This window comes from Paraburkholderia fungorum, assembly GCF_046027215.1.
GTDB classification, from domain to species: domain Bacteria; phylum Pseudomonadota; class Gammaproteobacteria; order Burkholderiales; family Burkholderiaceae; genus Paraburkholderia; species Paraburkholderia fungorum_D.
Window position 1 is genome coordinate 3,336,804 of sequence record NZ_JAQQEN010000002.1, and the last position, 56,850, is coordinate 3,393,653.

Annotated in this window: 53 protein-coding genes (2 of these 53 running past the window's edge); 30 read left to right on the top strand and 23 right to left on the bottom strand. The window is 61.4% G+C overall.

The genetic code is table 11. The features are described from left to right. From PQR27_RS35335 to PQR27_RS35345, 3 genes are all read right to left on the bottom strand, one after another. A protein-coding gene (locus PQR27_RS35335; protein ID WP_408528165.1) for an MFS transporter crosses the window boundary here: on the bottom strand, positions 1–68 show its beginning. Its footprint begins 1,321 nt before the window's first position; 68 of the gene's 1,389 nt are visible here — the first part of the coding sequence; it begins with the start codon at positions 66–68; the stop codon falls past the left edge of the window. Between the two features lie 123 nt (positions 69–191). Further along, complete coding sequence (locus PQR27_RS35340) at positions 192–2,429, bottom strand: acetate--CoA ligase family protein (protein ID WP_408528166.1); 2,238 nt, start codon at positions 2,427–2,429, stop codon at positions 192–194. An 8-nt stretch (positions 2,430–2,437) separates the two neighbouring features. Next, positions 2,438–3,646 carry an acyl-CoA dehydrogenase family protein gene (locus tag PQR27_RS35345; RefSeq protein WP_408528167.1) on the bottom strand — a complete coding sequence of 403 codons (1,209 nt, stop codon included), beginning with the start codon at positions 3,644–3,646 and terminating at the stop codon, positions 2,438–2,440. A gap of 144 nt (positions 3,647–3,790) precedes the next feature. Here PQR27_RS35345 and PQR27_RS35350 point away from each other — a divergent pair, with 144 nt between their 5' ends. The 9 genes from PQR27_RS35350 to PQR27_RS35390 all read left to right on the top strand — a co-directional run bounded on the left by PQR27_RS35350 (position 3,791) and on the right by PQR27_RS35390 (position 11,618). Then, the gene (locus PQR27_RS35350; RefSeq protein ID WP_408528168.1) at positions 3,791–4,639 is read left to right on the top strand and encodes an IclR family transcriptional regulator; all 849 of its coding nucleotides are present in this window, start codon (positions 3,791–3,793) and stop codon (positions 4,637–4,639) included. A 352-nt stretch (positions 4,640–4,991) separates the two neighbouring features. Beyond that, positions 4,992–5,087 (top strand): K(+)-transporting ATPase subunit F, encoded by a 96-nt coding sequence (gene kdpF, locus PQR27_RS35355; RefSeq protein WP_028193906.1) that lies wholly within the window; start codon positions 4,992–4,994, stop codon positions 5,085–5,087. Next, entirely contained in the window at positions 5,084–6,892 is a 1,809-nt protein-coding gene (gene kdpA, locus PQR27_RS35360; protein WP_408528169.1) for a potassium-transporting ATPase subunit KdpA, read from the top strand. The genes kdpF and kdpA overlap by 4 nt, the downstream gene beginning before the upstream one ends. 13 nt (positions 6,893–6,905) lie before the next feature. Then, a complete protein-coding gene (gene kdpB, locus PQR27_RS35365) occupies positions 6,906–9,068 on the top strand; it encodes a potassium-transporting ATPase subunit KdpB (protein WP_408528170.1) in 2,163 nt (720 codons plus the stop codon). Positions 9,069–9,087: 19 nt separating this feature from the next. Then, positions 9,088–9,669 (top strand): potassium-transporting ATPase subunit KdpC, encoded by a 582-nt coding sequence (kdpC, locus tag PQR27_RS35370; RefSeq protein WP_408528171.1) that lies wholly within the window; start codon positions 9,088–9,090, stop codon positions 9,667–9,669. 31 nt (positions 9,670–9,700) lie between these two features. Continuing rightward, on the top strand, positions 9,701–10,399 hold the full coding sequence (locus tag PQR27_RS35375) for a response regulator (RefSeq protein ID WP_408528172.1): 699 nt from the start codon (positions 9,701–9,703) through the stop codon (positions 10,397–10,399). Positions 10,400–10,517: 118 nt separating this feature from the next. Further along, positions 10,518–10,733 carry a hypothetical protein gene (locus PQR27_RS35380; protein WP_408528173.1) on the top strand — a complete coding sequence of 72 codons (216 nt, stop codon included), beginning with the start codon at positions 10,518–10,520 and terminating at the stop codon, positions 10,731–10,733. 26 nt (positions 10,734–10,759) lie between these two features. Beyond that, positions 10,760–11,083, top strand: coding sequence for a hypothetical protein (locus PQR27_RS35385; protein ID WP_408528174.1), 324 nt, complete (start codon positions 10,760–10,762; stop codon positions 11,081–11,083). A gap of 118 nt (positions 11,084–11,201) precedes the next feature. Beyond that, positions 11,202–11,618 (top strand): universal stress protein, encoded by a 417-nt coding sequence (locus PQR27_RS35390; RefSeq protein WP_408528175.1) that lies wholly within the window; start codon positions 11,202–11,204, stop codon positions 11,616–11,618. A gap of 81 nt (positions 11,619–11,699) precedes the next feature. Here PQR27_RS35390 and ampC read toward each other — a convergent pair whose 3' ends face one another. The 3 genes from ampC to PQR27_RS35405 all read right to left on the bottom strand — a co-directional run bounded on the left by ampC (position 11,700) and on the right by PQR27_RS35405 (position 14,119). Continuing rightward, complete coding sequence (gene ampC, locus PQR27_RS35395; RefSeq protein WP_408528409.1) at positions 11,700–12,845, bottom strand: class C beta-lactamase; 1,146 nt, start codon at positions 12,843–12,845, stop codon at positions 11,700–11,702. A gap of 207 nt (positions 12,846–13,052) precedes the next feature. Then, positions 13,053–13,346: a TFIIB-type zinc ribbon-containing protein gene (locus tag PQR27_RS35400; protein ID WP_408528176.1), complete on the bottom strand. Its 294-nt coding sequence runs from the start codon at positions 13,344–13,346 to the stop codon at positions 13,053–13,055. An 11-nt stretch (positions 13,347–13,357) separates the two neighbouring features. Beyond that, complete coding sequence (locus PQR27_RS35405) at positions 13,358–14,119, bottom strand: TerC family protein (RefSeq protein WP_408528177.1); 762 nt, start codon at positions 14,117–14,119, stop codon at positions 13,358–13,360. 122 nt (positions 14,120–14,241) lie between these two features. Between PQR27_RS35405 and PQR27_RS35410 the strand changes: the two genes are divergently transcribed. Then, positions 14,242–15,123 (top strand): LysR family transcriptional regulator, encoded by an 882-nt coding sequence (locus PQR27_RS35410; protein ID WP_408528178.1) that lies wholly within the window; start codon positions 14,242–14,244, stop codon positions 15,121–15,123. On the opposite strand, the gene PQR27_RS35415 is transcribed toward PQR27_RS35410, so the two are convergent. Together PQR27_RS35415 and PQR27_RS35420 are read right to left on the bottom strand one after the other, a co-directional pair. After that, entirely contained in the window at positions 15,096–15,542 is a 447-nt protein-coding gene (locus PQR27_RS35415) for a TerB family tellurite resistance protein (protein ID WP_408528179.1), read from the bottom strand. The genes PQR27_RS35410 and PQR27_RS35415 overlap by 28 nt on opposite strands. A 268-nt stretch (positions 15,543–15,810) precedes the next feature. Next, positions 15,811–16,470: a hypothetical protein gene (locus PQR27_RS35420; RefSeq protein ID WP_408528180.1), complete on the bottom strand. Its 660-nt coding sequence runs from the start codon at positions 16,468–16,470 to the stop codon at positions 15,811–15,813. A 165-nt stretch (positions 16,471–16,635) separates the two neighbouring features. On the opposite strand from PQR27_RS35420, the gene PQR27_RS35425 reads away from it, so the two are divergent. Then, entirely contained in the window at positions 16,636–16,863 is a 228-nt protein-coding gene (locus PQR27_RS35425) for a hypothetical protein (RefSeq protein WP_408528181.1), read from the top strand. Here PQR27_RS35425 and PQR27_RS35430 read toward each other — a convergent pair. Beyond that, on the bottom strand, positions 16,841–18,160 hold the full coding sequence (locus PQR27_RS35430) for an MFS transporter (protein WP_408528182.1): 1,320 nt from the start codon (positions 18,158–18,160) through the stop codon (positions 16,841–16,843). The two genes, PQR27_RS35425 and PQR27_RS35430, sit on opposite strands and share 23 nt — an antisense overlap. A gap of 400 nt (positions 18,161–18,560) precedes the next feature. Between PQR27_RS35430 and PQR27_RS35435 the strand changes: the two genes are divergently transcribed. From PQR27_RS35435 to PQR27_RS35460, 6 genes are all read left to right on the top strand, one after another. Beyond that, the gene (locus PQR27_RS35435; protein ID WP_408528183.1) at positions 18,561–19,355 is read left to right on the top strand and encodes a substrate-binding periplasmic protein; all 795 of its coding nucleotides are present in this window, start codon (positions 18,561–18,563) and stop codon (positions 19,353–19,355) included. Then, on the top strand, positions 19,352–22,156 hold the full coding sequence (locus tag PQR27_RS35440) for a bifunctional diguanylate cyclase/phosphodiesterase (RefSeq protein WP_408528184.1): 2,805 nt from the start codon (positions 19,352–19,354) through the stop codon (positions 22,154–22,156). The genes PQR27_RS35435 and PQR27_RS35440 overlap by 4 nt, the downstream gene beginning before the upstream one ends. Before the next feature lie 38 nt (positions 22,157–22,194). Then, positions 22,195–22,920 (top strand): dienelactone hydrolase family protein, encoded by a 726-nt coding sequence (locus tag PQR27_RS35445; protein ID WP_408528185.1) that lies wholly within the window; start codon positions 22,195–22,197, stop codon positions 22,918–22,920. Positions 22,921–23,057: 137 nt separating this feature from the next. Next, positions 23,058–24,641 carry an alpha/beta hydrolase family protein gene (locus PQR27_RS35450; protein ID WP_408528186.1) on the top strand — a complete coding sequence of 528 codons (1,584 nt, stop codon included), beginning with the start codon at positions 23,058–23,060 and terminating at the stop codon, positions 24,639–24,641. A gap of 67 nt (positions 24,642–24,708) precedes the next feature. Then, positions 24,709–25,950, top strand: coding sequence for a Zn-dependent hydrolase (locus PQR27_RS35455; protein ID WP_408528187.1), 1,242 nt, complete (start codon positions 24,709–24,711; stop codon positions 25,948–25,950). Between the two features lie 5 nt (positions 25,951–25,955). After that, a complete protein-coding gene (locus PQR27_RS35460; RefSeq protein WP_408528410.1) occupies positions 25,956–26,813 on the top strand; it encodes a GNAT family N-acetyltransferase in 858 nt (285 codons plus the stop codon). Positions 26,814–26,899: 86 nt separating this feature from the next. Here the strand turns inward: PQR27_RS35460 and PQR27_RS35465 are convergent, their stop codons facing one another. Both PQR27_RS35465 and PQR27_RS35470 read right to left on the bottom strand, forming a co-directional pair. Then, entirely contained in the window at positions 26,900–27,205 is a 306-nt protein-coding gene (locus PQR27_RS35465) for a panthothenate synthetase (RefSeq protein WP_408528188.1), read from the bottom strand. Between the two features lie 143 nt (positions 27,206–27,348). Beyond that, the gene (locus tag PQR27_RS35470) at positions 27,349–27,939 is read right to left on the bottom strand and encodes a methylated-DNA--[protein]-cysteine S-methyltransferase (protein WP_408528189.1); all 591 of its coding nucleotides are present in this window, start codon (positions 27,937–27,939) and stop codon (positions 27,349–27,351) included. 396 nt (positions 27,940–28,335) lie between these two features. On the opposite strand from PQR27_RS35470, the gene PQR27_RS35475 reads away from it, so the two are divergent. The 3 genes from PQR27_RS35475 to PQR27_RS35485 all read left to right on the top strand — a co-directional run bounded on the left by PQR27_RS35475 (position 28,336) and on the right by PQR27_RS35485 (position 32,034). Continuing rightward, positions 28,336–29,715 carry a leucine-rich repeat-containing protein kinase family protein gene (locus PQR27_RS35475; RefSeq protein ID WP_408528190.1) on the top strand — a complete coding sequence of 460 codons (1,380 nt, stop codon included), beginning with the start codon at positions 28,336–28,338 and terminating at the stop codon, positions 29,713–29,715. 58 nt (positions 29,716–29,773) lie between these two features. Then, positions 29,774–30,733, top strand: coding sequence for a substrate-binding domain-containing protein (locus PQR27_RS35480; protein ID WP_408528191.1), 960 nt, complete (start codon positions 29,774–29,776; stop codon positions 30,731–30,733). 165 nt (positions 30,734–30,898) lie between these two features. Beyond that, a protein-coding gene (locus PQR27_RS35485) for an IS3 family transposase (RefSeq protein ID WP_408525957.1) occupies positions 30,899–32,034 on the top strand; the annotation gives its coding sequence in 2 pieces (ribosomal slippage) (positions 30,899–31,157 and positions 31,157–32,034; 1,137 coding nt in all). Positions 32,035–32,748: 714 nt separating this feature from the next. On the opposite strand, the gene phnY is transcribed toward PQR27_RS35485, so the two are convergent. After that, the gene (phnY, locus tag PQR27_RS35490) at positions 32,749–34,206 is read right to left on the bottom strand and encodes a phosphonoacetaldehyde dehydrogenase (RefSeq protein ID WP_408528192.1); all 1,458 of its coding nucleotides are present in this window, start codon (positions 34,204–34,206) and stop codon (positions 32,749–32,751) included. A 24-nt stretch (positions 34,207–34,230) separates the two neighbouring features. Continuing rightward, the gene (phnA, locus tag PQR27_RS35495) at positions 34,231–35,466 is read right to left on the bottom strand and encodes a phosphonoacetate hydrolase (RefSeq protein ID WP_408528193.1); all 1,236 of its coding nucleotides are present in this window, start codon (positions 35,464–35,466) and stop codon (positions 34,231–34,233) included. Between the two features lie 191 nt (positions 35,467–35,657). Between phnA and PQR27_RS35500 the strand changes: the two genes are divergently transcribed. The 5 genes from PQR27_RS35500 (at position 35,658) to ald (ending at position 42,229) form a co-directional block, all read left to right on the top strand. Then, positions 35,658–36,749, top strand: coding sequence for a putative 2-aminoethylphosphonate ABC transporter ATP-binding protein (locus PQR27_RS35500; RefSeq protein WP_408528194.1), 1,092 nt, complete (start codon positions 35,658–35,660; stop codon positions 36,747–36,749). Beyond that, complete coding sequence (locus PQR27_RS35505; RefSeq protein WP_408528195.1) at positions 36,746–38,473, top strand: putative 2-aminoethylphosphonate ABC transporter permease subunit; 1,728 nt, start codon at positions 36,746–36,748, stop codon at positions 38,471–38,473. The genes PQR27_RS35500 and PQR27_RS35505 overlap by 4 nt, the downstream gene beginning before the upstream one ends. A gap of 27 nt (positions 38,474–38,500) precedes the next feature. After that, positions 38,501–39,889 (top strand): FAD-dependent oxidoreductase, encoded by a 1,389-nt coding sequence (locus PQR27_RS35510; RefSeq protein ID WP_408528196.1) that lies wholly within the window; start codon positions 38,501–38,503, stop codon positions 39,887–39,889. A gap of 117 nt (positions 39,890–40,006) precedes the next feature. Then, complete coding sequence (locus PQR27_RS35515; RefSeq protein ID WP_408528197.1) at positions 40,007–41,065, top strand: putative 2-aminoethylphosphonate ABC transporter substrate-binding protein; 1,059 nt, start codon at positions 40,007–40,009, stop codon at positions 41,063–41,065. A gap of 42 nt (positions 41,066–41,107) precedes the next feature. Then, positions 41,108–42,229, top strand: coding sequence for an alanine dehydrogenase (gene ald, locus PQR27_RS35520; protein WP_408528198.1), 1,122 nt, complete (start codon positions 41,108–41,110; stop codon positions 42,227–42,229). Positions 42,230–42,357: 128 nt separating this feature from the next. On the opposite strand, the gene PQR27_RS35525 is transcribed toward ald, so the two are convergent. Then, positions 42,358–43,074 (bottom strand): phosphonate utilization associated transcriptional regulator, encoded by a 717-nt coding sequence (locus PQR27_RS35525; protein WP_408528199.1) that lies wholly within the window; start codon positions 43,072–43,074, stop codon positions 42,358–42,360. 136 nt (positions 43,075–43,210) lie between these two features. On the opposite strand from PQR27_RS35525, the gene PQR27_RS35530 reads away from it, so the two are divergent. From PQR27_RS35530 to PQR27_RS35540, 3 genes are all read left to right on the top strand, one after another. After that, on the top strand, positions 43,211–44,026 hold the full coding sequence (locus tag PQR27_RS35530) for a PhzF family protein (protein WP_408528200.1): 816 nt from the start codon (positions 43,211–43,213) through the stop codon (positions 44,024–44,026). A gap of 265 nt (positions 44,027–44,291) precedes the next feature. After that, a complete protein-coding gene (locus PQR27_RS35535; protein WP_408528201.1) occupies positions 44,292–45,317 on the top strand; it encodes an SGNH/GDSL hydrolase family protein in 1,026 nt (341 codons plus the stop codon). 10 nt (positions 45,318–45,327) lie between these two features. Then, positions 45,328–45,867: a septal ring lytic transglycosylase RlpA family protein gene (locus tag PQR27_RS35540; RefSeq protein ID WP_408528202.1), complete on the top strand. Its 540-nt coding sequence runs from the start codon at positions 45,328–45,330 to the stop codon at positions 45,865–45,867. Positions 45,868–45,904: 37 nt separating this feature from the next. On the opposite strand, the gene PQR27_RS35545 is transcribed toward PQR27_RS35540, so the two are convergent. Next, positions 45,905–47,215, bottom strand: coding sequence for an MFS transporter (locus PQR27_RS35545; RefSeq protein ID WP_408528203.1), 1,311 nt, complete (start codon positions 47,213–47,215; stop codon positions 45,905–45,907). Between the two features lie 18 nt (positions 47,216–47,233). Then, a complete protein-coding gene (locus PQR27_RS35550) occupies positions 47,234–48,355 on the bottom strand; it encodes a tartrate dehydrogenase (protein WP_408528204.1) in 1,122 nt (373 codons plus the stop codon). Positions 48,356–48,463: 108 nt separating this feature from the next. Here PQR27_RS35550 and PQR27_RS35555 point away from each other — a divergent pair, with 108 nt between their 5' ends. Then, complete coding sequence (locus tag PQR27_RS35555; protein WP_408528205.1) at positions 48,464–49,414, top strand: LysR family transcriptional regulator; 951 nt, start codon at positions 48,464–48,466, stop codon at positions 49,412–49,414. Here PQR27_RS35555 and PQR27_RS35560 read toward each other — a convergent pair. Together PQR27_RS35560 and PQR27_RS35565 are read right to left on the bottom strand one after the other, a co-directional pair. Further along, complete coding sequence (locus tag PQR27_RS35560) at positions 49,406–50,035, bottom strand: nitronate monooxygenase (RefSeq protein ID WP_408528206.1); 630 nt, start codon at positions 50,033–50,035, stop codon at positions 49,406–49,408. The genes PQR27_RS35555 and PQR27_RS35560 overlap by 9 nt on opposite strands. 51 nt (positions 50,036–50,086) lie before the next feature. After that, positions 50,087–50,866: an enoyl-CoA hydratase/isomerase family protein gene (locus tag PQR27_RS35565; protein ID WP_408528207.1), complete on the bottom strand. Its 780-nt coding sequence runs from the start codon at positions 50,864–50,866 to the stop codon at positions 50,087–50,089. Between the two features lie 177 nt (positions 50,867–51,043). Here PQR27_RS35565 and PQR27_RS35570 point away from each other — a divergent pair, with 177 nt between their 5' ends. Continuing rightward, the gene (locus PQR27_RS35570; protein WP_408528208.1) at positions 51,044–51,730 is read left to right on the top strand and encodes a TetR/AcrR family transcriptional regulator; all 687 of its coding nucleotides are present in this window, start codon (positions 51,044–51,046) and stop codon (positions 51,728–51,730) included. Between the two features lie 56 nt (positions 51,731–51,786). Here PQR27_RS35570 and PQR27_RS35575 read toward each other — a convergent pair whose 3' ends face one another. The 5 genes from PQR27_RS35575 to PQR27_RS35595 all read right to left on the bottom strand — a co-directional run. After that, positions 51,787–52,131, bottom strand: a complete 345-nt coding sequence (locus PQR27_RS35575) for a hypothetical protein (RefSeq protein ID WP_408528209.1) — start codon at positions 52,129–52,131, stop codon at positions 51,787–51,789. Between the two features lie 52 nt (positions 52,132–52,183). Continuing rightward, positions 52,184–53,926 carry an FAD-dependent oxidoreductase gene (locus tag PQR27_RS35580; protein ID WP_408528210.1) on the bottom strand — a complete coding sequence of 581 codons (1,743 nt, stop codon included), beginning with the start codon at positions 53,924–53,926 and terminating at the stop codon, positions 52,184–52,186. A gap of 145 nt (positions 53,927–54,071) precedes the next feature. Beyond that, positions 54,072–54,779 carry an SDR family NAD(P)-dependent oxidoreductase gene (locus tag PQR27_RS35585; RefSeq protein WP_408528211.1) on the bottom strand — a complete coding sequence of 236 codons (708 nt, stop codon included), beginning with the start codon at positions 54,777–54,779 and terminating at the stop codon, positions 54,072–54,074. 179 nt (positions 54,780–54,958) lie between these two features. Then, a complete protein-coding gene (locus tag PQR27_RS35590) occupies positions 54,959–56,206 on the bottom strand; it encodes an acyl-CoA dehydrogenase family protein (protein ID WP_408528212.1) in 1,248 nt (415 codons plus the stop codon). A 14-nt stretch (positions 56,207–56,220) separates the two neighbouring features. Beyond that, positions 56,221–56,850 carry the 3' portion of a phosphotransferase family protein gene (locus tag PQR27_RS35595; RefSeq protein ID WP_408528213.1) on the bottom strand. The gene runs 321 nt beyond the window's last position, so only the last 630 of its 951 coding nucleotides appear in the window; its start codon lies off the right edge, out of view — the gene reads right to left on this strand; its stop codon occupies positions 56,221–56,223.

A 56,850-nucleotide genomic window follows, 5' to 3' on the forward strand; every position in this document is an offset into this window, starting at 1 on the left:
GTGCGTTCGACTTCGACGGGCGAGAGCTCGCCCGGTGTCGAGGTGCCGGATTGCGGATAGCGATGCATGATGGTCTCACGAAGAATGCCAACTGCGGTGAGCGTCGCTGCGCAGGTTGCTGTACATGTTTAGGTACGCGCATTGCGTTCGAGCAGCGACGCCCGCTCTCAAAGCGGTCTGGCACCGCATCACTATCCGTCTACCACGGCGGGAGCGCAATGCTGCCTTTCGTGCCTTTCGTGCCTATCGTGCCTATCGTCGATGGGCGTGGCGGCGCACGGCTGGCAACGCGCCAACGCGTCGCCGGCGCGCACGCCTCTGCCCGCGGGCAGCACGAACAGCGGATTGATATCCAGTTCCTTCAGGCTCGCCTGCTGGTCGAGCGCCATGGCGGACAGCGCGACGATCGTCTCTACCAGCGCCTCGATATCGGCGGGCGGCTTGCCGCGCGCACCGTCGAGCATCGCGAAGGCGCGCAGTTCGCGGATCATCGCGTGGGCGTCGGCATGTGAGACCGGCGCGAGCCGGAACGTCACGTCTTTCAGCACCTCGGCATAGATGCCGCCGAGGCCGCACATCACCGCCGGGCCGAACGATGCGTCGTTCTCGACGCCGACGATCAGCTCGATCGCGTCGCGAATCTCTTCCTGCACCAGCACGCCTTCGATTCGTGCGTGAGGGAGGTGGCGGCGCGCATTCGCAATGATTTCGTCGAAGGCGCCGGCCAGTGTCGCTGCATTGTTGATGCCTACGCGCACCGCGCCAGCTTCCGTCTTGTGCGGAATATCGGGCGACTGCACCTTGATAACGACCGGAAAACCAATCGATCGCGCGATGGCGCACGCGTCGTCACGGGTATTTGCAAGCCCGCTTTCAGGCGTGTCGATTCCGTACGCGCCCAGCAGCGCCTGCGCTGCGTGCTCGGTCAGATCACCCTGACTGGACGCCAGCAGCGCGTGCGCACCTTTCACGTCGTATGCAGCGAATGCATGCGCTTTCGTACCGCGCGCGGCGGCACGCGTGCGCTGCGCCTGCGCATAGTCCGACAGCACCGCGAACGCACGCCCGCAACGCACCGGTGTCGCATATAGCGGCACCTCGTGCGCCTCGATCATCTCGTACGCCTCGCGGGCCATCTCGCGGCGCGCGTTCCAGGCGAGCATCATCGGCTTGTCGGAGGCCGCATAGACGCGCACGATCGCCGTGGCCATGGCGAGGGCCACGTCGCCGCTTGCCGCCGCCGCCATGATCGCGATGGCGTCGATGTTCGGATCGTCGGCGATGATCTGCAGCGCGTCGGCGAAAATCTTCGGCTCGGCAAGAATGCCGGCGGTCAGATCGACCGGATTGTTCAGCGAAGCGAACGCGGGCACGATCGGTTTGAGGCGCGCGAGGGTCGCCGCCGACAACGCGGGCACCGACATGCCGCGCTCAGCGCATGCATCCGTAATCAGAATGCCGGCGCCGCCCGAGAGCGTGACGACCGCGATCCGGTTGCCGCGCGGCAGACGTTTGGCTTCGAAGGCTTTGGCGTAATCGCCGAGGTCCGCGACATCGGTCACCTCGACCACGCCGCTCTGACGAAAGGCGGTGCGATAGAGCGCCGAGGCGCCGCCCAGATTCGCCGTGTGCGATGCGGCGGCCTTGGCGCCGTCGGCGGTGTTGCCGACTTTCCAGGCGAGCAGCGGCTTGCCGGCGTCGAGCGCGCGGTTGGCGACGTCGACGAGCCGCCGCGCATCCTTCAGGCCTTCGATATACGCGGCGATCAGCGATGTCTGCGGGTCTGCGATACAGGCATCGACGAGGTCGAGCAGGCTGACATCGGCCTCGTTGCCCGTGGTGATGAAGTGGCGCAAGCCGATGCCGAGTTCGTCGGCCATCAGCAACAGGGCGCAGCCGAAGCCGCCGCTTTGCGAAATCAGCGACAGGCCGCCGCGCCGGTAATCGACGCCGAACGGGGCGCCGAAGCCGGCGTAGACGCCGACGCCGGTGCTGACAAACCCCTGGCAGTTCGGGCCGATCACGCGGATGCCGAAAGCCTTCGCGATTACCGCGCATTCTTCTTGCAACGCGGCGCCCGCTGCGCCCGCTTCAGCAAACCCGGAGCTATAGACGATGGCGAAGCCGATGCCCTTTTCGCCGCACTGACGCAGCATGTCCGGCACGCGGCGCGCCGCCACGAGGATGAGCGCGAGATCAGGCGTGTCCGGCAACGCGGCGATGCTGGCGTGGCAGGTCACGCCGGCAATCTCCGCGTATTTCGGGTTCACCGGATATAGCACGCCCTGATAGCCGTGTTGCATGAGAAAGCGCATGGGCTGGCCGCTGATCGACTTCGGATCGTTCGAGGCGCCGATGATGGCAATCGAGCGTGGCTCGACGAGCCGTTCGATGTCGAGCGCGCCGGCGGATGTCGTGGGGAGGTTCATGGCGGTCTTCATGCGGCACGCGCAGCGTCGGCTTGAACGCTGTCCTTCTGCTGCGCCTGATCCCGCTCGGCCGCGCGCCGCAGCGTGATCTTCGCAATGTTCAACTGATGAATCTGCGTGGTGCCTTCGTAAATGCGGAAGGCGCGCACGTCGCGGTAAAAGCGCTCCACCGCATTGCCCGCCAGGTAGCCGCGGCCGCCGAGCATCTGGACCGCGCGGTCCGCGACGCGTCCGCACATTTCGGAGGCGAACATCTTGCACATCGACGCTTCCAGCGCGACATCCTCGCCAGCATCGCGTTTGCGCGCGGTCTCGAGAATCATCGAGCGCGCCGCGAAGATTTCGGTCTGGCATTCGGCGATCAACGCCTGCACGAGCTGAAACTCCGCGATGGGCTTGCCGAACTGCTCGCGCTTCGAGGTGTAAGCGACGGCTTCTTCGAGCATCCGCATCGCCGGGCCCGTGCACAGCGCGGCCAGATGGATGCGCTGCTTGTTCAGCACTTTCATCGCGGTCCGGAAGCCCTGTCCTTCGACGCCGCCAATCAGGTTGGCCGCGGGCACCCGGCACCCTTCAAAGATCACGTCGCCGACCGGCGAACCGGTCTGGCCCATCTTGTCGTACGGCGCGCTGGTGGACAAACCCGCCATGCCGCGCTCGACGAGGAAGGCGGAAATGCCGCCCGCGCCGGGCGTGGCGGGATCGGTGCGGGCCATGACCGTGAACAGATCGGCGATCGGCGCATTGGTGATGAAGCATTTGCTGCCGTCGAGCACGTAGTGGTCGCCCTCGCGCCGCGCGGTGGTGCGCAACGCGGTGGCATCCGACCCTGCGTCCGGCTCGGTCAGCGCAAAGGCGCCGGTCAGTTCGCCAGAGGCAAGACGCGGCAGATAGCGCTGCTTCTGTTCGTCGGTGCCGTCCGCGACGAGCGCTTCCGAACCGATGCCGGTATTGGTGCCGACCCGTGCCCGGAACGCCACCGACGCCTGCGAAAGCTCGAATGCGCCGCGCACGAGTTGCTCGGTGGACAGGCCGGCGCCGCCGAAGTCGCGCGGAATGCTCCAGCCGAAATAGCCCAGTTCACGCATGCGCTGGACGAGATCCGCCGGCACGGCGTCGGCCTGCTCGATCTCGTTTTCGCGTGGCATGGCTTCTTCACGGACGAACCGGGCGACGCCGGCGAGCATCGAGTCGAAATGCGAGGTGTTGCTGATCATCCTTGTCTCCGTCATGTGAGTCGATTTATGACTTCACTATCGAATATTTACGAAGACGTGGCGCGATTTGTTCGACTCTGCAGAATGGAGTTTGGATATGCAGAACATCCAGCGCAAAATGGATCATCCGGGAGGGAACCCAATATGGCAACCAACAAGCTTTCCGAGGCGGCGGTGCTGGCGAGCGACTATCTGGATTCGAAGGCGCGCTACGTGCCGGACGAATTCGACGGCGACCGGCAGTTCGCCACCACGCTGGCGCGCGGCCTCGACATCCTGCATTGCTTCACGCCGCGCGATTCGCAGCTCGGCAATGCCGAACTGGCGGCGCGCGCCGGCATGACCAAGGCCACGATTTCGCGCTTCACGTATACGCTCACGCGCCTGGGCTATTTGCGCGTCAATCGTATGAACAATAAGTTTCAGCTCGGCTCGGCCGTCCTGTCGCTGGGCTACCCGCTGCTCGCGAGCCTGAGCGTGCGGCAGATTGCGCGGCCTTCCATGAAGGACCTCGCCGATCAGATTCGCGGGTCGGTCTCGCTCGGTATGCGTGACCGGCTCAATGTCGTGTATCTGGAGAGCAGCCGCAGCTCGACGCCGCTCGGCTTGCCGGCGGATATCGGGCTGAGTTATCCGATCGTGCGCACGGCGATGGGCCGGGCGCTGCTCGCCGCGTTGCCGGGCGAGCGGCGCGAGGCGCTGTGCAATGAAATTGCGGTGAAGGCGCCGAACGAATGGAACACGTTTCGCGAGCGCGTGATGAGCTCGATCGACTACTTCTACGAGCGCGGTTTTTGCGTGTCGTACGGCGATCTGCGACGCGAAGTGCACGCCGTGGCCGTGCCGATGAAGCCATCGGCCGACGGCGAGATTCTCGTGTTCAATTGCGGCGTGCCTTCTTACCTGCTCAAGGAAAACCAGCTGGAGGCGGACATCGGGCCGCGCCTCGTTTCCATGGTGCGCAGTATTGAAGGCGCGATGGGGATTTATTAGGCGGAAACCAATGACTGCAAGCCGGACGATTCGTCATTCACACGGGCATGTGCGAAGGCACTGTCCACGACAGCCCGCACGCTCGCGATGCGCATTGGCAAATCGCTGAATTCGGCTTTGATCGCTATGGAGGTGGACGCCCCCTGAATTGATAGCTGTTTTTTTACAGAAGTCTGGCGTGTCTTAACGCTGCTTTTACACGCATTTTTCTAGAGTTGGGGGTGCAGGGGTCCGTCATGGGAGACCAAGCCATGGATCTGCTCTACCTCATCTCAATCGCCGTGTTCAGCGGTCTCGTCGCGGCGTTCGTCATTGGCTGCGACAAGCTTCACCGCGCGCCCGGAGGCCGTCCATGACTACCTGGATGACCTGGCTCGCGGCGGCCTCGACGCTGATTCTGTTCGCCTACCTCGTGTATGCATTGCTGCGCGCGGAGGCCCTCGAATGAACCTCAACAATCTCTTTCAGCCCGGCCTGTATATGGTCGTGCTGATCGCGCTCGCCATTCCGCTCAGCCGCTATATGACGGCTGTGCTGGACGGTTCGTCGGCCGTGGTTCGCCGCATCGGGCGGCCGGTCGAGACCTTGCTGTACCGGCTCGCGGGCGTGGACCCCGCCGCTGAAATGTCGTGGAAGCTCTACGCGCTGGCCGTGCTGTTGTTCAATACCCTCGGTGTGGTCGCGGTGTATGGATTCCTGCGCCTGCAGCAATGGTTGCCGGCGAATCCACAGGGCTTCGGCCCCATGACGCCGGACGCGGCCTTCAACACGGCGATCAGCTTCGTGACCAACACGAACTGGCAGGACTACACGCCGGAATCGACCGTCAGCTACCTGACGCAGATGGCTGCCCTGACCGTGCAAAACTTCTTGTCGGCCGCCACGGGTATTGCGGTGGTGGTCGCATTGATTCGCGGTTTTGCACGTCATACGACAGCGACGATCGGCAATTTCTGGGTCGATCTGACGCGTATCACGCTCTATATTCTCGCGCCGCTTGCGACTGTCATCGCACTCGTCTTCGTCAGTCAGGGTGTGATTCAGAACTTCGAAGCGTACCAGGACGTGCCGACACTGCAGGTCACAACGTACCAGACGCCGAAGACCGATGCCCAGGGCAATCCCGTGAAGGACGCGAAGGGTAATCCGGTGATGGTGGACAACAAGGCCGACAAGCAGACCATTGCGATGGGGCCGGCTGCGTCGCAGGAAGCGATCAAGATGCTCGGCACCAACGGCGGTGGCTTTTTCAACGGCAACTCCGCGCATCCGTTCGAGAATCCGACGCCGTTCGCCAACTTCGTGCAGATGATCGCGATGCTGGTCATTCCCGCGGCATTGTGTCTGGTGTTCGGGCGGATGGTGGGCGACCAGCGTCAGGGCTATGCGGTGCTCGCCGCGATGACGATCGCTTTCGCGATCGGCTGCTGGGGCGAGATTTCGTCGGAGCAGAGCGGCAATCCGCTATTTACGACGCTGCATGTCGATCAAACCGCATCGGCGTTGCAGGCCGGCGGCAACATGGAAGGCAAGGAAACCCGCTTCGGCATCGCGCAGTCGGGCATTTTCACCGTGGCGACCACCTCCGCCTCGTGCGGCGCCGTCGCCAATACGCACGATTCGCTCACGCCGATGGGCGGCTTCGTTCCGCTCTTGCTGATCGAACTCGGCGAAGTGATCTTTGGCGGCGTCGGTTCGGGGCTCTACGGCATGCTCGTGTTCGCGTTGCTCGCGGTCTTCGTAGCCGGCTTGATGATCGGGCGAACGCCCGAATACATCGGCAAGAAGATCGAGTCGTATGAGATGAAGATGGTGTCGATCGCTGTGCTGCTGACGCCGCTGCTGGTTCTGGTGGGCGCCTCGATCGGCGTGCTGACGGCGTCCGGCACGGCGGGGATCTCCAATCCCGGACCGCACGGCTTTTCGGAAATTCTGTACGCCTACAGTTCGGCCGCCAACAACAACGGCAGCGCTTTCGCCGGCCTGTCGGTGAACACCCCGTTCTACAACTCGACGCTGGCCATCGTCATGTGGTTTGGCCGCTTCGGATCGATTGTGCCGGTGCTGGCCATCGCGGGATCGCTTGCCGCGAAGAAGCGCATATCCGCCACCGCCGGCACGTTGCCCACGCACGGCCCTTTGTTCGTCGTCCTGCTGCTCGGCACGGTGGTGCTGGTCGGCGCGCTGACCTATGTGCCTGCATTGGCGCTCGGCCCGGTCGTGGAACATCTGATGATGGTTGCGGGACATTGACTGCGAGGACAGCATGACTAACGGTATTCAACCGCCGGTTCATCAGCCTGGCAACATCGGCCAGGCACGCAATGCCGCGCGTTCGATGTTCGACCCGGCCATTGCGAGGCCGGCGCTGGTTGACTCGTTCAAGAAGCTTGCGCCGCGCCATCAGTTGCGCAATCCGGTGATGTTCTGCGTCTATGTCGGCAGCATTCTGACGACGGTGCTGTGGATCGCCGCGCTCGGCGGCCAGGCCGAGGCACCCGCCGGCTTCATCCTCGCGATCGCGCTCTGGCTGTGGTTCACGGTGCTGTTCGCCAACTTCGCGGAAGCACTGGCCGAGGGCCGCTCGAAAGCGCAGGCGGCGTCGCTGCGCAGCGCGAAGCGCGACGTGATGGCCAAGAAGCTGCAGGAGGCGCATCCCAAGTCGCCGATCCGTATCACGACGGCAACCGATCTGCGCAAAGGCGACGTCGTGCTGGTCGAAACCGGCGACGTCATTCCGGCGGACGGCGAGGTGATCGAAGGCGTCGCTTCGGTCGACGAGTCGGCGATCACCGGCGAATCCGCGCCGGTGATTCGCGAGTCGGGCGGCGATTTTTCGTCCGTGACGGGTGGCACGCGCGTGCTGTCGGACTGGATTGTCGTACGGGTCAGCGTGAATCCGGGCGAGGCATTCCTCGACCGGATGATCGCGATGGTCGAAGGCGCGAAGCGGCAAAAAACGCCGAATGAAATCGCCTTGACGATCCTGCTCGTCGCGCTGACGCTCGTGCTGCTGTTCGCGACCGCTACGTTGCTGCCGTTCTCCATGTTCGCAGTCGAGGCCGTGAAAGCGGGACACGTGGTGACGATCACCGCGCTCGTCGCGCTGCTCGTGTGCCTGATTCCGACAACGATCGGCGGGCTGTTGTCGGCGATCGGCGTGGCGGGCATGAGCCGGATGATGCAGGCCAATGTGATTGCTACTTCGGGCCGCGCGGTGGAAGCGGCTGGCGATGTGGACGTGCTGCTGCTCGACAAGACCGGCACGATCACGCTCGGCAACCGCCAGGCTTCGGCTTTCACGCCTGCGCCTGGCGTCACGGAAGAGATGCTTGCCGACGCCGCGCAGCTGGCTTCGCTCGCGGACGAAACACCGGAAGGCCGCAGCATCGTCGTGCTCGCCAAGCAGCGCTTCAATATTCGCGAACGCGATATGCATGCGTTGCAGGCGACCTTCCTCGCCTTCAGTGCGCAGTCGCGCATGAGCGGCGTCGATCTTTCTCCCAAGGGGACGTCCTCCGGATCGCCTGAGCGGCAGATTCGCAAAGGCGCAGCGGATGCGATCAAACATTACGTGGAAGCACACGGCGGCCGCTTTCCAGCAGAGGTGACGGCTGCGGTCACCGAGATCGCCCGGCGCGGCAGCACACCGCTGGTCGTGGCGGAGCAGGGCCATGACGCAGGCGCTGCACGCGTCATGGGCGTGATCGAACTGAAGGATATCGTCAAGGGCGGGATCAAGGAGCGCTTTGCCGAACTGCGCAAGATGGGCATCAAGACGATCATGGTGACGGGCGACAACCGTCTGACGGCGGCAGCGATCGCCGCCGAGGCAGGCGTCGACGATTTCCTCGCCGAGGTCACGCCCGAGGCGAAGCTGACCACGATCCGCGCGCACCAGGCCGAAGGCCGGCTCGTGGCGATGACCGGCGACGGCACCAACGACGCCCCGGCGCTCGCGCAGGCCGACGTGGCGGTGGCGATGAACACCGGCACGCAGGCCGCGAAGGAAGCCGGCAACATGGTCGACCTCGATTCGAATCCGACCAAGCTGATCGAAATTGTCGAGATCGGCAAGCAGATGCTGATGACGCGCGGCTCGCTCACCACGTTCTCGATTGCCAATGACGTCGCCAAGTACTTTGCGATTATTCCAGCCGCGTTCGCGACGACCTATCCGCAACTGCGTGTGCTCGATGTGATGCATCTGAGTTCGCCGTCGTCGGCGATTCTGTCGGCGGTGATTTTCAATGCGCTGATTATCGTGGCGCTGATTCCGCTTGCGCTCAAGGGTGTGAAGTACCGGCCGCTCGGCGCGGCGTCGCTGTTGCGCCGCAACCTGCTGATCTATGGGCTGGGCGGGATTCTGCTGCCGTTCCCGTTCATCAAGCTGATCGACATGGTGCTGAACGTGTTCGGCTGGGTTTGACCACGGGAGTGTGGACATCATGAAAACGCTGATTCGTCCGATGCTGGTCCTGTTCATTCTGCTGACCGTCATCACCGGGGTGGTCTATCCGATCGTCGTGACCGCAATCGGCCATGCGGCCTTCGCGAGGCAGGCGAACGGCAGTCTTGTCGAGAGCAACGGCAAGGTGGCCGGCTCCGCGCTGATCGGTCAGCAGTTCGACGCGCCGTACTATTTCTGGGGACGGCTGTCGGCCACGACGCCCATGCCCTACAACGCGCAGAACTCGAGTGGCTCGAATCTCGGCCCAACCAATCCCGCACTCGCCGACGAAATCAAAGGCCGTATCGATGCATTAAAGGCCGCCGGCAACGACATGTCCGCACCAATACCCGTGGATCTGGTGACGTCTTCGGGCAGCGGACTCGACCCCGAGATCAGCCCGGCGGCTGCCGCGTATCAGACGGCACGGGTGGCGCAAGCCCGCGGCCTGCCGGTCGATCAGGTGCGCGATCTGGTGGATCGCCACACCTCCGGGCGGCAGTTCGGCATTTTCGGCGAAGCGCGTGTCAACGTGCTGACGCTCAACCTTGCGCTCGACAATCTCAAACCGATGCATTGATACCGAAGGGGGCGGTCAACGTGGCACATTCATGAGCGATCCCACCGTCAAAATTGTTGTGATCGACGATGACAAATACATACGCCGTTTCGTCCGGACGCATCTCGAAGCGGACGGCATGACGGTCTTCGAAGCGCCGACCGGGGCGCAAGGCCTGGCCCACGCGGCAACACGGCTGGCGGATCTCGTTGTGGTCGATCTGAGCTTGCCGGACATGGACGGCATCGAGGTGATCCGGGCGTTGCGCTGCTGGTCCGCGATGCCGGTGGTGGTGCTGTCGGCGCGCAGCCGCGAGGAAGACAAGGTCGCCGCGCTCGACGCCGGCGCCGATGACTATCTGACCAAGCCGTTCGGCTTGCCCGAGTTTAGCGCGCGGATTCGCGCGCATTTACGCAGACAGACCTCCTGCGGCCGACCCGGCGCGCCGCAGATCCGGTTTGGCCTCGTGACGGTCGACCTCGGCGAGCGCAAGGTGCTGCGCGACAGCCTGACCGTTCATCTCAGCCCAACTGAATACCGCCTTCTTGCGGCGCTGGTGCGTTATCCAGGCCGAGTGTTGACGCATCAACAACTGCTCGGCGAAGTGTGGGGCCCGTTGCAAACGGACAACCATCACTATCTGCGGATTTACATGGGGCATCTGCGTCACAAACTCGAACGCGATCCGGCGCACCCCGAACACATCATCACCGAGTCGGGCGTGGGTTACCGGCTGGTCGGCGTGCGCTGATTTTCACGGAATTTTTATAACGGTTCCTGCAATCCATTCGCGGCCTTTACGGCCGCGCTCGTATATTCAATGGCTGGCGTTTCGCCGCGAGAACAATCTGGAATGGGCTGGAGGATGTATGGCATTCAAACAAACGAAGGGTTCGGTGACCGTGGAGGCGTGTGTGTTTTCGGCGCCCGGCAACATGTTCAAAGGGGCGTTGCGCGTGACTACGACCCGCAACAACAGGCAGTTTCTGCGGATCACCGGACGTGGCTGTGGTCGTCCGATGCGCACTGCCGATGAGGCGCTGGCATTGGCCGAAGCCGAAGCGCGCCGCACCCTGGGGCTTTGACTCCCATGACACCTACCCGGCCAGCCATGATGCTCAGAGGCTTGTGCAAGGTCCTTGCTATCGCCTTTGTCACGAATCAGGTTCTCACGACTATTTTTACGTACGTCGCGCAGCAGCTGGATGCATCGCCGCCACATGACGCAGTCTGGCTGTTCAGTTGCGTGACATGCGGGTTGTTGACGTTATGGCTGCAGTCAGACGCACGGCGCGCGTTTGGGTTTGCGCGTGAGAAGGGCTTCGTGAAGACCGGCGGCGAGAGCAAAAAGGAATTGCAGATCGCGCCGGACTGCCCGAAACGGTGGCTCGTGATTCTGCATATTGAACTGAATCCGGCGGCGGTCCTGGTATAGCCTGGACATGGCGCCAGCCCTCATGGGCGGCACCGAATTCAAACGTCCAATACTTTTACACGACGTTAACGCGGCTTTCACTAAGCTGAAAGTACCAGGTGCCGGATAGGAGTTTTCGATGTTTCGAATGTTGATCCCTGTGCTCGACAACGGCGGCGCGGTAGAAGCCGCGCGTTTTGCGGCATTCATGTTTCTGGAGCGCTGCGTCACCGAAGTCGAATTGCTGGAAGTGCTCGAGCCCGTCGATCAGGGACGCGCCGCGGCCTTCCACAGCCGAAGTGCGCTGGTGCGCCTGGAAAAGCAGGGCATGCTGAAGGCGCTGATCGACGCCCGCACCATTCTCGAAGAAGCCGGCGTCCCGTATCACTGGAAACGCGTGTTCGGTCATCGCACGAAAGCCATCGCTGCATACGCGGCGACCATCCAGCCTGACGTCATGGTGATCGACGCCAGTCATATGGGATTCTTTCGCAGGCTGGCGATGCTCGCCGTCCTCGCGAGACGCACGCCCACACCCGTCACGATGGTTCACTGAGTCGAGTCATCCAACGTTCATCGGCAATAGCACGATCTGTTTGCCCTGTTGATGCAGGGGGCTGGATGGAAGTCTGCCCGTTCACTGGTTGCCGTGAGTCAAAGACGTGAGAATCCGGTATGCCGCGTTGACCCGGTCGTCGTTGGGGATGTTCTTGTTGGCGAGGATCACGATCCCCAGCCGTTTCTGCGGAACGAAGGCGACGTAGGTGCCGAAGCCGTTGGTCGAGCCGGTCTTGTTGATCCAGACATCCTCGCGCGGATCCTGCGGCGGTACGATTGCCGTGACCGGTGTTGCGTTGAGGATCATCGCCGGCGAGTTGCCGTCCAGCAGCGCTTTTAACGTGACTGGGTACGCGTATTGTTCCCAGATCAGATCCTGGGTCATCGGCCCTGCCTTGAAGTAGCCGGTGTGCGTATTGATGATTGCGCGCTGAAGTTTCGGGTCCACCTGAACCAGATTCATATTGGCTTCGAGGAAGCGGACCATGTCTGCCGCCGTCGCCTTGACGCCGTAGGCTTCAGAGGACAGCACGCCGGGCGCCACCCTGATTGGTTTGCCTTCTTTCGTATAGCCCTGAGCGTAGTCAGCCAATTTCGCGGCGGGAACGATGATGTAGCTGTTCTTCATGCCGAGCGCGGGAAACAGCTGATGTTCCATCAGCCCGTCGAAATCCTGACCCATGCTCTTCGCCGTTATCAGGCCAAGCGCACCGATGCCGGGGTTCGCGTAAGTCCGATAGGTGCCCGGCGTGTAGGTGGGCTGCCAATCCTTGAAATACTGCATCAACTGATCGTTGTCATGGATGTTGTCCGGCACCTGCAACGGGAGTCCGCCGGGCGTGTGTGTGCCCAGATTGATGAGACTGACTTTGCCAAACGGACTATTGCCCAGCGATGGGAGGTACTTGCCCGCCGGATCCGACAGCGAGAGAACGCCACGAACCTGCGCGTAGGACGTGAGTGTCGCCGTCAAAGTCTTGCTAACGGAACCGAGTTCGAACAAGGTGTCACGCGTGACGGGCTTGCCGGTTTCCTTCGATGCCAGGCCATAGTTGATGATGTAGTGCCGGTCCCCGTCGATGATGCCGACTGCGACGCCGGGAATGCCGTATTTCGCCATCACCGGCTGCATGACCTCGTCCACTGCGCTCCTGATTCTGGCTTGCGGATCGTCGGCCGCGTGGCTGGCGGGTGTGATCGCCCACCCGAAGACGGTAATCGCCATCATGCCTATGGCTTTTAAATTCATTTGCCTGGTCCTTCAATCTCTATTGATCGTGTTCGAAATGTGCCCGCTCGCCGCGGTGCGTCCGCACCGCGGCACTCCCGGTTACCGCGCAAGGAGTATGGACCGGCTTCCGCTCGTTCACCATCGAGGATATGTTGACCAGGGCAAAAGAAAATCTTTTGGATGGGACCTGACGTGACACGCTCAGTCGAAATCGAACACGTCAAAGAGCGAGCGCTTCTTTTTGTGTCCCCGATAGTCTGTTCGATGAGGGTCGTACGCGCGGTCACGCTCATGCGACAGATCCCGATCCCGGTGTTCATCCGTGCGCGGGCGTCCGGCAACGGCCGCGTCGGGGCGCCCGGCGTCCTGAGCGATCAGTTTGTCGAGCTCGCCACGATCGAGCCATACGCCGCGGCAATCCGGGCAGTAGTCGATCTCGATCGAGCGGCGCTCGCTCATCAACAGGTCAGTCGTTTTGCAAACGGGGCATTTCATCTGGCTACTCCTCACGAGTGGAAAGAAATGGGACGCTCAAGGCGGCTAGTCTTCGCCCGGCGCGCGAGCATGTTCATCGCCTCGACAAAGGCGGAGAACGCCATCGCCGCGTAGATGTAGCCCTTCGGCACATGCGTGCCGAAACCTTCCGCGAGCAGCGTCATGCCGATCACGAGCAGGAAACTGAGCGCGAGCATCACAACGGTCGGGTTGCGATCGATGAAACTCGAGAGCGGGCGCGCCGCGAACAGCATCGCCATGACAGCGGCGATCACCGCGACGAACATGATCGGCATGTGCTCGGTCATGCCAACCGCGGTGATGATGCTGTCGACCGAAAACACGATGTCGAGCACCAGGATCTGACCAATCGCGGCCCACGCGGTCAACTGAACGACGGGGTGCGTCGCGCTGCGCGCTTCGTCCGGACGGGCGAGATGGTGGTGAATTTCACTGGTGGCTTTCCATACGAGGAACAGGCCGCCGCCGATCAGGATGAGGTCGCGCCACGAAAATCCATGGCCGAACAGCGTCACGGCAGGTTGTGTCAGTTGCGCGATCCACGCGACGGTGCCAAGCAGACCCAGCCGGAGCACGAGCGCGAGCATGATGCCGATGCGCTGCGTGCGCGCGCGTTGGGCCTCGGGCAGCTTGTTGCTGAGGATCGAGATGAAGATCAGGTTGTCGATGCCGAGCACGATTTCCATCACGACCAGCGTGAGGAGCGCGGCCCATGCGGCAGGATCGGCAGCCAGTGCGAGCAGGGAGTCCATGGGATTTGCCAGGGAAATTAAACGGAATACCGTCGGATTAGCGTCATCATCGCCTCTCCCGTCGTTCGGATAAACGAGTGATAAACTGAACGACATATCGTTTTTTTCGAAGTAATTCCGCCATGCTCAACTATCGCCATCTCTACTACTTCTGGATCGTGGTCAAGGAGGGCGGCTTCGCACGCGCGGCCGAGCGCCTCGACATGGCGGTCCAGACCATCAGCGCGCAGGTGCGGGAACTCGAAAAATCGATCGGCCGCCAGTTGCTGAAACCGGCCGGGCGTGGCGTCACGATGACCGAGGCCGGCGAGACGGCATTCGGTCGCGCGGAACAGATTTTTCAGATCGGCGAGGCGCTGCTCGACGAGATGCGCGAGGCGGGTGGCGAACGGGTTGCGCGGCTTGCGGTCGGTCTATCCGACGGCATCTCCAAGCTCGCCGCGCATGCGCTTCTGGCGCCAGTTCTCAATACGCCGTCGCTCAGACTCCTGTGTCACGAGGGCGAGCACGCGCAACTATTGTCGGAACTCGCGCTCCATCGGCTCGATCTGGTGCTGGCATGCCAGCCCGCGCCGCACAATGCTGATTTGCGTGTCGTGAGCCAGCGGCTCGTCGGCTCGCCGGTCGACTGGTATGGCCCGGCGGAGATCGTTCGCAAGTCTGTACGCGCGGGCTTTCCGCAGTGTCTCGCCGATGTGCCGGTGCTTCTGCCGACCGGGCACGGGGCGTTGCGCGCGCGGCTCGACCGGTGGTTCGAAACTGAAGGAATCCGGCCCCGCATTGTCGGTGAATTCGAAGACAGCGCACTCATGGCGGTGTTTGCCGCGCGCGGCCTTGGCGTGTTTCCGCTCGCGGAACTGGGTGCGGAAGATCTTTCTCTGCTGCGTGGCGTGCGCTGGCTCGGTCGCGCGGAAGGCGTGGTCGAGGAGATCCACGCGATCCGTTCGCGGCGCGGGCAGCATCATGCGCTGGCCTCTCAGGTGGTTGCCGCCGGGCGCGCATGAAGCGTCGCGCGGTGCCGGCTTGAGGGCGCGATTGGCGCAAGCCCCCACGCGTTCAACACGGCAGCGAGCAAGGCGATTTCACCATCCGCCAGATGGTCGTCGGCGACCGCGACAGCGAGGCACAGGCGAATGACCTTGCGGCGCAATATCGGGTCGTCGACCTCGTTCATCACGGTGGCGAGCTTGTTGGCGTCGACATGGCCAGCTGTCGACTCGACGGGCATGTGCCCGACCGAAATGTCCTCACATAGCGTCTGGACGATCTGCGCGAATTGCTCCGGTGCAAGACCGAGTTGGCCGGCAATATCGAGCTTTTCGAGTGCGCGCTCTTCCGAGCTGCAGACGTGACCGTCGGAGGTCAACACCAGCGCGACGATGCGCGCTGCGGCTTGCGGGCTGTTGAGAGCATAGGTACGCATGTTCAGGGTTCCTTTCGCGGACAATGTCCGTCATTGATGAGCCTCAGTCTGCGCCAGCCGGGGGATTCGGATAAACCTGTTAAACCGAGAGAGTCAGTTCGGAAAAACCTGTTGCCATGATTTGTCTGCGCGTTAAAGTGGAGCGTGACGACATTCGCGCAACTGTATGAGCGCGAAATTCTGCAAGCCGACGAGGGGTGTGATTTTGAGTTCCTGAAGTAGCGATTCTGGCGCGCGCCGTGCCCTCGTCATGCCTTATCCTCACGCCCTACTTCGTACCGGAGGAGTGCGGGGGCGGCAATGACGGATCGAGTTTGGCAGACTGCCTGACGAGTTGGTCAGTCATCGCGGCCGCAACCGGATTGGAGCCACGACGCGACTGACCACCATGGGTCGATAGCATGGATGGGTCAGGTGGCGGCAACGACGGGTCGAGCTTGGCGGATTCTTTGACAAGTTGGTCCGTCATGGCGGTCGAGACCTGTTTCGAGTCGTGGCGATACGAACCGTCGTGCCCACGTGCGGCCTGCGGCACGGCGGCGGGTTTCGAATGGATGGCAACCTGGGCCTGGACCGGCGCGGGCGTATGCACGGGTTTCGGGTGCGACTGCGCTTTTTGAGGCGGTGCTTGCGGCGCTTGCGCCGTCAACGGAGCGGGTTCAGTCGCGATGCGTCCCTCTGCAGTCTGAGCGGGGGCTCGAACAGTAGCGTCCGTGCTTGCGCCGGGCGATGGTCCGCCAGCCACATTTCCTGCGGTCACATGGGTGCCGCTGGATTGAAAATCAGCTGGCACCTGTGTCGCGGAGCGGTTCGCGGCGCTATCGGGCTCGTTCGTCGGCCCGTCGCCTTTTGGGGACAGTAGATACGCGGCGAATGCGACCTCGGCCAGCACCACGCCCACTATCAGGGCTTTTACAATATTCCTCATAATTAACCAACCGTTCATTCAAGCAATGCAATTGGACCATGATAACCAACTGCGCGTTGGGGCTCGTCAAATAGCGGTTTGAAGCGCGAGATTGCCGAAGTAGCCGGAATGCTCGACGGGCGCGTGCTAGATTGTATTCATGACGCCTTCAACGGAGTGTCTTCCATGGATACGCATTCGATTCTGGGCATGATCCACGCCGAAGAGGCATTGCTGGTCTCGATCGTGCGAGCGTTACCACCGGACCTGAGGCGCGCCGTCGCCAACGATTTCCATGAGCAGGTTCAACTCGCGGAGACGTCTCATCTGAACCCGACAACCGATCGCGACGCGAGCGACGCGTTCAAGGCGCACATGCGAAAGCTGTCGATCATGCTTGCGTCGCTGTCGTGACGGGCCGTTCCCTGAACAGAACAGCCGCGACGAAACTCACAAGGGATGACCATGCGACGTACCATCCCGCAGACATCGGATCGCCTGTCCACTTGATGAGTCCCGTCATGATGAATTGAGCGGTCCCGCCAAATAACGCAACGCCCAGCGCATACGAGAGCGCGCGGCCGGAAGCGCGCATCCGCCCAGGAAATGCTTCGAGCACCAGCACCGTCCCGACGCTCGCGTTGAGCGCCAGCAGCACGCTCACAATGCCGACGCCGCAGAGAACCGGCCACGTACTGTGTGCGTGCACGATCATCAGAAAGACCGGGTAGGCGACCAGTGCGGTGCATCCCGCTGTGACGAGAACCATTGGCTTGCGGCGCGGTTGACGGTCGGCGATAAGTCCGGACAGCGGAGAGACGACGACCAGCAGTACCCCGGATAACACCGACGATAAAAACCCGGTGAGGGGCGGCATATGCATGACCCGGGTCAGATAGGCCGGCATGTAGTAGACGATGGCGTAGAACGGTACCGAGAGTCCGCCGATCATCAGCGTGGCCAGGATGATGGTCGTGCCGTGCTCGCGATAGAGTTCGGCAAGCGGTGTGCTGGCCGCTTTGCCGTTACTGCCGGCGAGCGGGGGCTCGCGAAGCCGGCGGCGGACGTACAAACCGGCTGGCGCGATCAGCAGGCCGATCGCGAACGGAATGCGCCAGCCCCAGGCGGCAAGACTGGCCGGTGACATTACGGCGGTGAGCAGCGTGCCCAGCACGGCGCCCAGCAACGCGGCGGCGGCCTGGGCGGTGAGCTGCCAGCTGACCAGATAGCTACGGCGCGACACCGGCGACGCTTCCAGCATGAGGGCCGCGGAGGCGCCAACTTCGCCGCCGGCTGCAAAACCTTGCAGCAATCGACCGGCGATCAGAATGAGCGGCGCGGTGATGCCGAGCGTGGCAAACGGCGGGCAAAAGCCGATCGACGCCGTGCCCAGCGCCATCATCCAGCTGGTCGTTGTCATTGCCGCGCGGCGCCCGACGCGATCCGCGTACGCGCCGATCAGCGTCGCGCCGAGCGGGCGCATGAAAAAGCCGACGCCGAACGTACCGACGGCCAGCAGCAGCGACGTCATCGGATTGGCGGTGGGGAAGAACTGGTCTCCGATTATCGCCGCGAAGAATCCGAACACGGTGAAATCGAAGATTTCGAGGCCATTGACGATCGATGTCCCAACAACGATCCTGAGCAGTTCGCGGCGCTCGCTGGCATCCGCGACCGGCTGGGCGCCCGTCGCGAGTGGGGGCGTGCACATGTCATTTCCTGGTCATGAATTCATTCCGAATGCCGGTAGACTAGCCGGCAGTCAGCAAGGATGGCTCGGCATAATATCGGGCGCAACGGTGTGTGTCTTGTCCGCCACGATCGTTCGCCACGGCGAAAAAACCATGCGCCAAGAAAGTGTCCCGCGTGAACGTCAAGAAAAAGATCCGCTATCCCTCAAGAAAGACGAAGTATTGCCGATAATGCGTGCGGAGGTTTTGCGAAAGAAAATCTTGCGCACGCGTCACACATCAGAGACGTGTCGTGTCAGCAAAGCACCCTGAAACCGGCGACCATGCGAGGTATTTGTAAGGAAAGGCGGGTTGAATACGCCGTCGGGTCGTGGTTGCGGATGAGAATTCAATGATGCGAAGTTCCGCTGCGGAGGCGTTGTGATTCGAAACTGGCTTGGCGGTATGCTGTTTGTGATGTGTTCGGTCAGTCAGGCCTTTGCGGGCGGACCGGATTGTTCCCGGCCGTTTACGCTGGGATTGCACGATCACGGTTTGCTCTATTCGCTCGACACCGATACCGGTATCGACAAAGACTTCGCAGACGAGTTGATCCGGCGTAGCGGTTGCCAGATCAAGGTCAGCCTGATGTCACGCGCACGTATCTGGAAGCTGATCGAATCGGGGGCACTCGACTTCAGTCTTTCTGGCATCGCGAACGACGAACGCAATCAATACGCTTCGTTCGCGTGGTACTTCAGCAACAAATACTATCTGCTCGTGCGCAACGACGCGGGCATTCGTAATGTCGCCGACTTCGAGCACGACGAACACGCCCAACTCGGCGTGATCCGCAGTTTCCGCTACAGCAATTCGGCCAATGAACTGGTCGATAAACTGATGTCGGAAAACCGCGTGAGTCAGGCAGGCGGCCTCGAACCGCTTTACCAGGCGCTCATTCTTCGCCGGGTGCAGGGCATGATTATCGAGCCTTTCGACTACCCCGCGCTGGATGAGAAAAAGATCCGCGACGTGACGACGATCATTGAATTTAACGACCCGTCCGTGCCGCATGGCCTGATCATGTCGAAGAAAGCATTGCCGGCCGCCGAACGGGAGAAGTGGCGCGCGCTCGTAGACGAAATGCGCGCTGACGGAACGGTGCGCCGCATCTTCGAAAAATACTTCAAGCCGGATCTGGCCGACACCATGGTCAACTTCAAGGCGTCACCGTGACCCGGGTACGTTCTGTCCTGCTGCCGTTGCTGGTCTTTTCGGCCTCGCTGTGCGTGACGTGGATCGTGTGGAATCACGAGCAGCAGGCAACCCGCAAAGAACTGCGCACCCAGTTTGAATTCACAATGGGTGACGCCGTCAGTCGCGTCGAGCAGCGGATGGCGACCTACGAGCTCATGTTGCGAGGCGTGCAGAGCATGTTCGCCGCAACGGGAACGATCGACCGTAACCGGTTCAGGCGCTACGTAGGCGCGCTCAATCTCGACGCAAACTTTTCCGGGGTCCATGCTGTCGGCGTGATCGAATGGGTGCCTGGGGACCGTAAAGCGGCCCACATAGCGGAAATGCGCGGGGCCGGCATTCGTGGTTACACGATTCACCCCGACGGGGCGCGCGATGACTATGCGCCCGTCATTCAGCGCGAGCCCTTTGTTGGCCTCGCACGCAGTTCGCCCGGCTTTGACGCGTGGGACGATGCCGTGCGGCGGCTCGCGATGGAGAGGGCCCGTGATTCCGGCATGGCGGCGCTGTCCGGAAAAGTGCGCCTTTCGGTGGACATGGAGCAGGACCGCCGGCCGGGTTTCATCATGTATCTGCCAATCTATACGGCCGGCGCGACACAGGACAATGTCGCGCAGCGCCGGGCGCACATTGCCGGTTGGGTCTATGCGTCGTTCCGTATGCACGACGTTATCGCCAGCCTCTACGGTGAACAGCCAGCCGGCGTCTCGCTGGCCATTTACGATGGCGTAGAACCATCGGAGGCGGCGCTCCTGCATCGCACGTCAGATGCAAACAGCCGGCATGCGCCGGCACTCATCTCCGCAAACGAGTATCTGGTGGTGGACGGCCACGACTGGACGCTGTCGATGAGCGCTTCCGATGAGTTCCGCTCGCGCTTAGGCGGCAATGCCGAGGCACTGATCGCAGGCGCCGGCACGGGGCTCAGTCTGCTGCTGGCCCTTCTCACCTGGCTCATGATGACGGGCCGGGAGCGCGCCATGCGACTGGCCTCGACAATGACGCAGGAGCTGCGCGAAAACGAAGAGAAATTTCGCGCGATTGCGGATTGCACGGTGAATCTGGAGATCTGGTGGGGGCCGGACGGGAAACCGCGCTGGATCAATCAGGCGGTCTACCACTACGCGGGCTACACGGCCGACGAATGCATGGCAATGCCTGACTTCGCCAGCACACTGATCCATCCGGAGGACGTCGCGCACGTTGCACCGGAATTTAAAAAGGGGCTGAAAGGCTTGCGCGGCGAAGACCTTGAGTTTCGTTGCGTGCGCAAGGATGGATCGATCGTCTGGCTGTCGGTCTCCTGGGTTCCAATCAGCAATCCGCGGGGCGACTTCATTGGTTTTCGCACCAGCGGCCGCGATATTACGGAGCGCAAGAAGTCGGAAGAGAAAATTCGCGAGCTGGCCTTCTACGACACGCTCACGCGTCTGCCCAATCGCGCGCTGCTTCTGGACCGCCTGAAGGAGTCCATGGCGGCCAGCCGGCAGAACAGGGTCTGCGGCGCGCTCATGTTCATCGATCTCGACCACTTCAAGACGCTCAACGATACGCTTGGACATGACAAAGGCGATCTGCTGTTGCGGCAGGTCGCGTATCGCCTGTCGAGCAGCGTCAAGGCGGGCGACACGGTCGCGCGGGTCGGCGGTGACGAGTTCGTTGTGGTGCTGGGCAATCTGAGTCTGGACAAAGCGGCCGCGACCGCGGAAACCGAATTGGTGGGGGAAAGAATTCTTGCCGTACTGGGGAGTGCCTACCAGCTCGATGGCATCCAGTTCCGCAGCACCGCCAGCATCGGCGTCACCGTATTCAGTGGAGAGCAGACCTCCACTGACGAGCTTTTCAAGCAGGCCGATCTCGCCATGTATAAGTCGAAAGAGCGCGGCCGCAATGCAATGTGCCTGTTCGATCCCGCGATGCAGACGGCCGTGCTCAGACGCGCCGAACTCGAGGTGGGTCTGCGTAACGCCATTGAAGAAGACCGCTTTGTCCTGCATTACCAGGCGCAGGTGGTTGACGGCAATTACATCACAGGGGCCGAAGCGCTCGTGCGTTGGGAGCATCCCGTGCGCGGCCTGATACAGCCCGGTGAGTTTATTGCGCTGGCAGAGGAGTCCGGGCTGATTCTCCAGATGGGACGGATGGTATTGCAGTCCGCATGCGCCCAGCTCGCGCTGTGGGCCACGCGGCCGTCGATGGCGCATCTGTCGATTGCAGTGAACGTCAGCGCCCGGCAATTTCGCGAACCTGACTTCGTGGAAAGCGTGCTGGCGGTGATCCATCGAACGGGGGCGAGGGCGGACCGGCTGAAGCTGGAGTTGACCGAGAGCGTGCTCGTCGAGAACGTGCAGGACATTATCGAAAAGATGAGCGCCCTCAGAGCGCGCGGCGTGACGTTCTCGCTGGACGACTTCGGGATCGGATACTCCTCGCTGTCCTACCTGAAGCGACTGCCATTGGACCAGTTGAAGATTGACCGGTCCTTCGTGCGCGATATCCTGGAAGACCCCAACGACGCTGACATCGCGAGAACCATCGTGGCGCTCGCGCGAAGTTTTGACCTCGGCGTGATAGCCGAAGGCGTCGAAACCGAAGCACAAAGAGATTTTCTTGCCGTAGCAGGATGCCATGCGTATCAAGGCTTCCTCTTTTGCAAACCGCTTCCGGTCCAGGGCTTTGAGCAGTTTGTGAGCGGCTTTGCTACGCGGAACCGGACGGAAAATCGTGACCGCCCGGACACGGTCAGCCCCAACGAGCCGCCTGCATCGCTGCGCCACTGAGACTATGCTAGCAATTCAGTCCAACCGAGGAGCATCTGATGAAACAGGAAGCAGGATCGATGATCACGTTTTCCCGCCCTGACGGGCAGGAGGTTCAGGGCTATCTGGCGAAGCCGCAGAAACTCGAGGGCGCGCCCGCCATCGTCGTGATTCAGGAATGGTGGGGTTTAAACGACCAGATTCGTGGTGTGGCCGACCGGTACGCGCGGAGCGGCTATCTGGCGCTGGTGCCGGACCTGTTCCGCGGCAAATCGACGGTGGAAGAGGAAGAGGCGCACCATCTTCTGGATGGGCTCGATTTCGGCGACGCGAGCAGCCAGGATGTGCGCGGCGCCGTGCAGTACCTGAAGCAGCATTCGGAGCGCGTCGGCGTGACCGGTTATTGCATGGGCGGCGCGCTGACCCTGCTCGCGCTTTGCCAGATCCCGGAGGTGTCGGCCGGCGCGGTGTGGTACGGTTTCCCGCCGCTCGACTATATCGACGCGGCGAAAATCAACGCACCAGTGCTCGGTCACTGGGCTACGCAAGATGCGTTTTTCGCGGCTGAAACGGTCGATGCGCTGGAGACCAAACTGACCGGCGCCAAGGTCGACTTCGAGTTTCACCGCTATCTGGCGCATCATGCGTTCGCCAACGAAACGGCGGTCGGGCCGGGCCGGATTTCGCGGACGCAGTTCGATCCGGTCTGGGCGCAGCAGGCCTGGGATCGGACGCTGACTTTTTTCGGCCGTACGCTGTGGCCGCAGCGGGCGGGCGCGAACTGACCGTCGCAACATAGCTGCGAACGGTGCGGCGGCGTCCGGAATGGGAAACGCCGCCGCACCGCCGATCCGTTTACCTATACTCATGTGACTCTGTAAGGCCGTCCAACCGCCGCAATACCGACAAGACGGAGTGCCACATGCATATGGCGATACGAAATGCGGCCCTCGTGCTGCTGAGCTGTTTCACGTTGAGCGCGAGTATCCATGTGCAGGCCGGCTCCGGATGTGGTGGTGGGTGCAATGCCCGCGGCCAGCTTATCGATCAACACACCACGCTGCGTCTGAGCGCAGCCGCGCTGACCAAGCTGCTTTCGTCGAGCGCCGGCGGCCGGCAACTCGAGCAGATTACCGGCGCTCCCGCGTGTGGCGTGGAGATCGTGTACTTGCGCTACCGGACCACGGGCGGCGCGGGGGAGCCAACTACCGCCAGCGCCGCGTTGATGATTCCGGGCGGACGATCCGGTTGTAGCGGGCCACGTCCGCTGATGCTCTACGCGCACGGCACCACGGCGTACCGCAACTACAACATCGCCGATATCACGCAGACCGATCCGGGCAACGGCAATGGGGCGGGCGAAGGCATCAGTGTGGCCGCCATGTACGCGGCCCAGGGCTATATCGTGGTGGCGACGAACTACGCGGGCTACGCCGGTTCCGATCTCTCCTATCATCCCTATCTGAACGCCGCGCAACAGTCCGCCGACGTGATCGACTCGCTGCGGGCCGCGCGCACCGTGCTGGGCGAAGCGAGGCCGGAACGCAGAACGCGCGAGAACGGCAAGCTGTTCGTCACCGGATACTCGCAAGGCGGCTTTGTCGCGCTGGCGACGCATCGTGCGCTGCAGGCGGCCGGCATCAAAGTCACCGCGTCCGCGCCGGGTTCGGGGCCGTATGCGCTCGCCGCGACTGCCGACGCGCTCATCGAAGGCGAAGTGAACCTGGGCTCGACGCTGTTCACGACGCTGGTGGTGACGGGCTACCAGCGCGCCTACGGGAACATCTATCGCAGGCCCGGTGATTTCTATGAAGCGGCTTATGCGCCGGGTATCGAAAGCTTGTTACCGAGCCTGGTCCCGCTCAATACGCTATTTGCGAGGGGCAAACTGCCGTCGACGCAGCTCTTTAGCAACGTGCCGCCCGCGCCGCAGTTTGCCTCCATGACGCCGCCGACTTCGCCACCGCTCGCGCCAGCCGCGCTGACACCCTTGTTCGCCGCGGGATTCGGCGACGCCAATCTCGTGCGCAACGCGTATCGCCTGGGCTTGCTGGAAGACGCCGCCGCCAATCCGGACGGCGCGTTCCCGGCCACCACGGTAGCGCTGTTGCCGGCGGCGAATCCTGCTCAACCGTTGCGTCAGGCATTCAAGCGCAATGACTTGCGCAACTGGCTTCCGCACGCGCCGGTTCTGCTGTGCGGAGGCGAATCGGATCCCACGGTGTTCTTCTTCAATGCACGTATCGAGCAGGCATACTGGCTAAACGCCAAGGTGCCGGCGGGGCTCACTTCCGTGCTGGACGTGGACTCGCCGGTCGCGGGGCCCAATGATCCCTACGCGCCCATCAAGCAGGGTTTTGCGCTTGCGAAAGCGACGCTCGCAAGCCAGGCGGTCGCTGCGGGCGCGACCGACGGCGGGGCTTCGGCGGTGCTGCAGGCCTATCACGGCAACCTGGTTGCGTCGTTCTGCATGGTTGCCGCGCGTGCTTTTTTTGCCAACTTCTGAACGCGGCCGGCAGCATTCGACGTGTCGTTTTTTCGCGTGCAATTGAAGTATCCCAGGAGGAAAGACTGTGGTGAAGATTGACCCAGACCGGTTGCTGACCGATCTGAAGCGGCTGCGCGGCTTCGGCGCGACGGGCCCAGGCGTCGTACGGCTGGCGCTCTCGCCGGTCGATCTGGAATCGCGCCGCTGGCTGGCCGAACGCATGACGGACGCGGGACTCGATGCCGTCATCGATGGCGTAGGGACCGTGTTCGGCCGTTCGCGCAAAAGCGGGCCGGCGCTCGTCATCGGCTCCCATACCGATACGCAACCAACTGGCGGCTGGCTCGATGGCGCAATGGGCGTCATCTATGGACTGGAGATCGCTCGCGCCCTGGCCGAAAACGATCACACGAACCACCTCGCAGTCGATGTGGCATCGTGGATCGATGAAGAAGGGACCTTTTCCGGCCTGCTTGGCAGCCGCAGCTTTGTGGGCGATCCCGTCGACGAGTCGATCCGTTGCGCGGCAAACCGGGAAGGGCAGCGTCTTCAGGACGTGCTGGATGCCGCCGGTCTGGCCGGACAGCCACGCGTCCAGTACGAAAAGGACCGGCATGTCGCTTATCTCGAACCGCATATCGAGCAGGGTGGACGGCTGGAAGCCGCGGGCAAGTCCATTGGTGTCGTCACGACGATCGTCGGGCTGCGCGAGTTGCGGGTGCGCTTCATAGGGCAGCGCAACCACGCGGGCACCACGCCGATGGCAATCCGGCGGGACGCAGGCGCGGCACTGGTCGCCTTTATCACGCGTATGAACGACGCGTTCGCGCAGCTCGCGGATGCGGACACCGTCTGGACCGTCGGTCGCATCGATCTCGACCCCGGCTCCCTCAGCGTCGTGCCGGGTCGGGCCGACATGTATCTGCAATTCCGTGACGCGAACGCCGCGCGTCTGCAGGCAATGGAAACGGCGCTCGCGGAACTGGTGCAAAACTTCAGCGGAGAAGGGCCGGTGAGCGCGGAGCTCACGACGATCGATGAACCCATGGAACCCGTGACCATGGACGCAGCGCTCGCAGAACATCTCGCGCGTGCCGCCGAAGGCGTGGCACCCGGACAATGGCTGCGGATGCCGAGCGGCGCCGCGCACGATGCGCAGGTGATCGCCCGTTGCCTGCCGGCCTGCATGATGTTCGTGCCAAGCATCGGTGGCGTGAGCCATGACTTCATCGAGGATACGGCGGAGGAGCATATCGTTCTCGGCTGCCAGGTCGCGGCCACGGCGGCGGCTGCCATGCTGCAGGAGCAGTGGGCGAAGCGGGCATGACAGCCATGGACGAAGCCGGCGAATTTATCGTGCGGAACATGTCGGCTGGCGAAGTGGAACTGTCGGTCGAATGGGCTGCGCAGGAGGGATGGAATCCCGGCCTGCATGATGCTGCCTGTTTTCGTGCCGCGGACCCCGACGGCTTTTTCATCGGCGAATGGGGCGGCGAGCCGGTTGCCTGCATCGCCGCGATTGCCTACGAGGGGTACTTCGGCTTCATCGGCCTGTATATCGTGAAGGCGGAGTTTCGCGGCAAGGGCTTTGGCATGCGTGTCTGGCGGCACGGCATGGCGTATTTGCGAGACCGCAATGTGGGTCTTGATGGTGTGCTCGCGCAGCAGGCGAATTACGGGAAGTCCGGTTTTCAGCTTGCTTATCGCAACATCCGCTTTGAGGGCGTGGTCCACGGCGTTGCTCAACGCACGATCAGCGCAAATGTGATGGATGCTCTAGCGGTGCCGTTCGAGCAGTTGGTTCAATACGATCGCCAGTGTTTTCCCGCTGCGCGTGGGCATTTTCTCGCCACATGGGTTGGCCAGCCCGACGCCGTTGCGCTGGCCGCCGTTCGTGATGGTCGCGTGGAGGGTTACGGGGTGCTGCGCCGTTGCAGGCGCGGGTGCAAGATCGGTCCGCTTTTCGCCGATAGCGAACTGATCGCGGGCGAGCTGTTTGAAGCGCTGGCGGCGCGCATGCCCGCTGAGGTTATCGTTCTCGATGTGCCGGAGACGAATCCCGCTGCTGTCGCGCTGGCCGAACGGCACGGCATGTCGAGCGTCTTTGAAACCGCGCGGATGTACACGCAGGCGTTGCCCGTGATCTCAATCGAACGTGTGTTTGGCGTGACTTCGTTTGAACTTGGCTGACGGGAGCGTGTTTTCGCTTTTGCCGCCGCCAGCGGTGCATTTCATGAATCGCCGGCGGCAGGCGCATGGAGCATGACACCGCCCGGCTATTTCCACTTCTTTCCCAGATTCTCCAGATCGGCTTTCATGAGGTCTTCCGCCACCATGGCGATGCGGAACTCGCAGTCGGCGTTGAACTTCAGAAACCAGGGCTCCGCGAATGCGGGGATATCCGACGGATTGTCGAGGTTCACGACCAGTACCGCACCGCGTGCCCCATTCTGCTCGGTGAAGTAGGCGGCCTCCGGTTTCATCTCTTCGAGTATCTTCCCCATGACTTCGCCGATCGAGCCTTCGCGCACCATCGTGTTGAACGGTTCGTGGGGTATTCGTATGTTGAGAAGCATGCGCATGTCTTCCTCCTGATTGATGCCCGAAAGGGCCTCTTAAGGATAGGTGTCTTGGCGTTGTTGTGCGACACCGCTGAAAGACCGCGCCGAATCGCCGGCGCTCATGCCGACGATTGCGACGCTTGCGATGCTTGCATGCAGCCCGCTCAGTTGCCGAATAGCGAAGACTGGGTGCCGCTACGCGGCAACGGGCGTGCGGGTTTGGTGGGCGTCTCGATACCGTGCGTCTGCTCAGCGGCGGCGGCTTCCAGCGAAGTTTGTCCCGCTTCGAGCGACAGCAGAAACATTTTGTTCGCGAGGCCCCCGGCAAAACCCGTCAGATCGCCGGATGCCCCGATGACGCGATGGCAGGGCGCCACGATGGAAATCGGATTTCTGCCGTTCGCCGCACCGACCGCCCGCACTGCATTGATATTGCCGATTTGTGCGGCAATGTCCGAATAGCTGCGGGTTTCGCCGAACGGGATCGTCAATAGGGCCGCCCATACCTTCTTCTGAAAGTCTGTGCCGTGGAAGTCGAGTGCCAGGTCGAACTGGTTTCTCGCGCCTGCAAAATACTCATGCAATTGACACTCGGTTTCGATCAGAATCGGCCGGTCATTCGCTTCGACCATGTTCGGCAGACGCACCCGGTTCGGCTTGTCGTTTTCCCACAAGATGGCGGCGAGGCAATTGCCGTTGGCAACCAGCTTCAGTTCGCCGACGGGAGAGTCCATCAACTTGTATGCGTATGTCATTTCGCTTGCTCCTGGCTAATTGGAGGTGTCAGGCAGAGATGGCGTCTCACCGGGCCGGGTTGACGGGCCCAAGGCGGAATCGCGCCGATATCTGACAGGTTGAACCTCGCCCTCTTTGAGCGCACTCCGGATCTTGCTGTTCAATTTCATGGGGCGCGCCACGGCGCGTTCCCGACTGGATGCAATTAGCGGATGCATTCAGCGCAAAGGGCTCATGCTAGACCTTTCGCGCACCTTTGATAAGCCATCGAGTCCCGGAGTCCGGTAACCTGGTCTGCTGGTTCCGGGAGGCTGACCGGGCGTTGCGAGAAAGGCGGGCGCGGCCGATTCGCGATCTCAGTAGAATTGATACCCTCGGCCCGACGGCCACCGGTAACCGGAATCTTCTTTACGACTGTGACAACCACACTTGATCAACTGCGGGCCGGGCAACTGGCGGGTACTCGCCGGCTCAAACTGGCATGCGGACTGACTGAATTTCCGCGCGAGATATTCGATCTGGCCGACACGCTGGAAATTCTGGACCTGTCGGGCAATGCACTGTCCACGCTGCCTGACGATTTGCCGCGCCTGAGCAAGCTGCGCATCATCTTCGCCTCCGACAACCCGTTTACCGAGTTGCCGGAAGTGCTCGGACAATGTTTGCAATTGAGCATGGTCGGCTTCAAGGCAAACCGTATTCGCAAGGTTTCAGGCCGAGCGCTTCCACCGCAATTGCGTTGGCTGATTCTGACGGACAATGAGCTCGAGGCACTCCCCGCGGAAATCGGCGCTTGCACGCAATTGCAGAAGCTGATGCTCGCCGGCAACCGGTTGAAAACACTGCCTGAAGAACTGGCCGCCTGCTCGCGGCTCGAACTGCTACGGCTGGCCGCCAATCAACTCACGGCGCTGCCTGCGTGGTTGTGGCGTCTGCCGCGGCTGTCCTGGCTGGCATACGCCGGCAATCCGTTGAGCGAGGCATTGGAGACGGCGGCGCTTACTGACACGCCGATTGGCGGGATTCGATGGGACGCATTGAAACTCGAGGCGCAATTGGGCGAGGGTGCGTCGGGTGTGATTCATCGTGCAACGCTGCTCGAAGCGGGGAGCGATGCAACGCAGCCCGTGGCCGTCAAATTGTTCAAGGGGGCCGTGACCAGCGATGGTTTGCCGGACTGCGAGATGGCTGCGTGTATCAGCGCTGGCGATCATCCGAATCTGATTCCGGTGATCGGCAAGGTGAAGGACCATCCGGAGGATGTGCACGGTCTGGTAATGGCACTGATCGATCCGGAATTCAGAAACCTGGCTGGGCCACCGAGCCTCGCGTCATGCACGCGTGATATCTATGACGCCGGCACGCGCTTCGAGTGGGCTTCGGCATGCCGCATTGCGCACGGTATTGCTTCGGCGGCGTGTCATTTGCATCGTCGAGGCGTCATGCATGGAGATCTGTATGCCCACAATATTCTGCATTGCGGCCAGGGACGCGCGTTGCTCGGCGATTTCGGCGCGGCGTCGTTCTATGCGGCTGATGACAGGGGACTCGGGGTGGCCCTTCAGCGGCTGGAAGTCCGCGCATATGGGTGTCTGCTCGAGGAGTTGATCGAACGATGCGACGGACTCGACGCCGAGCCGGGCGCCGCGGCAAAGCTGGTGGCGTTGAAGGTGAGATGTTTGAGTGAGGACGTCGGCACGAGGCCGCTCTTCGATGAAATCGTTTCGAGCTTACTGACGTTGACAGATACCGACGATCGGGCCGTGTTGACGTCACGCATGGATGGATGCGCCTGAAGGTAAACGTGAGTGCGGGGCGGCGATGTGTCTGCTGGGCCCTGGGGAGGGAAGGTCGATGACGCAGAGGATGCGCCGCCGCGTGCTGATTGCGGGCACGCTTGCCGCGGCTGGTCTGACGGGAGCGGCAGATATCGAGGCGATGCAGGGTGGCAAGCTGAAGATTGCTCTCGTGCTGAAGTCGCTTACCGACCCGTTTACGGTCGCCATGGCGAGTGCTGCGCAGAATTACCAGAAGCACTATGCGTCGCAGTTTGGTCTGACGGTGCGAGGCACGGCGACCGAGTCCGATACGGTTGCGCAGATTCGCATCGTGGAGGAGCTGATCAAGGCCAGGATGAACGCGATCGTGATTGCGCCGACGGATTCGAAGGCGCTGACGTCTATCGTGGCGCGCGCGATCAAGGCGGGAATCATCGTGATCTCCATCGACAATCCACTCGATGATGCGTCCCAGGATGCGGCGGGGATCGCTGTGCCGTTTGTCGGTCCGAACAACCGCAAGGGGGCGGCGCAGGTGGGGAATTATCTGGCGGGGAAGCTCACGGCGGGTGCTCAGGTGGGGATTATTGAAGGGCTGCCCGCGGATCGTAATGCGCAGCAACGCACGGAGGGGTGCAAGGACGCGATGATCGCGGCGGGGATGAGCGTAGTTGCGACCCGCCCGGGTGACTGGGAATATGGCAAAGGAAGAGATGTTGCGTCGAGAATGCTGGTGGATTTTCCGCAGATTCGGGCGTTGCTGTGTGGCAACGACAACATGGCAATGGGAGCCGTTGATGCGATTCGCGACGCGGGGAGAACGGGGGGCGTGTATGTCACCGGGTACAACGATATTGACGCGATTAAGCCGCTGATCGCGGATGGACGTGTGCTGGCGACGATGAATCAGTTTGCCGAACGGCAGGCGGTGTTTGGCGTGGATGTCGCTTTGAAGGCGGTGACTGAAGGGAAGAAGGAGAGGGCGCTATCGCGGGTTATTGAAACGCCGTTACAGTTGGTCACTAACGTGAAGTGAGGGCTTTTTGCCTTTGGCGGCGGCATTTTTCCTTGTGCCTATGGTGTTGGCCTTTCCTTGTGTTCTTATTGGTTTATTAGTGTTCCCCCTGTGCGGGGGGCACCTGTAGTGGTTCAATGATCCTGGACACCTCTAAAGGGGATAATTCTCCAACTGAGGTGAGAAATGAGCAGACGGAACTTTCCCGAAGAATTGAAGGCCGAAGCGGTCCAGCTAGTGGTCAGCCGGGGCTATTCGTACGCGCAGGCCGCTGAGGCGATGGGTGTTGGCGACACTGCGTTGCGTCGCTGGGTGGCCTTGTGGCGCGAGCAGCAGGCCAAACCGCCGCGAACGGTGCTGGAGCTCGAGGCAGACGCCCGGCGGATCCGCGAACTTGAGGCCAGGGTTGCCGATCTCGAGAGGGAGCGCGACATCCTAAAAAAGTCCACCGCCTTCTTCGTCAAGGAAATGGATCGCTTCGCGAAGTGATCCAGTCACTGAAGAAGGACTGGCCGGTCAGTGTGACGTGCCGTGTGATGGGCCTCGCGCGCAGCAGCTATTACGCGTTCGCCGCCCGCCCGCCGGCGGGTTCCACGCCCTGCGAGCAGATGACGGCCGCGCGTGAAATTCATCGCGAAACCCGCTGCAGCTATGGCAGCCGCAGGATGTCGGCAGCGTTGCGAAAACGTGGTCACGCGGTAGGCCGTTATCGTGCCCGCAGGCTGATGCAGCAGGCACAACTGGTGGTCACCCGAAAGCGCACGCACCGCTATCAGAAGAGCAGTGGCGAGGCGCAGGTGGCGCCGAATCTGCTGGAGCGTAATTTCGAGCCGCAGTCGATCAATCAGGTATGGGCAGGCGACATAACGTATGTGAGAACGCTTCAGGGCTGGTCTTATCTGGCCATCGTGATGGACCTGTATTCGCGCCGTATCGTCGGCTGGGCGTTCTCCCTGCAACCCGATACGGCGCTGGTGATCAGGGCTTTACAGCGGGCCCGGGAGCGACGGCGTCCACCGCCCGGAGTGATGTTCCATTCGGACCAGGGTTGCCAGTACACCAGCGCGCACTTTGTGAGCGAACTCAAGGCAAACGGCATGGTCCAGAGCATGAGCAGAAAGGGAAACTGCTGGGACAACGCGGTGGTAGAGCGCTTCTTTAGAAGCCTGAAAAGTGAATGGATCGATGAAAAAGGGTATCCCGATCACGCACATGCCGAACGCGACATCGGGGACTACATCGACGACTTTTATAACTACCGTCGCCCCCATTCGGCTGCAGACGGACAAACGCCAGTACAACGCGAAGCTTCACTTTTTTAAAAATCCCCTTTCCGGGTGTCCAGGTTTACTTGACCACTACAACCTACTTTTCTTTGCAGCCGCAAAGAAAAGTAGGCAAAAGAAAGCGGCTCACACCGCAAACTTTTAAGTGGATCCCCTGGCTTGGAGGGTGTCGTGGCTCCGTAGAGATTGGGCCTGCGCACCTTCTGGCCTGAGTGACCAGGCCGTCATGCTTCCGGCGGCGCTGCGCGCGCCGAGGCGGTACTTCATTAAACCACCCGCCGGGTTTTACGCATGCGATTTGCCCGGCGCGGTGGCTCGCGGGTGCATGGCTTGGCGGGAGTTGCGGGCTCCGTCCTGATTCCGGCACATCAAAACCATCGGTTCGCTTCAGCGCCTCGCCGAGGCGAAGCCGATGGCCCCCGCTACGCGCAAACGAAGCCGACGGTTTCCCTGGCAGACCCAACCGCGACGCACGCAGTGCGGAGTGGGAGCGGATGACGGCTGTGTCACTGACGCTTATGGACTGAGGTGTGATCCGTTAATCGCACCACAATCCCCTCCAGGCCAGGGGACCCACTTAAATGTTGGCGGTGTGAGCCGCTTTCTTTTGCCTACTTTTCTTTGCGGCGGCAAAGAAAAGTAGGTGCCCGCCCCGCACAGGGGCGACGCTAATAGACCAATAAGAAAACAAGGAAAGGCCAAAGAAGCCAGAAGCAGGAAATGCCGGCCGCCAAAGGCACACAAAAACCCCTACCCCCATGGTAACGAATACGTCTTCACATGCGTGAAGCTCTTCATCGCTTCCTGGACCCCTTCCTTATACCCAAGTCCGGAATCCTTAATCCCGCCGAACGGCGTCAATTCCAATCGATATCCAGGCACCTCCCGCACATTCACACTGCCGACCTCCAACTCGGCAATAAACCGTGTGATGTAATCAACCCGATTCGTACACACCGAAGACGACAATCCATAATCGGTCGAATTCGAAATACGAATCGCATCATCGATATCGCGAAAGCGGATCACCGGCGACACCGGCCCGAACGTTTCGTATTTGACGAGCGGCATGTCCGGCGTGACGTGATCGACGACAGTCGGCGAATACAACGCACCATCGCGGATATTCCCGCAACGCAGAACAGCCCCCCGCGCAATTGCGTCGTTGACCTGTGCTTCGAAAAACTTCGCCGCGGGCTCGTCGATGACGGTGCCCATGTCCATGTCCGGATCCGCCGGATCGCCATAACGTATTGCACGGGTCTTCTCCACCAGCAATTCGACAAAGCGGTCGGCCACCGCCTCGTGCACAAGTATTCGCTTGATCGCCGTGCAGCGCTGTCCCGAGTTTTTATATGAACCGGAAACGGCGAGTGTGCTCGCTTCCTCCAGATCGGCGTCCTCCATCACGATGATCGGATCGTTGCCACCGAGTTCGAGCACGGCGCGTCGATACCCCATCTTGCCGGCAATGTATTTGCCGATCGGCACACCACCCGTAAACGTAATCAGATCCACGTGCTCATTGGTGATCAGTTCGTCGGCGATTTCCTTCGGGTCGCCGGTGATGACCTGAAGCATCGGCTGCGGCAGGCCAGCGGCGTAGAGAATGTCCGCCAGCAGATACGTGGAGAGCGGCACCTTCTCCGACGGTTTGACGACGATCCGGTTATTGGTGGCGATCGACGGCACGATCTTGTGCGCGACCTGGTTCATCGGATGATTGAACGGCGTAATCGCGGAAATCACGCCCAGCAGCGGATCGCGCTGCGTGTACACGCGGCGCTTCTTGCCGTGTGGGGTGAGATCGCAGGAAAACACCTGGCCATCGTCTTTCAGCGCTTCATTCGCGCCGAAGATCAGCACGTCGCTGACGCGGCCGGCTTCGTACAGTGAATCCTTCTTGCACAACCCGGCTTCGGCAGTAATCAGATCGGAAATCTCGTCGATGCGCTCGCGAACCAGCTCGGCGGCGCGCCGCAGAATCTGCGAGCGCTCGTAACGCGTGAGCCGTGCCCGATAGGCGTGGGCATATGCGAACGCGCGCTTCACGTCGGCGAGCGTGGCCTTCGGCACGGTGCCGACCAGTTCGCCGTTGTACGGATTGAATACCTCGATAACCTGCTCGCGCCGGATCTGTTCTCCTCCGATGCGCAATTTTTCATGACGGACCGGCAGCGAAGGCCGCGACTCGACGATTGCGTTCATGGTGTCTCCTGAGGCAAGGGCAGGTTATTGAAGGTGGTTGAGCGCGACATCGAGAATGTCGAAATTGCGCAGGCGCGGCCGGGCGGCGACGCCGCTATCGACAGGACGGCTGAACAGCAGCGGCACACGTTGCTCGGATAGTCCGCCGTGCGAGCGCAGCGGTGCATCGAGCCCGGACAGGTCGTGGCGCGACTCGCTGGTGCCCATCACAACATGCCGCCCGGACACGACGATGACGTCGCCGAGCCGATCCCGCGGCAGTTCGAAACGTTCGCACCCCTCGGCGCCGCTCAAGGCCAGCTCGATGCCGTCGCGTGCCTTCAGTTTCGTCATCACGCGCGCCGGATCGACCGAGGCGGGCAGGTAGATCGTCGCGAACGAACCCAGGGCGCCGTGGTGAACCACGTACGGATCAGTGATCGGCAGGATCACGCGCGCGACGCCGGCGCCCAGCCATGCGTCGAGTTCGTCCTGCAGATAGATCACATTCGGCTTGCCGGCCGTGTCGTGCTTGTCGTTCATGCCGTGATCGGCGGTGATTGCAATCGTTGCGCCCAGGTCAGCCATGCGCTTCAGATACGGATCCATCATTTCGTAAAACGCGTTGGCGCCGACGCTGCCCGGTGCGCACTTGTGCTGAACGTAATCGGTGGTGGACAGATACATCAGATCGATCGGCCGCGTTTCCAGCAGACGCACACCGGCCGCGAATACGAACTCGGACAGCTCCGCGCTGTACACATCGGGGACCGGCTTGCCGACGAGTTCGAGCACGCCGCTGATTCCGTTCTCCGCCTCGGTGACCTGGTCGGCCTTCTCCGACGAAAAACAGATCCCCTCGAGCTTGTTGCCGAGCAGGCGGCGCAGCTTGTCCTTGGCGGTGACGACGGCGACCTTCGCGCCCGCGTCGGCAAACGCGGCCAGCACGGTCGGCGCGCGCAGGTACTTCGGATCATTCATCAGGACTTCGGCACCGCTGTCGCGATCGAAGAAGTAGTTACCGCTGATCCCGTGCACGGCAGGCGGAACGCCCGTCACGATCGACAGATTGTTCGGGTTGGTGAAGCTCGGCACCACGCAATCCGCCTGCAGCGCCGCGCCCTGCGCGAGGATCTGCGCGAGGAACGGCGCCACGCCGGCCCGCGCGGCTTCGGTCAGATAGTCGTACTCGCAGCCGTCCACGCAGACGACCACCAGCGGCCGGTCCATCCAGCGGTAGTGACGTCCATTCACATTGATGGTTGGGGTATTCGCGTTCATAGGGTTTCCCTTTGATTGGTCGGGGTGCGGCGGCTCTCTCAACGTTCGCGATTTCCGCGGTCATGGAAGTTTCTTTCCATGCTTGACATTAAACTTTGTCAATCGTAGATTGTCAACAACAGGCAAAAACCAAAAAACAATTTACGAGACGCCGGGCACGGAGCGAAATACCCACTTCCAGGAGGACGACGATGTCGGAGTACCTGCGCATCGAAGGGATACACAAGCAGTTCGGTTCGACCCCAGTTCTGAAAAACGTCGATCTGACGATCTTCAAGGGTGAGATGGTCTGTTTTCTGGGCCCTTCTGGTTGCGGCAAGACCACGCTGCTGCGGATCATCGCGGGGCTGGAGACGCAAAGCGCGGGCACCATCGCGCAGGCCGGCAAGGACATTTCCATGCTGCCGCCCATGCTGCGCGACTACGGCATCGTGTTTCAGTCGTATGCGCTGTTTCCGAATCTCACGGTCGCCGAGAACGTCGCGTATGGGCTGACTAACCGGAAGGCGCGCAAGGCTATGATCCGCGAGCGCGTGGCCGAACTGCTCGCGCTCGTCGGGTTGCCGGATAGCGGACCGAAACATCCCGGGCAACTGTCGGGCGGCCAGCAGCAGCGCATTGCTCTGGCGCGGGCGCTGGCTACCTCGCCGGGTCTGTTGTTGCTCGACGAACCGTTGTCGGCGCTGGACGCACGAGTGCGCGTCCGTCTGCGTCAGGAAATCCGCCAGTTGCAGCAGCGCCTGGGCGTGACGACGATCATGGTCACGCACGATCAGGAAGAAGCGCTCTCGATGGCGGATCGCATCGTCGTGATGAATCACGGCGTGATCGAACAGATCGGCACGCCCAGTGAGATTTATCGCGAACCCGCGACGCCGTTCGTCGCCGATTTCGTCGGCAAGGCCAATATGCTGCCGGCCACCGTGCGTGAGGACGGTGCGATCCAGGTGGGTGATGTTGGCCTGAACTGCGTGCGGGTGCGCGATTCGCTCAAATGCGGTTCGCGGGTATCACTGTTCCTGCGCCCGGAAGATTTCGTCGTGCGCGGCGTCGACGCGAAAACCGGCAACACGCTGCGCGGCCGCATTGAGAAGCTGGAATTTCTCGGCGCGTTCTGCCGGGTCAGCATTCAGGTGGACGGCATGACCGGCACCGAATTACTCGCCGACCTGTCGTACCACGACATGACCGAATTCGGCTTGCAGGAAGGCTCGTCGCTCAATCTCGCCGTGTTGAGCGAGCGCGTGCGGATCTTCAGCGAAGACCAGCGGAGGGTGCAATGAGCGCGACCCTCGTCGAAGCGAAGAAAACCGTCGTGCTGCCCGAATTGCGTCATCGCATGCACTGGCAGGACCGCATCGGTCATGCCGGCATGCTGCTGATAGCCGCTTTTCTGGTGTTGAGCCTGCTTGCCCCGCTCACGATGGTGGTGATGAAGTGCGTCGAGGATCGCGACGGGCGGTTCGTCGGCCTCGCCAATTTCAGCGCGTATTTCCAGACCCCGGCGCTGTGGAACTCGGTAGGGCATTCGCTCTTCGTTGCCGTCTCGGTGACGGCGATTACGATTCCGCTCGCCTTCACGTTCGCGTATGCGTTGACGCGTAGTTGCATGCCGTTCAAGGGGCTCGTGCGCAATATCGCCCTGATCCCGCTGCTCGCCCCCACGTTGCTCTCGGCGGTGTCGTTCATCTACTGGTTCGGCAACGCGGGCATGCTGCGGCGCTGGATGGTCGGTCACAGCATTTACGGCGCACCGGGCATCATCGCGAGTCTCGTGTATGCGTCGCTGCCGCACGTATTGATGATTCTGATCACCGCATTGTCGCTGACGGACGCGCGCCTGTATGAAGCCGCCGACGCCATGGGCACGAGCCGTTTGCGCAAGTTCTTCACGATCACGCTGCCCGGCGCGAAGTATGGGTTGATCAGCGCGACGATGGTGGTGTTCACCATCTGCGTGAACGACTTCGGCGTGCCGATCGTGATTGGCGGCTCGTATAACGTGCTGTCCACTGACGTGTACAAGCTCATCATCGGGCTGCAGGATTTCAACACGAGTGCGGTGGTGAGCATCCTGTTGCTGGTGCCGGCGCTTCTGAGTTTCGCCACCGATTTCTTCGTCAGACGCAAACAGCGTTCGCTGCTCGGCGCGCGTTCGGTGCCGTACGAGCCAAAGCGCTCACGCGGCTTCGACATGGCGATGCTGGCCTACTGCAGCGTGATTTGCCTGTTGATGATGGCGATCGTCGGTATCGCGGTCTATGGCTCGTTCGTGCGCTTCTGGCCGTACAACCTGTCGCTCGGGCTGAATCATTACCGCATGGGTCTGGTCGGCGCGGGCATCATCGGCGCATACAAAAACAGTCTGCAAATGGCGGCGCTGGTTGCCACCGGCGGCACCGCGCTGGTGTTCGGCGGCGCCTATCTGATCGAGAAGACGCGCGGCATGGACTGGCTGCGGCCGGTCATCAACCTGTGCGCGGTGTTGCCGATGGGCGTGCCGGGTCTCGTACTCGGCATCGGCTACATCTTCTTCTTCAATCATCCGGCCAATCCGCTGAATTTCCTCTACGGCTCGCTGCCGCTTCTCGCCATCGTCACGATCATTCACTACTACTCGTCGAGCCATCTGACCGCTATCACCGCGCTCAAACAGATCGACAGCGAGTTCGAGGCGGTATCCGCGTCGTTGAAAGTGCCGTTTTACGTGACCTTCATTCGCGTGACGGTGCCGGTGTGTCTGCCGTCCATTCTCGAGATCAGCCGCTACTTTTTCATCAATGGCATGACGACCATTTCAGCGGTCGCCTTTCTGTATTCGCCTGGCACGCAACCAGCGTCGGTGGCGATCCTGAATCTCGACGAGGCCGGGCAGATCGGACCGGCCGCGGCAATGGCAACCCTGATCGTCATTACGTCGACGCTCGTATGCGTGCTGTACGCATTGGCAAACCGCCTGCTGATCGCGCGCACGCAACGCTGGCGCCGTACGGCAACGGGCCGTTGATTCATATTCACAGTTCAAGGTAAAACGATGAGACCTTTCTGGCTCGAACAGGCGTTGCGTGGCGAAGCCGCGGACGCGCCCGCATTGCAGGGGGTAGTCAGCGCGGACGTATGTATTGTCGGCGGCGGCTTTACCGGCTTATGGACGGCGCTGCAACTCAAGCGCGCCAATCCGCATCTGGACGTGGCGCTGATTGAAGCCGACATCTGCGGCGCGGGCGCGAGCGGTCGCAACGGTGGCTGCGTGCTGACGTGGGAAACGCGCTTTCTCACCTTGCTGCGCTTATTCGGCGAGACCGAAGCGTTGCGACTGGTGCGCGCTTCGCGTCAGGCAGTCGAGCAGATCGCGGCTTTCTGCCGCGAGCACCGGATCGATGCGCAGATGCGCGTCGACGGCACCCTGTACACGGCAACGAGCGCCGCGCAGATCGGCAGTTCGGAAGCGGTGATGCAGGCGCTCGACGCGCGTGGCATGGGTTCGTTCACCCGCCTCGGCGTAGACGAGGTGCGTCGGCGCGCCGGGTCCGAGCGGCACCTCGCCGGCGATTTCTCGCCGGCCGCCGCGACGGTGCAACCTGCGCTGCTCGTGCGCGGGCTGCGGCGCGTGGCGCTCGAAATGGGCGTGCGTCTGTACGAGAAAACCGCCTTCGAATCACTGTCGTATGAACCCGGTCCTGTCGTCAACACGACCTACGGCGCGGTACGCGCGAAACGTGTGGTGCTGGCGATCAACGCATGGATGGCGCAAACCTTCCCGCAGTTCGAACGCAGCATTGCGCTTGTTTCGAGCGACATGGTCATCACCGAACGTGCGCCGGCATTGCTTGAGCGTGCCGGATTCACCAACGGTCTTTCGGTACTCGATTCACGGACCTTCGTCTACTACTACCGCACTACACCCGATGGCAGGCTGATGCTCGGCAAGGGCGGCAATACCTTCGCTTACGGCGGCCGCGTGCTGCCGGTGTTCGACGAACCGTCGCCGTATCGGACAGCGCTCGCGCGCGATCTGAGCGGATTCTTTCCCGAGTTCGCGTCGGTGCCGATCGCCGCGAGCTGGAACGGGCCATCTGATCGTTCGGCCACCGGCTTGCCGTTCTTCGGCCGCCTCGACGAGCGGCACGACGTGTTCTACGGTTTCGGCTATTCGGGCAACGGCGTCGGGCCGAGCTACATGGGTGGCGAGATCCTGTCGTCGCTCGTGCTCGGCCTCGACAACGCATGGACGCGCTCGCCGCTCGTGCGCGGGCCGCGCGGCACGTTCCCGCCGGAGCCGATTCGCTACGTTGGCTCGCTTGTCGTACGCAATGCCATCCGCCGCAAGGAACGGGCGGAAGACGCCGGCGCCAAACCCTGGTTCTTCGACGTCGCACTGAGCCGTCTTGCGCAAGCGGCGGGTAAAGCGGACAAGGCATGAAACACAGTGGATATTGATGAGATATCCGCGCACGGAATATTTGATTAGTAAGGCGAAGCAGTGAGGTATGTGAAAAGTGGATAGGGTCAAGGCGTAAAACTTCTACCGGAGAGAGACATGTTCAGACTCAATAGCACCTGTTTGCACCGCGCACGCACCGTTGCGCTGCTTGGCACCGCTGCGGTTGCCGTGTTGTTCGCCAGTACCGCCGCGGCGGTCGCGAAAACCACCTTGCTGGTCTACACGGCACTCGAGGACGAGCAGCTCCAGCCGTATAAGGACGCATTCGAGAAGGCCAATCCGGACATCGAGATCAAATGGGTGCGCGACTCGACGGGTGTGATCACCGCCAGGATCCTCGCCGAAAAGAACCATCCTCAAGCGGATGCGATCTGGGGGCTCGCCGCCACGAGCATCGCGAAGTTTGAAAGCGACAACATGCTGTTGCCATATGCGCCGAAAAACCTGTCGACCATCAGCGCGACCTATCGCGACCCGAAATCGCCACCGAGCTGGTTCGGCATGGACGTATGGGGCGCGACAATCTGCTTCAACACGGCGGCAGCGGCCGAACAGCACCTGCCGAAGCCGCAAAGCTGGAAAGATCTGACCAAACCGGTCTACAAAGGCAAGATCATCATGGCCGACCCGGCTTCCTCGGGGACCGGCTATTTCGACGTGACGGCATGGCTGCAACTGTTCGGCGAACAGGGCGGGTGGCAATACATGGACGCGCTCGACAGGAACGTCGCCCAATACAACCATTCGGGCTCGGCGCCGTGCACGATGGCCGCTTCCGGCGAGTACCCGATCGGCATTTCGTTCGAGTATCGCGCCGCGACGCTGAAAGCTCAGGGCGCGCCGATCGACCTCGTATTTCCTTCCGAAGGACTCGGTTGGGATCTGGAAGCATTCGCGATCATGAAAAACACCACCAAACCGGATGCCGCGAAGAAACTGGCCGACTTCGCGTCGAGCCGCGAGGCGAACCAGCTTTACGCGCAGAGCTACGCGATTACAGCAGTGCCCGGAACCGCGAAAGCGTTGCCGAATGTGCCCGCCAATTATCAGAGTATGCTGGTCAAGAACGATTTTTCATGGGCAGCCAATCATCGTTCACAGATTCTGGCGCAGTGGAGCCAGCGCTATGCGTCAAAGGCGGAAACCAGGCAGTAACGCGCCCGCGGCGCGATAAAACAAACGAAATGGAGGCGACAGATGTTGATCGGCGTTCCGAAAGAAATCAAGAATCACGAGTATCGCGTCGGTTTGACACCGGCGAGTGTTCGCGAATTGACGAGCCGGGGCCATCAGGTACTGGTGCAGAATTCGGCGGGCGTCGCGATCGGTCTTGCCGACGAGGCGTACACGGCGGCCGGCGCGACGTTGTGCGGCAGTGCGGCGGAAGTCTTTGCGCAGGCTGACATGATCGTCAAGGTCAAGGAGCCGCAGCCTGCCGAGTGCGCGATGCTGCGGCCGGGGCAGATTCTCTATACCTATCTGCATCTCGCGCCGGATCCTGAGCAGACGGCCGCACTGGTGAAGTCGGGCGCCGTCTGCATCGCCTACGAGACGATTACCGGTCCCGGCGGCGGGTTGCCCTTGCTCGCCCCGATGAGCGAGGTCGCCGGCCGTATGTCGATTCAGGCCGGTGCGGCGCATCTGGAGAAGTCCAAGGGTGGCTTAGGCCTTCTGCTCGGCGGCGTGCCGGGCGTCGCGCCCGCGCACGTGGCGATCATCGGCGCCGGTGTGGTCGGCACCAATGCCATGCAGATCGCCGTGGGAATGGGCGCCAAGGTGACCGTCCTCGACACTAATGTGGATCGCTTGCGTCAACTCGACCTCGTGTACGGCAATCGCATTACGACGCTGTACTCCAATGGCCAGAGCATCGAGGAATCGGTACTCGACGCCGACCTTGTAATCGGCGGCGTGCTGATACCGGGTGCTGCGGCGCCCAAACTCGTCACGCGCAGCATGATCGGCGGGATGAGGGCGGGCACGGTCGTGGTGGATGTGGCCATCGATCAGGGCGGCTGCTTCGAGACATCGCACGCCACCACGCATGCAGAGCCCACGTTTGTGGTCGATGGGGTCGTCCATTATTGCGTGGCGAATATGCCTGGCGCTGTCGCGAGAACATCGACTTTTGCGTTGAATAACGCGACGATCCGGCACGCGGTTGCGCTTGCGAACAAAGGCTGGCGACGCGCGCTAAAAGATGATCCCCATCTGAAAGCCGGTCTGAATGTCTGCGAAGGACACGTGACTTATGCCGCGGTGGCGAGGGCGCTGAGCCATGACTATGTCCCTGCGGACAGCCTGCTGGACGGCGCCTGACACGGCACTCGAGGTGCAGGGGAATTAGCTGATGTGAAGCGATGGGCACGCGAGGCGTGCCCGTCGCTATTTGCATGACAGTATGGCGTGTCTGATCTCTGGCTTCCCTTGAGCAGGAAGCTTCCTCTTTACACCGAGACGGGCTTTTTATCGGCGCTGGCGTGCCACACCTGATGGGCCTGGCGCATCCGGTCACGGCCGTGATCCAGGTGGTTGCGAATCAGGCTTTCAGTCAGGTTCGCATTGCCGGACGCGATCGCGTCGACAATGGCTTCGTGTTCGCTGGCGGACTGATCGATCGCGTCGACGTTGAGTGTCAATGCGGCCTGGCGGAACAGGCTGAGTTCGCGCACGAGGCGCCGGTAGGTATCCAGCAGCTTGCGGTTGCCGACGGCAGCCGCCATCGTGTCGTGAAACTGCAGGTTCAGGTGACCGTAGGTCTGCCCGTCGTGGCTGGTCTGGGTGAGCTTCATGGCCTCGACGATCTGCCGCAGCGCCGCCAGTTGCTCGGGGGCGATGCGCTCGGCGAGCAGGCGGCCGATATGCTCGTCGAGCATGGCGCGGACCTGATAGATCTCTTCGGCTTCTTCCAGCGACACGACGCGTACCGATACGCCGTGATTCTTCTCCGTACGCAGGAGTCCGGCTTGTTCGAGCGCGCGAAATGCCTCACGCACCGGGCCGCGCGACACACCAAGACGAGTGGCCAGTTGCGCCTCGTTCAGCTTGTCGCCGGGAGCGAGTTCGCCGCTCAGAATCAGGCGTTCGAGTTCGTCCTGCACGAGTGTGGTCAACGAGTGCTTTTTCAGCAGCTGGATGGCACCGATGGATGGCGCGTCGGTCATGGTATGCGGGCTCAGGGTAACACTTGAGACTAACGTGCCGCATCGTCAACTGTCAACAAGAACTCGCCATGCCCGGGGCCGGCAACCCGGCCTGGCTCGCGATATCATGCAAGCCACGATTTCTCTGGATAAGCGAATGGACCTGGTCCGATATCAATGCTTTGGCGCGACGCCGCACAACGGAAGCGATGCGCTACTCGTCTGTGGTCCGGAAGTGGCGAACTGGTCGCCTGCTGAGCGGCACGCGTTTACGGTAGCTCAGAAGGTTCACGCCTGCGTCTTTGTCGATCGGGACGCACCTGGCGCCGGCGTTGCATCGCTGGATTTCTACTATCCGCATATGCGCAGTCCGCTTTGTCTGCACGCGTCGATTGCCGCGGCTCGCTATGTTTGGGGTGATCGACAGCATGACGAGTCGCTGTTGCTCGTCACGGCCATGCAGCAACAGGCGCTCGTATTCGAGCTGCAAAACGAGGACGTGTATGTCTCGGTCGAACCCGTGCCCATGGTTGATCCGGACATCACCGTGCAGCAGCTTGCCGGGTTATTGCGGTGCGACGCAGGTGTGCCGTTGGGTTCGCCGGTCGTGGCGTCGATCGGCAGCGCGAAGCTTCTGGTCGAAGTGCCGGATAGCACGGTGCTGCGCGCGCTGCGGCCCGATCTCGAGGCGATCGCTGCGTGGGGACGCACAAACGGAGTCAACGGGTGCTACGTGTACACCCGTCTGGCAGCGAGCCAATATGAAGGACGCAACTTCAATCATCTCGACGAACGGCTCGAAGACACCGCGACCGGGGTGGCGGCAGGCGCATTGAGTGTCTCGCTGGGGCAGGACCTGACGGTGTATCAGGGCGAAGCTTTGGGCAACCCGTGCGTGATCCGAACCTCGCTGGCGAATGGCAACGTTCGGGTGGGTGGCCGCGTTACGCGAATCTCCTCGCAGTCGGTTTGAGGTGCGGTTCGACACATACGGCGTGGCTCGATCCTTTTGCCGGGCTTGACGCAATCACTCATGCTGCCGGCGGCGCCGGGTAGCGCCTTCCAGGACGCAAGAGGAGAAGGAGTACTCGACCAGGTTTGCCTCTTTTGCGACACACCGGTAGCCACAACGGCAATAGCGCATGTTTATTGCTTGATGGGGAGTACTCATCGGGACAGCAACGCGCGATAACGCCGCAATGTGGCGGCAGCTGCCGGTCGGTCAGGGAGGAGTGGCGATGCGAGGAATAAATGACACGGTACGCGCTGCAATTTTTGCCGTCACGATCGCCCTGCTTGCGGGCTGCGGCGGGGACGGAGGCGGCTCGAATTCGAGTAGTGGCAATCCAGCCGCACCGGCCGGCGGCATCAATCTGCAAGTGGTCTCTTTCGGCGACAGCCTTTCAGACGTCGGGACCTATGCACCCATCGCCAGCGTGGTTGGCGGCGGGCGTTTCACGACCAATCCCGGGCAAGTGTGGACTCAGAACGTCGCGCAGTACTACGGCGGCAGCCTGAGCGCCGCGTACACGATCGACCTCACGCATAAACTCAGCGCGCAGAGCGGCTTCGGCTATGCCGAAGGCGGGGCCACGGTGGCGACGCCGGCAAACCAGTCCGATTTTCTCACTGACGTGATCGGCAACATCGAAATGCCCGTCAATCAACAGGTAACGAGTTATCTGTCCGCTCATGGCAGCTTTAATTCCAGTCAACTGGTGCTGGTGTGGGCCGGCGCGAACGATGTGCTTCGTGCCGGGACGCTTCCGGCCGCCGCGCCAACCGTGGATACGGCGGCGACCGCCCTCGTTCAGGTGATCGGGGAGATCGTCCAGAACGGTGCGACGCATGTCGTGGTGGTCAATGTTCCGAACATTGGGCTATCGCCCAAGGGGATTACCTCACCGGATGGCGGGGCAAACCTGACGCAGCTATCGCAACTGTTCAACGGACGCCTGAACACCGCCTTGCAGACGGCTGGCCTGCAAGCGAAGGTCATACAGGTCGATTCCTATACGTGGATCAACCAGACCATTGCGAACTTTCAGGCCAATGGCTTCACGGTGTCGAACACCGGGGTCGCCTGCGACCCTGCGAAAACGCCCGATGCCACGGCGCTGCTGTGCTCGCCGAAAACCTACGTGACCTCCAACGCGGACCAGACGTACATGTTCGCCGACGATATCCATCCGACGACGCATCTGCACGCACTGTTTGCGCAGTACGTGGAACAGCAGATTGCCAAAACCGGTCTGGGTCACTGAGCGGGTGACTATGATGAATCGCCCACTTCGAACCCTTCTGCTTCTGGTCCTGCCGTGCTGGCTGAGTACAGCGCTGCCGGCGCAGCAGCCGGCACCCGCCGATGCCAACAAACAGGCGAGTCCGCAGACGGCTCACCACGCAGGTCTTGACCGCTCCGGCAAGACGCGCAAGGGCAAGGCCTCTTACTACGGCCGGAAGTTTTACACCAGGAAGATGGCCGACGGTACACCCATGGATCCGCAATCGAATGCCGCAGCGAGTAAGACGCTGCCGCTTGGCACGAAGGCTCGGGTCACGAATCTGGAAAACGGCAACAGCGAGGTGGTCGAAATCAGGGATCGCGGCCCGTACGTCAAGAATCGAATCGTGGACGTGACGCCAAAAACCGCCGATAAGCTCGGTCTGAAAGAAAATGGCACCGCCCCCGTCGAAGTCAAACCGGTGGAAGTTCCGCAGTCCGATGGCACCGTAAAGCCGGGCACAGGCGCCACGGACACCGCGCGAGGCAAGTCGTCGGCTGCCTTGCAGGATAGCCATTCCACGTATTGAGTCGCGCTGTCCTGGGTCACGCGACGCCAATCCCCGCTCAGTGCCCGTGCCGCTCGCTGACCGCAACCGGTGCCTGCTTCGACTGCCGGCTCAGCATCAACGTCACCACAGCCGACACGGCCAACGTCGCCCCCACCACATACAACCCTGCCGAGTAACCACCCGTCACGTTCTTGAGCCAGCCGATCGCGAATGGACCGACGAAGCCGCCCAGATTGCCGACCGAGTTGATCATCGCGATCCCAGCAGCGGCACCGGCGCCTGACAGGAACATGCTCGGCATTGCCCACAACGGCGCCTTGGCCGCGCTAATCCCGATGTTCACGATCACGAGCGCCAGGATGATCATCAAAGCGGTAGTCGCGTTACCGGCAAAAACGAATCCGAGGCACGCCAGCACACAAGGAATAACAACGTGCCAGGTGCGCTCCTCCGTGCGGTCCGAATGCTTCGCCCACACGATCATCGCGACCACGGCGAGGATGCTCGGTATGCCTGCCAGCAATCCTGTTTCGAACGACCCGAATCCATACTGGCGAATGATCAGCGGTGCCCACAAGCCGAGTGTGTACAGTCCTGCCGACGTGCCAAAGTAGATGAGTGCGACTGCGAGCACGCGCGGATCGCGCAAGGCGCTGAGCGCGCCGGCGGTGTGCCCGGCATGCGATTGTTTCGCCTCTGCTTCCATCTTCATCTTCGCGATCAGCCAGTCACGCTCTTCCGGTTGAAGCCACTGCGCTTTCGCCGGCGTGTCCGTCAGGTACTTCAGTACAAAGAAGCCGAGAATGATCGCCGGCACCGCTTCGAGCATGTAGAGCATCTGCCAGTCGGCCAGTCCGGCGAGCGGTGGCAGCTTCATGATGGCGCCGGAGAGCGGCGAGCCGATCGCGGTCGAGATCGGCGCGGCTGCCATGAACCATGCCGCTGCGACCGCGCGTTGCCGCGCGGGGAACCACAGGCTCAGATACACGATGATGCCGGGGAAGAAGCCCGCTTCGGCGACGCCCAGGATGAAGCGTAGCGCGTAGAAGCTGTTTGGGCCGACGACGAACGCCGACGCGAACGACACGATTCCCCATGACACCATCACGCGGGCAATCCACCGGCGTGCGCCAACCTTGTGAAGAATCAGGTTCGACGGCACTTCGAACAGGAAGTAGCCAATGAAGAACAGTCCGCCGCCGAGACCGAACGCTGTCGGCGAAAGGCCGATGGCCTTGTTCATCGACAGCGCGGCAAAGCCCACGTTGACGCGGTCAAGAAAACTCACGAAATACAGCAGCATCACGAACGGGATAATTCGCAGCATGAGCTTGCGGGAAACCCGGCTTTCGAGTTCTGAAATCATGGTCTCCTCCTTGGAGGCTTAAGCCGCGTCACCCAGGGGGACTTCCTTCGGAGCATTCGCTGCGGGCGCTGCCGCTTTCTCGAGGAACGCGCAGACGGCAGCCGTCACTTGCGCGGTCGTTGCCGTGCCGCCCAGGTCGCGGGTGTGCAGCGAGGTGTCGGCGGTCACCGCTTCGACGGCTTGCATCACGCGTTTTGCCGCGTCGAATTCGCCCAGGTGTTCGAGCAGCATGACGACCGACCAGAAGGTGCCGACCGGATTGGCGAGGCCTTTGCCCATGATGTCGAACGCGGAACCGTGGATCGGCTCGAACATCGACGGATACCGACGTTCCGGATCGATGTTGCCCGTCGGCGCGATGCCGAGGCTGCCGGCGAGTGCGGCGGCGAGGTCGCTGAGGATATCGGCGTGGAGGTTGGTGGCAACGATCGTGTCGAGCGTGGTCGGGCGGTTGATCATGCGGGCGGTTGACGCGTCCACCAGTTCCTTGTCCCATTTGACGTCCGGGAATTCCTTCGAGATTTCGAGGGCGATTTCGTCCCACATCACCATGGCGTGACGCTGTGCGTTGCTCTTCGTAATGACGGTCAACAATTTGCGCGGACGGGATTGCGCGAGTCGGAACGCGAACCGCATGATCCGCTCGACACCGGCGCGCGTCAGGATCGACACGTCCGTCGCCGCTTCGATCGGATGCCCCTGGTGGACGCGGCCGCCCACGCCGGAATATTCACCCTCAGAGTTTTCGCGGACGATGACCCAGTTCAGGTCTTCCGGCTTGCAGCGTTTCAACGGTCCGTCGATGCCCGGCAGGATCCGGGTCGGACGAACGTTAGCGTACTGGTCGAAGCCCTGGCAGATCTTGAGGCGCAGGCCCCACAGCGTGATGTGGTCGGGAATGTCCGGATCGCCTGCCGAGCCGAACAGGATCGCGTCCTTGTCGCGAATGGCGTCGAGCCCGTTGGCCGGCATCATGACGCCGTGTTCGCGGTAGTAGTCGCCGCCCCAGTCGAAGTTTTCGAATTCGAATGCGAACGACTCCGTGGTCTTTGCGAGTGCTTCGAGGACCTGCGCGCCAGCGGGTACGACTTCCTTGCCAATGCCGTCGCCGGGGATGGTTGCGATGCGATAGGTTTTCATGTCTCCGTCCTTCAGATGTTGTGGTGTGAGTGAACTTTAGCCATCTCCGGACGCAAAAACCGGTGCTAAACTCAAAGCATCTTTAACTTAAATTCACAAGTGAATGCCATGCGCGACACCGTCGAACCGTCCGATTTAGGCTTTTTTTCGACGCTCGCTGCGTCCGGCAGCCTGAGCGCCGCCGCGCGCGAGCTGGGGCTGACGGCGGCGGCCGTCAGCAAGCATTTGACGCAGATGGAGAGTCGCGCGGGTGTTCCGCTCGTCAACCGGACCACACGGCGGATGATGCTCACGCCGGAGGGCGAGTTGTACCTCGCGCACGCGCGCCGGATCCTCGACGAGATCGACGAGCTGGCCGAACTGCTGGGCACCGCCAAGAAAAGTCCGAAGGGCCTGCTGCGCGTGAACGCGACGCTCGGCTTTGGGCGTAGCCATGTCGCACCGGCGATCTCGCGCTTTGTCGCGAAGTATCCGCAGGTATCGGTTCAGCTTCAGCTATCGGTCACGCCGCCGCCGCTGACGGACGACACGTTCGACGTCTGCATCCGGTTTGGCGAGCCGCCCGATACACGGGTCGTCGCGCGTCGCCTCGCGGGCAACCGGAGGCTGCTGTGTGCCGCGCCTTCGTACATCGCGTCACACGGGATGCCAACGACCGCGCACGATCTGACGCGACACAACTGCATCGGCATCCGTCAAGGCGACGAAGCCTATGGCGTGTGGCGTCTGACCTCCGGCAGGGGCGCGTCGCGCAAGACGGAAGCGGTGCGGATCAATGGCACGTTGACAACCAACGATGGTGAAATCGCGGTGAAGTGGGCGCTCGACGGACATGGCATTCTGATGCGGGCCGAGTGGGACATTAAGCAATATCTGGTCGACGGTTCACTGGTCCTCGTGCTGCCCGACCACGATACGCCGAATGCCGATATCTTCGCGGTGTATTCGCCACGGCATCAGATGTCCAACCGCATTCGCGCGTTCGTCGACTTTATCGCGCAGGATCTTCGGAGCGAAGCGGGGGAGACTATTTCAGATCGTCCACGGACTTCAAACTAACGGCTCAGTGATGAGCCTGGTACCGACTCCGACGGCATCGGCGCCAAGCGCGAGCGCGGCTGCTATCCCACGGACGTCGACGATACTCCCTGACGCGAGCACCAAAGCGTCTTTGCCGACAGCGTCGACCATCGATTGAAGCAGCGCGAAAGTTGGCTGCCCGCTTCTGCTGTGGCTACCGGTGTGGCAGTCACGTGTAATGACGAGCTCGGCGCCGTCGTTGATCGCAGTGCGTGCCGCTCCGATGCTGCCGACCTGTTCCCATACTGAAACACATGCGTCGCGCAGGACACGTATGTGCTCCGCGCGCGGATGACCCCAATGAAACGAGACAATGGGTACACGTTCCTCGGCGCAGACGCGAATTGCCCCGTCGTTATCGAAGCAGGTGATGATGTCGATGTTGAATGGCGCTAAAGTCGCTCCGCGAATGGCGCGGATATATCTGCGCAATTGCTCCGGAGGGGTACTGCCGGCCACCAGCGAACCGATGCCGCCGGCATTGGAGACGGCGATGGCGAATTCCGGTGTCGACGGCGCGAATACCACGCCGGCGCCGGCAAACGGATATCTGACGCCAAAGCGTCGTGTGAAGCGGGTAGGGATGCGTATTGCACTCAACGCGGCGGCCTATCGGATAAGTAAGCAGAATCGATTGCTGAACCGCAATGTCTAACGCTTACGAGCCTTGGACTGTTGTATGAACTGTGCAACGTTCGTACGAAATTCGGGCGTAGAGGCGCATCTCAGGAACGCCTGCTTTTCGCGCTCAAGGTGTTGTTCGAGTTCATCGTCGGACAGGCTGCCGATCAGCGACTTGATCTCGGCGACCGCAACCGGTGGGTAGCTGGACATCGTTCTGGCTAGCTCGACGGCAGTATCCTCAAGTGATAACGGATCAGCGACACGTTGAACCAGTCCCAATGATTGCGCTTCTTCTGCACCCAATGGCTCCTTGCGCAAGAAAATGTCGAGCGCGCGCGCCGGTCCTAGTCGGCGCGTAAGCTGGTACGAGAGTCCGCCGTCGCTTGATGTCCCAAGCCTCGGATAGCCGACTACAAATTTTGCCGTATTCATCGCGACGACTGCGTCGCAAGCTAACGCCAACGAGAAACCTGCCCCGGCCGCGGCGCCCTGGACGCTTGCAATCACTGGTAGCGGTAGCCTGCGTATCGCCAGAATCACCGCGTGCAATGCGCTGATCAGCGCTTCGAGGGAACCATCGCCCTTATCCAGACATTCGAGGATTTGAGCAAGATCGCCTCCCGCCGAGAATACGCTGCCCGTGGCCCGCAATACCACGGCTCGGTAGTGATGTGAGCTTTTGATGTCGTTCAGGGCTCCAAGCAGCCCTTCGCAAAACGATAGGTCTATCGTGTTCGCCTGCTCGTCGTTAAACATCGTGACGATGACAATATCGTCAGTTTGACTCCGGGTAATGTTGTTTGCCATTTCAATATCAGTGGATCAGAGTGATTGTGAAAGACTTCGCCGTTCGGATATCAAGGTTGGGTGCATCGAGCATCAGGGCTGTGCCTCCGGTTCCGCTGTGCCGGTGTCAACGGCTTGCCGATGGATACGCCGCCCGTGTATCCTGAAAGACTTCTGCACGATGTTATTGGAACTCGCATGATCGAGGCAACCAAAGCCAAAGAACCGCCTGCGGACGAGCCGGCGCCGCCAGCAGCCGGACGTAGGCGCAATGAGAATCGGCGCGAACAGACGCGCGCGATTGAGACTCGCCGGGCAATCATGGACGCCGCGTTGAACGAATTTGCTGAACGCGGCTTTGACGGGGCTAGCATGCGTCATATCGGCGATCGGGCCGGTCTGGAATATACGCTCATCACCTATCACTTCCGCAACAAGGACGCCCTTTGGCGTGCGGTCGCTGAAGATGCTTTCACGCAAATCGAGGAAAAATGGAACAAGGCGATTCCAGCCGATTCGCAAATGTCTGCTGCAGACCGGGTACGTGCTGAGTTTCGTGCTTTCCTTCAGTTCACGATCGAACATACGGCTTTCCATCATTTCATGCTGAGGGAGAATCAGGTGAGTAGCCCGCGGCTCGCCTGGTTGCTGGAAAACGTCCTGGTGAAGACGAGGGAACGTATCCTGCCGCAGATTCGTGCGGCTCAAGCAGCTGGCGGGTTGATCAAGGCGGACCCCAACCTGCTTTATTACATGCTCATCGGGATGACTTCCGTGCTCTCCTCCCTGAAAGGGGAGATGAGTGAAACGACAGGTTTTTCGCTCGACGATTCCAGGGCGGTGAATCGCTATTGGAAGCTGATCGAGCGAGCCGTGTTCACTTAGAAGTTCAGGACCGAGGTATCAAAAATTGCCGCTGGTTTTCAGATGGCGTCATACGCTCAATCGTTTTTTGCGCCTGCGGTGATCCATGCGCGAATTGTTTCTATGTCCTCCGCTGGTAGAGCGCTGCCCAGAGGCATGCGCTCGCCCTTGCCACCCGAGGCGACCTGAGAGCCCGTGACTTTCGCAAGTACATAACTCGAGTTCGGTGCACCGGGAACAACCAGCATAAGACGAGATTCCGTGCTTTGGCGCCCGACGATCGCTGTGTACGATTTTCCACCTTCAAGAATGAGCCCTTGTGGAGCGGCGCCAGCTTGGTGACAGGAGACGCAGTTGGCATCAAAGATAGGCTGGATGTTGTCTTTGAAAGTAGGCGTCGCAGTCGCAGTGCGAATAAACATCAACGCACATAGGAGCGCCGTTCCGGCGGCCGTTCTGTATTGAAGTCTCACTTTAAGCTTCCTTCTCTGTTTCAAGGGCCGCGTGTCGGCCAGCCAGGGTTCCAAACGTGATAGCCGGCCCGAGCGTTCCGCCGGCTCCCCAATAGGCGCTGCTAGCCGGGGACGCGACACAATTGCCGGCACCGTAGAGGCCAGGTATGGGTTGCCCGTCGACATCCACTATCTGCGCCTGCGCGTTAATGACCGGGCCGCCATTTGTGTCAAGCGTGCCGGCTCCAACGATAATGGCGAAGAACGGGCCGTTGGCGTCAAACGGGTGAACAGTGGGATTGGGGCTGGCCGGCTTCCACTGCGTATCGGTGCGCGGTTTTGAGTTCACCTGCGTATGCCAAACGCTGTCGTAGGGATACTTGCCGCGCTCAAACTCGGTGTCGACTCCCTGTTTGGCATCGACGTTGTACCTTTTGATCTGTGCATGCAGACTCTGAGCGAAATTGGCCGCCAACTTTTCACGACCGATTCTGGCTTGCAGGGAATCAAGACGAGCCTGAATGGCGTCGCCCAAGGCATCGAGCGACGGTGCCTGAATAACGTAACTCGCACTTTCTCCCGGTCCTGGCAACGGATAATTGCCGGCGAAGAGTTCTGCCGTTCGCCTGTCGTAGACCATGAACAGGAGCTTGTTGGGATAGTCCGACGCGACCGCGTCCCAAACGAAATGAACGCGAGCCCGCTCGTGATAGTTACGCTTTTCGTCCACGACCCGACGGCCATATTTATTGATCAGTATCATGCTGTCGCCTGGGGGCTGCCAGATGTCGCGGGGAACGCTCGGCGATTCCAATGCGCTTTCAAGGATGAGTTCCGCCCGCCAGGCGTTGGCCATGTTGCCGAGTTTGGTCCCACTTCGCATGCCGATCTTGACCAGATCCCCCTGATTGGTGGGCACCGCGCAGCCGCCCCAATTTGGCCCAGGCTGGAAGTTCAACATCAGGTCGGGATTGTGCGTAAACCCGCCGCTGCCAAACACTACGGCTTTAAGGGCTCGAATATGAATCGGACCGTCTGGCGTTGTTACGGCGACGCCGGTCACCTGGCCTGCTGCGTTTCGCTCAACGCCGGTGACCGCATGACGAAAAAGGAAGGGGACTTTGCGTGCATCGAGCCATGCGCGTAATTGACGAACCAACTCGCGCCCCTGACCGATTTCGCCATCCGGTTTTAGCGGAACAAGAACGCGCCCTTGAGGGGTTTTGTTGATCCCGTCGTGATCCTGGTAGTCTGGAAGTTCTACGAGAAGGGAGCGCATGACACCCGACTTCTCAAGGTCCTCTACGATCGGCGCGGCGTTGTCGTAATAGGCTTCGATCAACCCGTACTCGTGTTCGCCGACACCATATCGCGGCTGATCATCCCGGTAGAGAGTGGGGTAGGCGCCGTGAACCATGTAGCGTATCGCATCGGCTTTCGCGTCAACCATGCCCTTGGCAACGAGGTGATGGTTGTTTGGAATCCAGTAGGCACCATCCGACTTGCTTGTCGTACCGCCAGCTGCAGCGCCCTTTTCGACCACGACCACACTCGCGCCGGCTTTCGTCGCGGCGACGGCTGCTGACAACGCAGCCGCGCCCGAGCCGACCACAACGACATCGACGGTACGAGACCAACTGCGAGCGCTCGTCGATGCCGTTTCGGCTCTTGCCTGCACAGAGAGCGTCGCTGCTCCAATTCCCGCCGCCGCGGCGCGGCCCAAAAAAGCGCGACGCGACAGGTTATCTTTAGTTTTTTCGTCCATGCTCGTCTCCGGTATCTTTTTGTCCTGGCGTGGTGCCGTATTCCCGCTTGCTGTTCCCGTCCGAGGACGGGGCGGCCGCTCCGATCCCCGACCAGATCGCGTCTCCACAAATTCGCTTATGGAATGTGTGGCATAGCCGTTTTACTCAAACGCGTCCGAAAACCGGGATTAGCGCACCAGTAACGGCATCTGCCCTGCGCGACAGGAGGAACGCAATGACCTCTGCCACCGCTTCCGGTTTTACCCAGCGGCTGACGTCGGCGCCTGGGATGTCCGCACGGTTTCGGGGCGTATCGATGATGCTGGGCAGCACGGCGTTGACCGTAAGCCCACTTTCCTTGAACTCCTCGGCAAGCGCTTCCGTCAGACGGGCAACCGCGGATTTACTCGCCGCGTACGGACCCATTCCAGGCATTCCTTTGTTTGCTGCGCCAGCGCCGATGTTGATGATTCGCGCTCCTTCCTGGGCGGTCAAAAGTGGCAGCGCCGCCTTCGACGCCGTCACGGCCGTCTTCACATTGACTCGAAACAGATAGTCCCAGGTGTCAAGCTCACCTTCCTGCACGGTTGCCCAGCGAAACGCCCCTGCAACGTTGACCAGGCCAGAGAGCGCTCCGTATTTAGCTGCGATGTCTGCCATTGCCTGCTTTGCCGCTTCGTCGGAAGCAAGATCAACTCCTCCAAGTACGAGGGCGTTGGCCAGTGCTTCGGGAAGCTTGCTGGCAGGGGCGGCGGCTGAGTCGATCAAGACGACTTGTGCTCCGTAGCTGGCGGCGGTCAGCGCTGTCGCCATACCGAGACTGCCGAACCCACCGGTGACCGCAATGACTTTGCCACTCAATTCGTTGTTCATGCTTGCCTCTCCATCTATCGAGTTGATTTGGGCTCTTGAGTAATGCCCAACAAAAAAATGCGTCTGCAGCACCTCGTGGCGGCTTATTTCGTAGGCCGAGCGCCTGGAACGATAGCGCTGCACTACAACCACGCAGGGGTGCCCGCGCCGTGCGTTACCGCACTACGTTCAGTCGGCCATCAGGCTGTCATGCAATAGGCGGCCGTTGATCCTGGACTTGCTTTGGCCTTCGCAAGCTCTTCGCGCGCAATTGTGCGCAGGTGAACTTCGTCAGGGCCGTCGAGAAAGCGTAGAGCGCGGCCCCACGTCCACAGGAACGAGAGCGGCGTGTCAGGCGTAAGCCCCATCGCGCCGAATACCTGGATGGCCCGATCGAGCACACGAGTCTGTAACTGCGCGGCGACAAGTTTGATCGCCGACACATCGACACGCGCGGCCTGATTTCCCTGCTGGTCGAGCACCCACGCTGCACGGAGGACGAGCAGACGCGCCTGGTCAATTTCCACACGCGAGTAGGCGATCCAATCCTGCACATTGGCAAACTCGCTCAGGTGTTTGCCGAACGCGCGTCGCTCTATGGCGCGTGCACACATCATTTCAAGTGCGAGTTCGCACTGGCCAAGAGTGCGCATGCAATGATGCACACGGCCGGGTCCGAGCCTTGCCTGGGCGAGAGCGAAACCTGCGCCTTCTTCTCCGAGCAGGTTCGTGACGGGAACCCGAACATCTTTCAGCAAAAGCTCGCAATGACCTTCGGGGGAGACGTGATGCATGATCGGCACGTTGCGCACAACCTCCAATCCAGGCGTCGGGAAGGGGACGATCACCATCGAGTGGCGCTTGTGCGGGTCCGCCTCCGGCCGTTCATCGGACTTTCCGAGGACGATAATGAACTTGCAATCGGGGTGTTCCGCACCGGTAACGAACCACTTGCGACCGTTGATTACGTACTCGTCGCCTTCCCGCCGAATCGTGGTACGTATATTGGTGGCATCGGATGAGGCGACGTCGGGCTCGGTCATCGCAAAGCAGGAGCGGATGTCACCGTCGAGTAACGGTTTCAGCCAGCGATCAGCCTGCCCGGCCGTCGCAAACATATGCAGCAACTCCATGTTGCCGGTGTCGGGTGCGTTGCAGTTGAAGACTTCCGGTGCCCAAGGAATGCGGCCCATGATTTCCGCGAGTGGCGCATATTCCAGGTTGGTCAGGCGAGTGCCCGGTTCGTCTTCGCGCAGCCCGGGCAAGAACAGGTTCCACAGGCCGGTCTGCTTGGCGAGTACCTTCAGCGGCGCGATCACTTCGGTCGGATACGTGCCGCGCTCGACTTGCCGATGCCATTCAGCGTTAGCCGGCAGTACATGGCGTTGCATAAAGTCGCGCAAGGTGTCCTGCATGATGCGCACGTTCTGCGGGTACTGGAAATCCATGAAACGGTCCCTGTTCAAGAATTGTCGACTAGACCATTGATCGCTTCGATACCGCGACGCGCCATCGCGCGACCCAGAAGACCGACCTCGTACGCGTTATCTGCGGTAGCGATGCCGCTTTTTGCTCGCGCTGCAATGCCTTCGAAAATCACCGCCCAGCGAAGAAAGGCGAACGCAAAATGAAATGGAGTGACACCGGTGCCACGCCCTGCCAGACGGTAGTAATGCTCCAGGTATTCCCTTTCGGAAGGGATCCCAAGTCCATCGAGATCCAGTTCGCGGATGCCGCCGTACTCGGCAGGCAAAGTCCGCCACGCGGTGCAGTTGAAAGCCACGTCCGCTAGCGGGTGTCCCAGGGTAGAGAGCTCCCAGTCGAGCACGCCAATCACGCTCGGCTCTGTTGGGTGGAACATGAGGTTGCCTAAGCGGAAATCCCCGTGACTGATCGTCGTGCTATCGTCGTCGGGAATATTCCCCGGCAGCCACGTAAGGAGCCGATCGATATCCGGGTTCTCGCGTGTTTTCGACATTGCCCACTGCTTTGACCAGCGAGCAATCTGCCGTTGGAAGTAATTGCCCGGCCGACCATAGTCAGATAGACCAATTGCCTGCCAATCCACCTTGTGCAGACGCGCCATGGTTTC

Bases quoted from the DNA above. Each gene is read 5' to 3' on its own strand.
- PQR27_RS35500 (WP_408528194.1), top strand. From the start codon at position 35,658: ATGTCGGAGTACCTGCGCATCGAAGGGATACACAAGCAGTTCGGTTCG.
- PQR27_RS35400 (WP_408528176.1), bottom strand. From the start codon at position 13,346: ATGAAATGCCCCGTTTGCAAAACGACTGACCTGTTGATGAGCGAGCGC.
- PQR27_RS35570 (WP_408528208.1), top strand. From the start codon at position 51,044: ATGATCGAGGCAACCAAAGCCAAAGAACCGCCTGCGGACGAGCCGGCG.
- PQR27_RS35385 (WP_408528174.1), top strand. From the start codon at position 10,760: ATGATGCTCAGAGGCTTGTGCAAGGTCCTTGCTATCGCCTTTGTCACG.
- kdpA (WP_408528169.1), top strand. From the start codon at position 5,084: ATGAACCTCAACAATCTCTTTCAGCCCGGCCTGTATATGGTCGTGCTG.
- PQR27_RS35340 (WP_408528166.1), bottom strand. From the start codon at position 2,429: ATGAACCTCCCCACGACATCCGCCGGCGCGCTCGACATCGAACGGCTC.
- PQR27_RS35445 (WP_408528185.1), top strand. From the start codon at position 22,195: ATGAAACAGGAAGCAGGATCGATGATCACGTTTTCCCGCCCTGACGGG.
- PQR27_RS35565 (WP_408528207.1), bottom strand. From the start codon at position 50,866: ATGGCAAACAACATTACCCGGAGTCAAACTGACGATATTGTCATCGTC.
- ampC (WP_408528409.1), bottom strand. From the start codon at position 12,845: ATGGCGATTACCGTCTTCGGGTGGGCGATCACACCCGCCAGCCACGCG.
- PQR27_RS35555 (WP_408528205.1), top strand. From the start codon at position 48,464: ATGCGCGACACCGTCGAACCGTCCGATTTAGGCTTTTTTTCGACGCTC.
- PQR27_RS35575 (WP_408528209.1), bottom strand. From the start codon at position 52,131: ATGTTTATTCGCACTGCGACTGCGACGCCTACTTTCAAAGACAACATC.
- PQR27_RS35505 (WP_408528195.1), top strand. From the start codon at position 36,746: ATGAGCGCGACCCTCGTCGAAGCGAAGAAAACCGTCGTGCTGCCCGAA.
- kdpC (WP_408528171.1), top strand. From the start codon at position 9,088: ATGAAAACGCTGATTCGTCCGATGCTGGTCCTGTTCATTCTGCTGACC.
- PQR27_RS35425 (WP_408528181.1), top strand. From the start codon at position 16,636: ATGGATACGCATTCGATTCTGGGCATGATCCACGCCGAAGAGGCATTG.
- PQR27_RS35545 (WP_408528203.1), bottom strand. From the start codon at position 47,215: ATGATTTCAGAACTCGAAAGCCGGGTTTCCCGCAAGCTCATGCTGCGA.
- PQR27_RS35550 (WP_408528204.1), bottom strand. From the start codon at position 48,355: ATGAAAACCTATCGCATCGCAACCATCCCCGGCGACGGCATTGGCAAG.
- PQR27_RS35415 (WP_408528179.1), bottom strand. From the start codon at position 15,542: ATGCGTACCTATGCTCTCAACAGCCCGCAAGCCGCAGCGCGCATCGTC.
- PQR27_RS35345 (WP_408528167.1), bottom strand. From the start codon at position 3,646: ATGATCAGCAACACCTCGCATTTCGACTCGATGCTCGCCGGCGTCGCC.
- PQR27_RS35470 (WP_408528189.1), bottom strand. From the start codon at position 27,939: ATGACATACGCATACAAGTTGATGGACTCTCCCGTCGGCGAACTGAAG.
- PQR27_RS35535 (WP_408528201.1), top strand. From the start codon at position 44,292: ATGCGAGGAATAAATGACACGGTACGCGCTGCAATTTTTGCCGTCACG.
- PQR27_RS35350 (WP_408528168.1), top strand. From the start codon at position 3,791: ATGGCAACCAACAAGCTTTCCGAGGCGGCGGTGCTGGCGAGCGACTAT.
- kdpF (WP_028193906.1), top strand. From the start codon at position 4,992: ATGACTACCTGGATGACCTGGCTCGCGGCGGCCTCGACGCTGATTCTG.
- PQR27_RS35420 (WP_408528180.1), bottom strand. From the start codon at position 16,470: ATGAGGAATATTGTAAAAGCCCTGATAGTGGGCGTGGTGCTGGCCGAG.
- phnY (WP_408528192.1), bottom strand. From the start codon at position 34,206: ATGAACGCAATCGTCGAGTCGCGGCCTTCGCTGCCGGTCCGTCATGAA.
- PQR27_RS35590 (WP_408528212.1), bottom strand. From the start codon at position 56,206: ATGGATTTCCAGTACCCGCAGAACGTGCGCATCATGCAGGACACCTTG.
- PQR27_RS35510 (WP_408528196.1), top strand. From the start codon at position 38,501: ATGAGACCTTTCTGGCTCGAACAGGCGTTGCGTGGCGAAGCCGCGGAC.
- PQR27_RS35525 (WP_408528199.1), bottom strand. From the start codon at position 43,074: ATGACCGACGCGCCATCCATCGGTGCCATCCAGCTGCTGAAAAAGCAC.
- PQR27_RS35375 (WP_408528172.1), top strand. From the start codon at position 9,701: ATGAGCGATCCCACCGTCAAAATTGTTGTGATCGACGATGACAAATAC.
- PQR27_RS35465 (WP_408528188.1), bottom strand. From the start codon at position 27,205: ATGCGCATGCTTCTCAACATACGAATACCCCACGAACCGTTCAACACG.
- PQR27_RS35515 (WP_408528197.1), top strand. From the start codon at position 40,007: ATGTTCAGACTCAATAGCACCTGTTTGCACCGCGCACGCACCGTTGCG.
- phnA (WP_408528193.1), bottom strand. From the start codon at position 35,466: ATGAACGCGAATACCCCAACCATCAATGTGAATGGACGTCACTACCGC.
- kdpB (WP_408528170.1), top strand. From the start codon at position 6,906: ATGACTAACGGTATTCAACCGCCGGTTCATCAGCCTGGCAACATCGGC.
- PQR27_RS35410 (WP_408528178.1), top strand. From the start codon at position 14,242: ATGCTCAACTATCGCCATCTCTACTACTTCTGGATCGTGGTCAAGGAG.
- PQR27_RS35480 (WP_408528191.1), top strand. From the start codon at position 29,774: ATGACGCAGAGGATGCGCCGCCGCGTGCTGATTGCGGGCACGCTTGCC.
- PQR27_RS35540 (WP_408528202.1), top strand. From the start codon at position 45,328: ATGATGAATCGCCCACTTCGAACCCTTCTGCTTCTGGTCCTGCCGTGC.
- PQR27_RS35405 (WP_408528177.1), bottom strand. From the start codon at position 14,119: ATGGACTCCCTGCTCGCACTGGCTGCCGATCCTGCCGCATGGGCCGCG.
- PQR27_RS35450 (WP_408528186.1), top strand. From the start codon at position 23,058: ATGCATATGGCGATACGAAATGCGGCCCTCGTGCTGCTGAGCTGTTTC.
- PQR27_RS35390 (WP_408528175.1), top strand. From the start codon at position 11,202: ATGTTTCGAATGTTGATCCCTGTGCTCGACAACGGCGGCGCGGTAGAA.
- ald (WP_408528198.1), top strand. From the start codon at position 41,108: ATGTTGATCGGCGTTCCGAAAGAAATCAAGAATCACGAGTATCGCGTC.
- PQR27_RS35460 (WP_408528410.1), top strand. From the start codon at position 25,956: ATGGACGAAGCCGGCGAATTTATCGTGCGGAACATGTCGGCTGGCGAA.
- PQR27_RS35430 (WP_408528182.1), bottom strand. From the start codon at position 18,160: ATGTGCACGCCCCCACTCGCGACGGGCGCCCAGCCGGTCGCGGATGCC.
- PQR27_RS35530 (WP_408528200.1), top strand. From the start codon at position 43,211: ATGGACCTGGTCCGATATCAATGCTTTGGCGCGACGCCGCACAACGGA.
- PQR27_RS35380 (WP_408528173.1), top strand. From the start codon at position 10,518: ATGGCATTCAAACAAACGAAGGGTTCGGTGACCGTGGAGGCGTGTGTG.
- PQR27_RS35580 (WP_408528210.1), bottom strand. From the start codon at position 53,926: ATGGACGAAAAAACTAAAGATAACCTGTCGCGTCGCGCTTTTTTGGGC.
- PQR27_RS35585 (WP_408528211.1), bottom strand. From the start codon at position 54,779: ATGAACAACGAATTGAGTGGCAAAGTCATTGCGGTCACCGGTGGGTTC.